Annotated in this window: 50 protein-coding genes and 1 pseudogene (1 of these 51 cut by a window edge); 38 read left to right on the top strand and 13 right to left on the bottom strand. The window is 67.7% G+C overall.

Going from position 1 to position 54,661, the window contains the following annotated elements; all coding sequences use genetic code 11:
• The 7 genes from AC3DEZ_RS20145 to hemC form a co-directional block, all read left to right on the top strand.
• On the top strand, window positions 1-427 hold a 427-nt coding region (locus AC3DEZ_RS20145; RefSeq protein WP_488389794.1), incomplete at its 5' end, for a methyl-accepting chemotaxis protein.
• A gap of 165 nt (window positions 428-592) precedes the next feature.
• A complete protein-coding gene (locus AC3DEZ_RS20140) occupies window positions 593-2,146 on the top strand; it encodes a serine hydrolase (protein ID WP_488389793.1) in 1,554 nt (517 codons plus the stop codon).
• Window positions 2,147-2,210: 64 nt separating this feature from the next.
• On the top strand, window positions 2,211-3,476 hold the full coding sequence (locus AC3DEZ_RS20135; RefSeq protein WP_488389792.1) for a serine hydrolase domain-containing protein: 1,266 nt from the start codon (window positions 2,211-2,213) through the stop codon (window positions 3,474-3,476).
• A 210-nt stretch (window positions 3,477-3,686) separates the two neighbouring features.
• Complete coding sequence (locus tag AC3DEZ_RS20130) at window positions 3,687-4,547, top strand: energy transducer TonB (protein ID WP_488389791.1); 861 nt, start codon at window positions 3,687-3,689, stop codon at window positions 4,545-4,547.
• A 42-nt stretch (window positions 4,548-4,589) separates the two neighbouring features.
• Window positions 4,590-5,273 (top strand): alpha/beta hydrolase, encoded by a 684-nt coding sequence (locus AC3DEZ_RS20125; protein WP_488389790.1) that lies wholly within the window; start codon window positions 4,590-4,592, stop codon window positions 5,271-5,273.
• Window positions 5,274-5,375: 102 nt separating this feature from the next.
• Window positions 5,376-6,113: a LytR/AlgR family response regulator transcription factor gene (locus AC3DEZ_RS20120; protein WP_447103645.1), complete on the top strand. Its 738-nt coding sequence runs from the start codon at window positions 5,376-5,378 to the stop codon at window positions 6,111-6,113.
• Window positions 6,114-6,162: 49 nt separating this feature from the next.
• Window positions 6,163-7,086 carry a hydroxymethylbilane synthase gene (gene hemC, locus AC3DEZ_RS20115; protein ID WP_488389789.1) on the top strand — a complete coding sequence of 308 codons (924 nt, stop codon included), beginning with the start codon at window positions 6,163-6,165 and terminating at the stop codon, window positions 7,084-7,086.
• A 200-nt stretch (window positions 7,087-7,286) separates the two neighbouring features.
• Here hemC and AC3DEZ_RS20110 read toward each other — a convergent pair whose 3' ends face one another.
• Together AC3DEZ_RS20110 and AC3DEZ_RS20105 are read right to left on the bottom strand one after the other, a co-directional pair.
• Window positions 7,287-8,027: a DUF481 domain-containing protein gene (locus AC3DEZ_RS20110; RefSeq protein WP_447105172.1), complete on the bottom strand. Its 741-nt coding sequence runs from the start codon at window positions 8,025-8,027 to the stop codon at window positions 7,287-7,289.
• Window positions 8,028-8,772: 745 nt separating this feature from the next.
• Window positions 8,773-9,438 carry a hypothetical protein gene (locus tag AC3DEZ_RS20105; RefSeq protein ID WP_488389788.1) on the bottom strand — a complete coding sequence of 222 codons (666 nt, stop codon included), beginning with the start codon at window positions 9,436-9,438 and terminating at the stop codon, window positions 8,773-8,775.
• Window positions 9,439-9,614: 176 nt separating this feature from the next.
• Between AC3DEZ_RS20105 and AC3DEZ_RS20100 the strand changes: the two genes are divergently transcribed.
• A complete protein-coding gene (locus AC3DEZ_RS20100; RefSeq protein ID WP_488389787.1) occupies window positions 9,615-10,586 on the top strand; it encodes a helix-turn-helix transcriptional regulator in 972 nt (323 codons plus the stop codon).
• 312 nt (window positions 10,587-10,898) lie between these two features.
• Here AC3DEZ_RS20100 and AC3DEZ_RS20095 read toward each other — a convergent pair whose 3' ends face one another.
• Window positions 10,899-11,498, bottom strand: a complete 600-nt coding sequence (locus AC3DEZ_RS20095; protein ID WP_488389786.1) for a lipocalin family protein — start codon at window positions 11,496-11,498, stop codon at window positions 10,899-10,901.
• Between the two features lie 165 nt (window positions 11,499-11,663).
• On the opposite strand from AC3DEZ_RS20095, the gene AC3DEZ_RS20090 reads away from it, so the two are divergent.
• The 9 genes from AC3DEZ_RS20090 to xerC all read left to right on the top strand — a co-directional run bounded on the left by AC3DEZ_RS20090 (window position 11,664) and on the right by xerC (window position 21,074).
• Window positions 11,664-11,987, top strand: a complete 324-nt coding sequence (locus AC3DEZ_RS20090) for a hypothetical protein (RefSeq protein ID WP_488389785.1) — start codon at window positions 11,664-11,666, stop codon at window positions 11,985-11,987.
• A gap of 103 nt (window positions 11,988-12,090) precedes the next feature.
• Window positions 12,091-14,190, top strand: a complete 2,100-nt coding sequence (locus AC3DEZ_RS20085; RefSeq protein ID WP_488389784.1) for a prolyl oligopeptidase family serine peptidase — start codon at window positions 12,091-12,093, stop codon at window positions 14,188-14,190.
• A gap of 215 nt (window positions 14,191-14,405) precedes the next feature.
• Entirely contained in the window at window positions 14,406-16,526 is a 2,121-nt protein-coding gene (locus AC3DEZ_RS20080) for a S9 family peptidase (RefSeq protein WP_488389783.1), read from the top strand.
• Between the two features lie 338 nt (window positions 16,527-16,864).
• Complete coding sequence (locus AC3DEZ_RS20075; protein WP_488389782.1) at window positions 16,865-17,476, top strand: DUF6630 family protein; 612 nt, start codon at window positions 16,865-16,867, stop codon at window positions 17,474-17,476.
• A gap of 334 nt (window positions 17,477-17,810) precedes the next feature.
• A complete protein-coding gene (locus AC3DEZ_RS20070) occupies window positions 17,811-18,224 on the top strand; it encodes a YbaN family protein (RefSeq protein ID WP_488389781.1) in 414 nt (137 codons plus the stop codon).
• A 40-nt stretch (window positions 18,225-18,264) separates the two neighbouring features.
• A complete protein-coding gene (lptM, locus tag AC3DEZ_RS20065; protein ID WP_488389780.1) occupies window positions 18,265-18,504 on the top strand; it encodes an LPS translocon maturation chaperone LptM in 240 nt (79 codons plus the stop codon).
• Window positions 18,501-19,361: a diaminopimelate epimerase gene (dapF, locus tag AC3DEZ_RS20060; protein WP_488389779.1), complete on the top strand. Its 861-nt coding sequence runs from the start codon at window positions 18,501-18,503 to the stop codon at window positions 19,359-19,361. Before lptM ends, dapF begins: the two co-directional genes overlap by 4 nt.
• Complete coding sequence (locus AC3DEZ_RS20055) at window positions 19,349-20,029, top strand: DUF484 family protein (RefSeq protein ID WP_488389778.1); 681 nt, start codon at window positions 19,349-19,351, stop codon at window positions 20,027-20,029. The genes dapF and AC3DEZ_RS20055 overlap by 13 nt, the downstream gene beginning before the upstream one ends.
• A gap of 91 nt (window positions 20,030-20,120) precedes the next feature.
• Entirely contained in the window at window positions 20,121-21,074 is a 954-nt protein-coding gene (gene xerC / locus AC3DEZ_RS20050; protein ID WP_488389777.1) for a tyrosine recombinase XerC, read from the top strand.
• 181 nt (window positions 21,075-21,255) lie between these two features.
• Here xerC and AC3DEZ_RS20045 read toward each other — a convergent pair whose 3' ends face one another.
• Complete coding sequence (locus tag AC3DEZ_RS20045) at window positions 21,256-21,477, bottom strand: SymE family type I addiction module toxin (RefSeq protein ID WP_488389776.1); 222 nt, start codon at window positions 21,475-21,477, stop codon at window positions 21,256-21,258.
• 415 nt (window positions 21,478-21,892) lie between these two features.
• Between AC3DEZ_RS20045 and hslV the strand changes: the two genes are divergently transcribed.
• From hslV to AC3DEZ_RS20025, 4 genes are all read left to right on the top strand, one after another.
• Window positions 21,893-22,444, top strand: a complete 552-nt coding sequence (gene hslV, locus AC3DEZ_RS20040) for an ATP-dependent protease subunit HslV (protein ID WP_141455391.1) — start codon at window positions 21,893-21,895, stop codon at window positions 22,442-22,444.
• Window positions 22,445-22,549: 105 nt separating this feature from the next.
• Window positions 22,550-23,914, top strand: coding sequence for an ATP-dependent protease ATPase subunit HslU (hslU, locus tag AC3DEZ_RS20035; RefSeq protein WP_488389775.1), 1,365 nt, complete (start codon window positions 22,550-22,552; stop codon window positions 23,912-23,914).
• Window positions 23,915-24,059: 145 nt separating this feature from the next.
• Entirely contained in the window at window positions 24,060-25,388 is a 1,329-nt protein-coding gene (locus AC3DEZ_RS20030; RefSeq protein WP_488389774.1) for an SDR family oxidoreductase, read from the top strand.
• A 4-nt stretch (window positions 25,389-25,392) separates the two neighbouring features.
• A complete protein-coding gene (locus AC3DEZ_RS20025) occupies window positions 25,393-25,857 on the top strand; it encodes a DUF2269 family protein (protein ID WP_447103627.1) in 465 nt (154 codons plus the stop codon).
• Between the two features lie 27 nt (window positions 25,858-25,884).
• Here AC3DEZ_RS20025 and AC3DEZ_RS20020 read toward each other — a convergent pair whose 3' ends face one another.
• The 3 genes from AC3DEZ_RS20020 to AC3DEZ_RS20010 form a co-directional block, all read right to left on the bottom strand.
• Entirely contained in the window at window positions 25,885-26,577 is a 693-nt protein-coding gene (locus AC3DEZ_RS20020) for an alpha/beta hydrolase (protein WP_488389773.1), read from the bottom strand.
• Window positions 26,578-26,726: 149 nt separating this feature from the next.
• Complete coding sequence (locus AC3DEZ_RS20015; protein ID WP_488389772.1) at window positions 26,727-27,371, bottom strand: response regulator; 645 nt, start codon at window positions 27,369-27,371, stop codon at window positions 26,727-26,729.
• Window positions 27,368-28,504, bottom strand: coding sequence for a sensor histidine kinase (locus AC3DEZ_RS20010; RefSeq protein WP_488389771.1), 1,137 nt, complete (start codon window positions 28,502-28,504; stop codon window positions 27,368-27,370). The genes AC3DEZ_RS20015 and AC3DEZ_RS20010 overlap by 4 nt, the downstream gene beginning before the upstream one ends.
• Window positions 28,505-28,651: 147 nt before the next feature.
• Here AC3DEZ_RS20010 and AC3DEZ_RS20005 point away from each other — a divergent pair, with 147 nt between their 5' ends.
• Complete coding sequence (locus AC3DEZ_RS20005) at window positions 28,652-29,842, top strand: serine hydrolase domain-containing protein (RefSeq protein ID WP_488389770.1); 1,191 nt, start codon at window positions 28,652-28,654, stop codon at window positions 29,840-29,842.
• Here the strand turns inward: AC3DEZ_RS20005 and AC3DEZ_RS20000 are convergent.
• Window positions 29,791-30,240 (bottom strand): nucleoside deaminase, encoded by a 450-nt coding sequence (locus AC3DEZ_RS20000; RefSeq protein WP_447103622.1) that lies wholly within the window; start codon window positions 30,238-30,240, stop codon window positions 29,791-29,793. The genes AC3DEZ_RS20005 and AC3DEZ_RS20000 overlap by 52 nt on opposite strands.
• Window positions 30,241-30,358: 118 nt before the next feature.
• Between AC3DEZ_RS20000 and AC3DEZ_RS19995 the strand changes: the two genes are divergently transcribed.
• The gene (locus AC3DEZ_RS19995) at window positions 30,359-31,969 is read left to right on the top strand and encodes a metallopeptidase domain-containing protein (protein ID WP_488389769.1); all 1,611 of its coding nucleotides are present in this window, start codon (window positions 30,359-30,361) and stop codon (window positions 31,967-31,969) included.
• 22 nt (window positions 31,970-31,991) lie between these two features.
• Here the strand turns inward: AC3DEZ_RS19995 and AC3DEZ_RS19990 are convergent, their stop codons facing one another.
• Entirely contained in the window at window positions 31,992-33,092 is a 1,101-nt protein-coding gene (locus AC3DEZ_RS19990; protein ID WP_488389768.1) for an HlyD family secretion protein, read from the bottom strand.
• Window positions 33,089-34,753: an MFS transporter gene (locus AC3DEZ_RS19985; protein WP_488389767.1), complete on the bottom strand. Its 1,665-nt coding sequence runs from the start codon at window positions 34,751-34,753 to the stop codon at window positions 33,089-33,091. Before AC3DEZ_RS19985 ends, AC3DEZ_RS19990 begins: the two co-directional genes overlap by 4 nt.
• Window positions 34,754-34,854: 101 nt before the next feature.
• Here AC3DEZ_RS19985 and ubiE point away from each other — a divergent pair, with 101 nt between their 5' ends.
• The 4 genes from ubiE to AC3DEZ_RS19965 all read left to right on the top strand — a co-directional run bounded on the left by ubiE (window position 34,855) and on the right by AC3DEZ_RS19965 (window position 39,522).
• Window positions 34,855-35,616, top strand: a complete 762-nt coding sequence (gene ubiE / locus AC3DEZ_RS19980) for a bifunctional demethylmenaquinone methyltransferase/2-methoxy-6-polyprenyl-1,4-benzoquinol methylase UbiE (protein ID WP_488389766.1) — start codon at window positions 34,855-34,857, stop codon at window positions 35,614-35,616.
• A gap of 268 nt (window positions 35,617-35,884) precedes the next feature.
• A complete protein-coding gene (locus AC3DEZ_RS19975) occupies window positions 35,885-37,816 on the top strand; it encodes a M1 family metallopeptidase (RefSeq protein ID WP_488389765.1) in 1,932 nt (643 codons plus the stop codon).
• 3 nt (window positions 37,817-37,819) lie between these two features.
• Complete coding sequence (locus AC3DEZ_RS19970) at window positions 37,820-38,800, top strand: alpha/beta fold hydrolase (protein ID WP_488389764.1); 981 nt, start codon at window positions 37,820-37,822, stop codon at window positions 38,798-38,800.
• Window positions 38,797-39,522 (top strand): hypothetical protein, encoded by a 726-nt coding sequence (locus AC3DEZ_RS19965; protein WP_488389763.1) that lies wholly within the window; start codon window positions 38,797-38,799, stop codon window positions 39,520-39,522. The genes AC3DEZ_RS19970 and AC3DEZ_RS19965 overlap by 4 nt, the downstream gene beginning before the upstream one ends.
• Before the next feature lie 39 nt (window positions 39,523-39,561).
• Here AC3DEZ_RS19965 and AC3DEZ_RS19960 read toward each other — a convergent pair whose 3' ends face one another.
• Window positions 39,562-41,046, bottom strand: a complete 1,485-nt coding sequence (locus AC3DEZ_RS19960) for a GGDEF domain-containing protein (protein WP_488389762.1) — start codon at window positions 41,044-41,046, stop codon at window positions 39,562-39,564.
• A 92-nt stretch (window positions 41,047-41,138) separates the two neighbouring features.
• The gene (locus AC3DEZ_RS19955; RefSeq protein WP_488389761.1) at window positions 41,139-42,071 is read right to left on the bottom strand and encodes a carbohydrate kinase family protein; all 933 of its coding nucleotides are present in this window, start codon (window positions 42,069-42,071) and stop codon (window positions 41,139-41,141) included.
• Window positions 42,072-42,403: 332 nt separating this feature from the next.
• On the opposite strand from AC3DEZ_RS19955, the gene AC3DEZ_RS19950 reads away from it, so the two are divergent.
• From AC3DEZ_RS19950 to AC3DEZ_RS19915, 8 genes and pseudogenes are all read left to right on the top strand, one after another.
• Complete coding sequence (locus AC3DEZ_RS19950) at window positions 42,404-43,450, top strand: rod shape-determining protein (RefSeq protein WP_141455404.1); 1,047 nt, start codon at window positions 42,404-42,406, stop codon at window positions 43,448-43,450.
• A 163-nt stretch (window positions 43,451-43,613) separates the two neighbouring features.
• Entirely contained in the window at window positions 43,614-44,753 is a 1,140-nt protein-coding gene (gene mreC / locus AC3DEZ_RS19945; RefSeq protein WP_488389760.1) for a rod shape-determining protein MreC, read from the top strand.
• The gene (gene mreD, locus AC3DEZ_RS19940) at window positions 44,750-45,229 is read left to right on the top strand and encodes a rod shape-determining protein MreD (protein ID WP_488389759.1); all 480 of its coding nucleotides are present in this window, start codon (window positions 44,750-44,752) and stop codon (window positions 45,227-45,229) included. The genes mreC and mreD overlap by 4 nt, the downstream gene beginning before the upstream one ends.
• A 7-nt stretch (window positions 45,230-45,236) precedes the next feature.
• Window positions 45,237-47,079 (top strand): annotated as a pseudogene (mrdA, locus tag AC3DEZ_RS19935) (penicillin-binding protein 2); the annotation flags it as partial.
• Between the two features lie 130 nt (window positions 47,080-47,209).
• Window positions 47,210-48,328, top strand: coding sequence for a rod shape-determining protein RodA (gene rodA, locus AC3DEZ_RS19930; RefSeq protein WP_447103610.1), 1,119 nt, complete (start codon window positions 47,210-47,212; stop codon window positions 48,326-48,328).
• Window positions 48,329-48,464: 136 nt separating this feature from the next.
• The gene (mltB, locus tag AC3DEZ_RS19925; RefSeq protein ID WP_488389798.1) at window positions 48,465-49,613 is read left to right on the top strand and encodes a lytic murein transglycosylase B; all 1,149 of its coding nucleotides are present in this window, start codon (window positions 48,465-48,467) and stop codon (window positions 49,611-49,613) included.
• Window positions 49,610-50,932 (top strand): septal ring lytic transglycosylase RlpA family protein, encoded by a 1,323-nt coding sequence (locus AC3DEZ_RS19920; RefSeq protein WP_488389758.1) that lies wholly within the window; start codon window positions 49,610-49,612, stop codon window positions 50,930-50,932. The genes mltB and AC3DEZ_RS19920 overlap by 4 nt, the downstream gene beginning before the upstream one ends.
• A 118-nt stretch (window positions 50,933-51,050) precedes the next feature.
• A complete protein-coding gene (locus AC3DEZ_RS19915) occupies window positions 51,051-52,259 on the top strand; it encodes a D-alanyl-D-alanine carboxypeptidase family protein (protein ID WP_488389757.1) in 1,209 nt (402 codons plus the stop codon).
• A gap of 82 nt (window positions 52,260-52,341) precedes the next feature.
• Here AC3DEZ_RS19915 and AC3DEZ_RS19910 read toward each other — a convergent pair whose 3' ends face one another.
• Window positions 52,342-52,800, bottom strand: a complete 459-nt coding sequence (locus tag AC3DEZ_RS19910) for a helix-turn-helix domain-containing protein (RefSeq protein ID WP_488389756.1) — start codon at window positions 52,798-52,800, stop codon at window positions 52,342-52,344.
• A 71-nt stretch (window positions 52,801-52,871) separates the two neighbouring features.
• Here AC3DEZ_RS19910 and AC3DEZ_RS19905 point away from each other — a divergent pair, with 71 nt between their 5' ends.
• The 3 genes from AC3DEZ_RS19905 to AC3DEZ_RS19895 all read left to right on the top strand — a co-directional run.
• On the top strand, window positions 52,872-53,723 hold the full coding sequence (locus tag AC3DEZ_RS19905; protein WP_488389755.1) for a class I SAM-dependent methyltransferase: 852 nt from the start codon (window positions 52,872-52,874) through the stop codon (window positions 53,721-53,723).
• Window positions 53,723-54,217 (top strand): DUF2938 domain-containing protein, encoded by a 495-nt coding sequence (locus tag AC3DEZ_RS19900; RefSeq protein WP_488389797.1) that lies wholly within the window; start codon window positions 53,723-53,725, stop codon window positions 54,215-54,217. Before AC3DEZ_RS19905 ends, AC3DEZ_RS19900 begins: the two co-directional genes overlap by 1 nt.
• 151 nt (window positions 54,218-54,368) lie before the next feature.
• Window positions 54,369-54,661, top strand: the beginning of a protein-coding gene (locus tag AC3DEZ_RS19895; protein WP_488389754.1) for a hypothetical protein. 358 nt of this gene lie beyond the right edge of the window; only the first 293 of its 651 coding nucleotides appear in the window; it begins with the start codon at window positions 54,369-54,371; the stop codon falls past the right edge of the window.

Genomic DNA, 54,661 nt, shown 5'->3' with positions numbered 1-54,661 from the left:
GGTGGCCTCCGAGGTGCGCACGCTGGCCCAGCGCAGCGCCAACGCGGCCAAGGAAATCAAGGGCCTGATTGAAGCCTCGGTGGACCAGGTGTCCACCGGCTCGGCGCTGGTCAACCAGGCCGGCGCGACCATGGGCGAGATTGTCGCCTCGGTCCAGCGGGTCACCGACATCATGGCCGAAATCGCCGCCGCCTCGCAGGAGCAGTCCGCCGGCATCGAGCAGGTCAACCAGACCATCACCCAGATGGACGAGACCACCCAGCAGAACGCCGCCGTGGTCGAGGAGGTCGCCGCGACCGCGGGCGACCTGCGTCGGCAGTCGCAGGGCCTGGAGGAAGCGGTGTCGGTGTTCCGGCTCGGCCATTCCTCCACCGATCAGGTGCGGCGCTGGGTGACCGAAGCGGGACGGCGCGTGCTGGCGACCTGATCCGCTGCGACGCTTCCGGCATTTCCCGCATCAAGGAGGGAGGCGGGTCGGCCCGGACAGGCCGGCCTGTTTTCTCTCCGCGCCGTTTCAACCTTTCCGCCACGGCTGGCATCGAAACCGGATGCTGCCCGACGGAAAGGGGGCGCCACCAGGGTCGGGATACGCATGAGAACCTTGCCGTTGCTGTTCGCCGCATGGATGAGCCTGTGGCAGTTGTCGTCCACCGCCCTCGTACCTTCGAGTGGTTCCGGCTCCGCCAGTTCTTCCGTGAAGCCAACGTCCGCAGCGAAGGTGGCGGCGCCCGCCGGGCTGGAAGACTACCTGCGCGACAAGATGGCGCGCAGGCGCATCCCCGGCATGCAGGTCGCGGTTGTCCGCGATGGCCACGTCGTGTTTTCCGCCAGCTACGGCAAGGCCAACCTGCAGGACGACATCGCGGTGACCCCGGACACCGTGTTCTCGATCAACTCGGCGACCAAGACGTTCACCGGCGTGGCGATCCTGCAGCTGGCGCAGGCGGGCAAGTTGTCGCTGGACGCGCCGGTGTCGCGCTACCTGGATGGCCTGCCGCCGGCCTGGCAGGCGATCACCGTCCGCCAACTGCTCAACCACACCTCCGGCCTGCCCGACATCCTGGTGCCGCCACGCGCGCAGGGCACCGGCGCACTGGTCGGCGATGGCGGCGAGGACGCGGCATGGGAAACCGTGAAGACCCTGCCGATGGATTTCCCCACCGGCACGGCGTACCGCTACAACCAGACCAACTACGTGTTGCTGGGACGGATCATCGATTCGCTCGGCGGCATGCCGTTCACCCGCTTCATCGCCGAGCGTCAGTTCGCACCGGCGGGCATGGTCCACGCGGGATTCGGCGATTCACGCGACGTCACCGCGCACCGCGCGCAGCCGTATCGCTATCCGGGCGGCGCCACCGGAATCAGCCCGGGTACGCTCGAACATGCGTTCGACGAGTTCCCGCGCATGCTGCGCACCGGCGCGGGCATCAACACCACCGCCACCGAAGTCGCGAACTGGTTGATCGCCCTGCAGGATGGCCGCCTGCTCGATCGCGACAGTTTGCGCGAGCTGTGGGCGCCAGGCCGGTTCAATGACGGCGGGGCCACACCCTGGGCGGCCGGCTGGCCACGGATCGATCGCGAGGATCATCCGGCCGTGGCGGGGATCGGCGGCCGCCGTTCCGCATTCTTCGTGTATCCGCAGGATCACCTGGCGGTGGTGGTGCTGACCAACCTGGCGGGCGCCAATCCGGAGGAATTCATTGACGAAATCGCCGGCTTCTACGTGCCTGACCTGAGCGCACAGAACGGGGGCGGGCTGCCGCGCCGGATCAAGGCGCTGCGCGGCGGGCTGATCGCGCGTGGCTGGGATCAGGGCGTGGCGGTGGTCGCCGACCTCAAGCGCGAGGATCCGACCTACGAACTGCGCGAGGACGATCTCAATGGCTGGGGCTATCGGCTGGTGCAGGACGGTCAGGTGAAAGAGGGCCTGGCGGTGCTGAAGCTCAATACGGAGCTGTATCCGCGCAGCGGCAACACCTTCGATTCGCTGGCCGAAGCGTATGCGATCAGCGGCGACCGCGAGGCGGCGATCCGCAACTACCGCCTCTCGCTGGATCGCGATCCCGGCAACCGCAATGCGGTCGACCAACTGCGCGCGCTCGGCGCGCCGGTGGCATCCGGCGCGCCACCCCGGCATTGAGCCGGCTTGCCCGGCGGCGCGGACTGATATCCAATCGGTCCGTTGACCACGGGGAGCGGCGCACATGCACGAGGGTCCTGCCGGAATGATCGGCCGGCGTACTTTTCTGGGAGCCGCTTCCGCCGGCATGGCGATCGCGGCGCTGCGTCCCTTGCCGCTGCGCGCGGCCGATCCATCGCGTTACGACCATCCGTGGATTCCCTCCGATGCGTTCCTCGCCGACCTGCCGGAATGGATGCGCGCCTTCGGCGTGCCTGGCCTCGGCATCGCCGTGGTCGAGGACGGCGAAGTGGCGTGGCATCGCGCCTTCGGCATCGCCGACACGGCCAGTGGCGCGGCGGTGGACGCGGACAGCGTGTTCGAATGCGCCTCGCTGAGCAAACCGGTGTTCGCCTACGTGGTCCTGCAATTGATCGATGCGGGCACCTTGCAGCTCGACCAGACCCTGGCGCACTACCATCGTCCGGACTATCTGGCCAAGGACGATCCACGCCTGGACCGGATCACCGTGCGCGATGTCCTGCGCCACAGCAGCGGTCTGCCGAACTGGCGCGAGCATCCGGATCGCGAACCACTGCGCACCCTCGCCGAACCGGGACAGGGCGTGAATTACTCGGGTGAAGCCTTCTTCTGGCTGCAGCGGGTGGCGGAAACCGTCACCGGCGAAAGCCTGGATCAACTGGCCAGGCGGCATCTGTTCGAGCCGGCCGGCATGCGCGCCAGCACCTATGTCTGGAACGCGCATGCGGCGCGGCACTCGGTGATTGGCCAGCCCGCGCCGGACACCACGCCGACCGTGCAGACCTTCCATCGCCAATGGTCGCTGCTGCAGCCCCTCGCCGAAGCGGGGGGCAAGCCGCTGCGCGAATGGACCTGGGACGACGCGGTGCGCGCGCTGCCCAAGGCGCGGGCGTCGGCGCCCGAAGGCATGTTCGTGTGGCCGGGCGATCTGCTGGCCAATTCCGCCGCCAGCCTGCGCGGGCCGGTGCAGGACTACGCGCGCTTCATCGCCCATGTCATGCCGCGTGCGTCGCGCCGCTCCTGGGAGATCACCGAGGCCACCCGCCGGGCGATGCTCACGCCGCAGATGCCGTTGCGCGCGGGCTGGCTCGACAAGGGGCTGGGCTGGAATCTGGAGAGCATCGACGGACAGACGCGCTGGTTCTTCCACGGCGGCGCCAACGCAGGTCGCTACAAGACCTTCACGGTGGGCGATCCGCAGCGTCGTCGCGGACTGGTGGTGATGACCAACGGCGGCGGCGGCACGGGTGTCTACCAGCGCGTTGTCCGCGCCGCCACCGGACGGGATCTGCTCGCCTTCGATCTCTGATTCCCGGTCCGCGTCGGCAAAACGCGCGGGTCACCGCGTTGACGCGGTTCCGTCATCCGCGCCGCGTACTCTGCCGCCCGCTCAGGGGGCAGTCTTACGATGAAATCACGCGGTTACCGGATCCTTGTCCTTCCCGTTCTGCTGGCGCTCGGCGCTTGCCAGCCCGCACCGCCCGCGGCGGAGCGGGCGACGGCTTCCGCCTCCGCTTCCATGTCGCCGGCACCGCCGGTGTCGCCGGACGGCGTCATCGACAACAGCGAACTGATGCGCCTGGCCGCGCAGGCCCTGCAGGCGCATCGGCTGTACGCGCCGGCGGGGGACAACGCGGTGGAGTTCTACCTGGCCGCACGTGCGCGCCGTGCGGATGATGCCGCCATCCGTTCGGCGCTGACCGAGCTCCAGCCCTATCTGCTGATCGCGACCGAGCAGGCACTGGAACGCGGCGATGGCGCGGAGGCCGCGCGGCTGTTCGAACTGCTGCGTCGGCTGGATCCGCAGGCGCCCGCCCTGCCACGCCTGCAGGCCGGCCTGGCCGGACTGCCGCAGGCGCCATCGACGCAGGCGCCGCAGGCAATCGCCGGCGTGTCGGCGCCGGATTCACGCACCCCCCTTCCGGCAACGCAACCGGCGGTGTCCACGATCGCGCCGGTAGCCGCGCCGATGCCCGGCGCGATGCCGCTCGAAACCCCCGCGGCCGCATCGCCGGCATCCGCGCGGGAAACGGCCAGGTCGAACGACGCGGTGGTGGTCCCCGCATCGACGGCGACGGCTTCTCCACCGCCACCCGCACCGGTGCGCGCGGCCGCCACGGTATCCACGCCGCGCCTGCTGCAGGACGCACAACCGCGCTATCCGTTGCCGGCCTTGCGCAACCGGGTGGAGGGCGAGGTGGAACTGGCGTTCGTGATCCGTCCCGACGGCAGTGTCGGCGATGTGCGGCTGACCTCGGCGCAACCGCAGGGCGTGTTCGACGCCGCCGCCATGGCGGTCGCCGCGCGCTGGCGCTTCGAGGCCACCGGCCGCCCGCAGGCGTGGCAACGCACGGTGCGGTTCCGGCTGCCACCGCAATAACGGCCGCTGGCACCGCCCGGTCGCTGCGGCGACAATGGCGGGATGAACGATACCGCCACCGAACTGCTGGAAACCGTGGAACAGGAAACCGGCGCCGCGCCGGCCTGGTCCGTGTTGTGGCTGCATGGCCTGGGTGCCGATGGCCATGATTTCGCGCCGATCGTGCCCGAACTGGTGCGGCCGGACTGGCCCGCGCTGCGCTTCGTGTTTCCGCATGCGCCGGTGCGCGCGGTGACCATCAACAACGGCGTGCGCATGCGCGCCTGGTACGACATCGTCGGCATGGACTTCGCCACCCGTGCCGAGGCCGAGGGCATCGAGGCGTCGTTGATCCAGGTCGAAGCGCTGATCGCGCGCGAACTCGCTCGCGGCATCGCCCCGGAACGCCTGCTGCTGGCCGGATTTTCGCAGGGCGGCGCGATCGCGCTGTCCGCCGCGCTGCGCCGCAGCGTCCCGCTCGCCGGCGTGATCGCCCTTTCGACCTACCTGCCCGGCGCCGAGGGCGCGCAGCGTCATCTCGACGCGGCCGCGACACGCCAACCGGTATTCATGGCGCACGGCATCGGGGACCCGGTCATTCCGCTGGTCCACGCCGAACGCAGCGCGCAGGCCCTGCAGGCCATGGGATTCACGGTGGAATGGCATCGCTATCCGATGGCCCACCAGGTCTGTGCGGAGGAAATCCGCGATCTCGGTGACTGGATGTCGCGGGTTTTTGCGTTGTAGCCGGAAGAAACCACGATTTTCCGCCATGGATGACGTCCGCAACGACGGGGGCTACCATCGGCGGAGACGTCCCTGGCGTTCGAACGAGAGGATCCTCGTGCCGTGAAGGTAGTCATTGCCGACGACGAACCGCTGGCCCGCGAGCGCCTGCGCGCGCTGCTGGCTGAACAACCCGGCGTGGAAGTGGTGGCCGAGGCCGAGAACGGGGTGGGCGCGCTGCAGGCCTGCGCCGAACACAAGCCGGACGTGGTGCTGCTGGACATCGCCATGCCCGGCGTCGATGGCCTTGAAACCGCGCGCCACCTGGCGGCATTCGATCCACGCCCGGCGGTGGTGTTCTGCACCGCCTACGATGCCCATGCATTGTCCGCCTTCGAGGCGGCGGCCATCGATTACCTGATGAAGCCGATCCGCGCCGAGCGACTGGCCGCGGCGCTGGATCGCGCCCGCATGTTCATTGCCGGTCGCGCCAATGGCAACGGCCAGGAACCCGGGCCGTCCGCCCAGGTCCGCACCCACCTGTGCGCGCGCATGCGCGGCAGCCTGCGGCTGATTCCGATCGAGGAAGTCCACTATCTCCAGGCCGAGGAGAAGTACGTGGTGGTCCATCACGCCCGTGGCGAGGACCTGATCGAGGAGTCGTTGAAATCGCTGGAAGAGGAATTCGGCGATCGCTTCGTGCGCATCCACCGCAATTGCCTGGTGGCCCGGCACGAACTGGTGGAGCTCAAGCGCGTCGGCGACGGGCACGTGCAGGCCATCCTGCGCCACGGCAAGGCCCCGCTGGAGGTCAGCCGCCGCTGCGTGGCGGGCCTGCGCGAGACCGTCCGCCACCTCTGACGCCGTCCCGGCCCGTGCCCGCCAGCGCGAGGTGCGGGATAATGCGCGGATGAAACTCCGCATCGCCACCCGCAAGAGCCCGCTCGCCCTCTGGCAGAGCGAACACGTCGCCGAACGCCTGCGTGCCGCCCACCCGGACCTGGAGGTGGAGCTGGTGCCGATGAGCACCCGCGGCGACGAAGTGCTGGATCGCTCGCTGGCCGCCATCGGCGGCAAGGGCCTGTTCCTGAAGGAACTGGAAGTGGCGATGCTGCGTGACGAGGCCGACTGCGCGGTGCACTCGCTGAAGGATGTGCCGATGGATCTGGAGCCACCGTTCGCGCTGGCCGCGATCCTGGCGCGTGCCGATGCCGCCGATGCCTTCGTGTCCAACCGCTACGAGCACCTGGACGCATTGCCGCAGGGCGCGATCGTCGGCACATCGTCGCTGCGCCGGCAGGCGCAGCTGCGCGCACGCCGGCCGGATCTGCAATTGCGCGACCTGCGCGGCAACGTCAACACCCGGCTGGCGAAACTGGATGCCGGTGAATACGACGCCATCGTGCTGGCCTGCGCGGGCCTGCAGCGGTTGGGATTCGACGCGCGCATCCGCGCGCGGCTGCTGCCGCCGGAATGGTTGCCGGCGCCGGCGCAGGGCGCGGTGGCGGTGGAATGCCGCGCCGACGACGCGGCGACGATGGCGTTGTTCGCCGCGCTGGACGACGCCGACACCCGTTGCTGCGTGGAAGCCGAGCGGGCCATGAACCGTGCGCTGCATGGCAGCTGCCATGTGCCGGTGGCGGCGTTTGCGACGCTCTCGGCCGATGGCGCCGAACTGCAACTGCATGGTCTGGTGGGATCGGCGGAAGATGGCCGCGCGGTGCGTGCCGACGGTATCGGCGCGTCGCGGTCTCCGGAAGATCTGGGCAAGGCGGTTGCTGCGCAATTGCTGGCGGGTGGCGCCGGTGATCTGCTGGATGCCGCGCTGGCCTGAAAAGCGAGCCCCCGGTTTCCTTCGAGCCCGCCGTTCGGCTGGTGAGAAGCATTCAGGAGGGGAGGCGGGCCGTTGCGTGTCGTGCCGATCAGAACGGCCGCGGAAAAGAAGAAGAACCCGTTGCCGTCGCGGGCAGCCGTGCGGATTCCGAGCTGATCGATGGAGCAAATTCCAAGCCGATCAGCGGAGCAAGCTCCGCTCTACTTGAACTTGTAGACCACGTTCATGGTGGTCAGGGTGTCGGTGCGCTTGAGGTTCTCGGCGGCGTCGCTGTTGTGGCGGGCCTGCCAGCCGGCCTTCAGCGCCAGGTGCGAATTCATCGTCACCGACAGGCCCAGATCGTTCTGGGCGAACGTGTTGTACTCGCCTGATTCCACCAGCAGCTTGTTGACCAGTTCGGTGTTCTCGCTCAGCGACACCCGCAGATCCACCAGGCCGCGTCCGATCACGCTGGATTCGTTGCGCTCCTCCAGGGTGTCGTAGGCGCGGCGGAAGCCCGGGCCCACCTGCAGATCCAGCTGGGTGCGGTCACCATCGACCACGCGGTTGCCGTAGCTGACGCTGACCGAGGTCTGTCGGCTGAACGTACCGAAGTCGTCTTCCTCGTGGCGCAGCGAAGTGTTGACCGTGCCGCGCGAGTCGGTGCGGTAGGCGCCGTTGCCGGTGAGGGTGTAGCGGTTGGCGGTGGTGCGGCGATCGCGCTTGACCGAACCATCGGGTTGGGTCGACTTGTATTCGGAGCTGGCGCGCAGGCCGGACAGGCTGCCGCTGTATTTCCAGGCGCCGCCATCGGCGTAGTTCAGATCCAGGCGCGCATTGAGGCTTTCGGTGCTGCTGTTGCCATGGGCCGAGGCGAAGCCGAGCTCGCCGCCGCCGCTCCAGGGCGAGCTGGGTTGCAGGGGTTCGGCGGGTGCGCCGGTGTCCGGACGCGGCGGCGGCATCGGCAGCGGCGGTCCCTTGTGGCTGAGCGCGAGGGATTCCTTCTGGGTCATCGCGCCGCCGGCCTTGGCCTTGGCGCTGGGGGCCGTGGCGCCCACCTTCAGATTGTTGTCCTGCGCATGCGCGAGCGGCGCGCCGGCCAGGCACAGCAGGGAAAGGGACAGGGCGAGCAGGTTGGGACGGGGCATGGAGGGCCTCGGCGAGGGCGTGGGACGCGCTTCCGGCGTCATCGCCGTGTGAACGTCGAAAACGGTTACATGGTAACAATCCAGACATCCTGCCTCAAGGCAAGTGATTGTTTGGATTCAGATTCGTGACCGATTCTGCCATGCTTTCATTCACATTTGTGGCGTCATCGCCTTTGCGGATCAGGTGCGTTTCACGTTTCCACGTTCTGGTCCGGCTCCCGGCCCGCCGCCGCCGCCGCGGTGCTTGATGCGTCCGGACAACCGCGTCGTTCCCCGTTCCGGCCCGGACCATGGCCATGCGCGGGTTGAACAGGCGTCGGGTGCGGGCGTGAGCATGCTCCCCGCGTGACTTCCGGCTGTTCCCCGCGCTCGCGCCATCACGACAACATGCGGGCAACACGCTCCTTTTCCCGGGACACGAGGTATCCACCATGCCAAGGAAAATCCTCATGGGTCTGCTGATGGTGGCGCTGGCATGCGCCATCGCCGGTTCCGGCTATGCCTTCGGCAAGTATCTGGCGCAGCGCGACCACGCGGCCGCCGCGCCGGCCGCGACCGGCTAGGGCGTGTCGATGGCGATGGCGGGATCGTCGAAGCGCGAATACGCCAGGGTCATGGTGTAGGGCCCGCTGGCGGTCTCGCCGCTGTGCTGCAACTGCAGCGGCCGGCCTTCGCGATCAATCCAGTACAGGAACTCGCCGGGCTCGGGCTGGGTGTGGCGCACCCGGTAGCGGCGCGCGCGCTGGCCGGCCACGTTTTCCTCGCCCAGGAACTCTGCCGACATGCCGCTGCGGTTTTCGCGGATCTTCATCGGGTCCCGCCATTGGCTGACGGTGCCTTCCGGGATCGGCACTTTCGTCTGCCGCCCGTGCATCTCCATGTACATGGTGTCGCCGATGATCACCTGGGTGCCGACCGGCATGATCATCCGGTAGCGATCCGGCGCGACGAAGTCCATCTCGTTCTGCATCGGTTGGCTGCCTTCCACGGTCATCACCGCATGGAAGCTGCGCGCGGCCAGGAACCGCTCCATCGAGGCGGTGACCTCGGCCAGGGCATCGACCGCCGGAGCCGCGGGTGCGGGCGCGCCACTGGCGGCGGGCGCGGGGGCTCCGGTCGCGGCCGGTTCCGGCGGCCGCGAGCAGGCCATCAGGGTGGTCGTCGCCAGCAGCAGGCAGGGAAGGAATCCGGGCAGGCGGGATGGCGACACGCGGCGGGGGAACATGGCGGGCTCCAGGGTACGGAAACAGTGGCCGCTTGGGTCCGTGCGTTGGGGGAGTCCGGGCGGCGCATCCACGCCCCGGGCCCCTGGCACCGCACGGGCCCAAGCGGCCGGGTCCCGTACTGGTGCCAACGCGAACCGGACGGCGAAAACGGCCACGGCTCGGCCATAATCATGGCATGGACAAGATCGAACGCATCACCGCCCTGCATCGCATCCTGAAGGCATCGCGCTATCCGGTGACGGTCAAGCGCCTGCAGGAGGAACTCGGCTGCTCGCGCGCCACCGTCTATCGGGACCTGGCCTACCTGCGCGATGCACTGATGGCGCCCATCGAAGGCGACGGCGAAGCCGGCTTCCGCTACGAGGCGGCCGAAGGCGAGCGTTTCGAGTTGCCCGGCCTGTGGCTGAGCTCGGAAGAACTCTATGCCCTGCTGGCGGCGCAGCAATTGCTGGTACGCACCGGCGGCGGCGTGCTGTCGGGCGCGTTGGCGCCTCTGCAGAAACGCATCGAGGGTCTGCTGGCCGATCACGCGGGTGTTTCGCAATGGCCCGTGGATCGCGTCCGGGTGATTCCGCACCGCGGGCGCCGGCTGGATGAAGCCAGCTTCCGCACGGTGGCTTCCGCGGTGCTGGAGCGCAAACAGCTGGCGTTCGAGTACCGCGCCCGCTCGACCGACGAGCGCACCCGCCGCGCGGTGTCGCCGCAGCGCATCACCCACTACCGCGACAATTGGTACCTGGATGCCTGGGATCACGAGCGCAAGGCGCTGCGCAGCTTCGCCGTGGATCGCATTGGCGGCGCGCGCCTGCTGGAGGACGCGGCGCGGGACCTGTCCAACGACGATCTCAACCAGCATCTGGCCTCCAGCTACGGCATCTTCTCCGGCGAGCCCAAGGGCTGGGCGACGATCATGTTCAGCCCCAAGGCCGCGCGCTGGGTCGCCGACGAACAGTGGCACTCCAAACAGCAGGGCCGCCTGCTGTCGGATGGCCGCTATGAACTGAAGGTGCCCTACAGCGTTTCGCGCGAACTGCTGATGGACATCCTGCACTACGGCGCCGACGCGGAAATCATCGAGCCGTCGGTGCTGCGCGAGCAGGCCAAGTCGTTGCTGGAACTGGCGCTGTCCAATTACGGGAAGCGCTGAGCGGCGGCCGTTTCGGTTGGCGGAGCAGGCTCCGCGCCATGGATACCCGCCGCGGTATCCCCTTGTCGGAAAGATGTCGAACTCTCGCGGCCCTTGACCAGCCTTCGGCTGTTGAGGAGCGCAAAAAAGGGGGCAGGCGCCGAAGGCGACGGGGGGATTGACCCGCCATCCGGCGGTTGAGAGGCGCCGGCTCTTGGCGCTGAAAGCAAATCCCCCTCAATCCCCCTTTTGCAAAGGGGGGCGAAGCGGAGCTTGATTCCCGAATCCCGGCTTTTTTCAACGGCCGCACGGCCGGTCATCCCGAATCCCGAATCAGGGATTCTTGGGATCCGCGAAACCGGGCTTGCCAACCTGGGCCGGGGCCTGCGGTTCGCGGACCAGTTGGCGCGCGTTGACGCCGTAGTCGCGCATCTTGCGGATGAGCTGCTGGTAGAGCGCATCGTCCATCTCCGGCGAACGCGAGAAGATCCAGCCGAGATCGCGTTCGGGATAGCTGATCAGCGCCCAGGAATAGTCCGGGGCCACTTCCAGGATATGGAATTTGGCCGGCACCACGCCGACGAACCACAGGGTCCAATCGCGGTTGCCGCTGCCGCCCTTCACCGACGCGCGTGCCTCGCGGACCTGTTCAGGTTCACTGAAGCCTTCGCGGTGGAGATAGCGCACCGCGATGCGGTCACCTTCGCGGGCGGTGTACTCGTAGCGGCCGGTCACGTGGCCGCGCTCGGCGAAATAGGGAATGTGCGCGGTCACGTACCAGGTTCCCATGAAGCGCGGCAGATCGATGTCCGCCGCCTGTGCCGTCGTCTCCAGGCCCATCGACCGGGGCTCGCCCTGGCTGGCACACGCGGTCACCGCGGCAATCAGGGCGCACGTCAGGACGGCGCGAAGACGGCACAGCGATGGGGACATGCAGGACTCCTGGGTGGTAATTCGTTGCAACCCGTCGCCGAAGCGGCGGGCGACACGAATATCGCATATCGGCATGAAGGCGAGAATCTCCGGCCGGCGCATGGCGTCGCAATCCGTGAGAAGAGCGCGCGGCAGTCTGGAGTCCTGTCCATCGGAGTTCATGCCATGCGCGACTTTGCCCATTCCGTTTCCCCCGAAGCCACCGCCGCGCGCGGGCCGGATCCGCAACTCGAACGCGTGCTGCGCCGCGTGGTCGCGACGGGACTGGCGCTGGTCCTGCTGTTCCCGCTGGCGCGGGGAGAGATTCCGTGGCTGGGCTGGGCGCCCTTGTGGCTGGTCGGGATGCCGTTGGCCGCCTGGTGGGCGCTGCACCGCTTCCGCCTGCCGCAATGGCCGGATCGCCGCGCCGGCAGCGGGCGCCGCCATCGCCACGCGCAGGCGCGTCGGCGCGCGGGGACGCCGCGCGGCCCCCAGTGGCGGGCGGCCTGAGCCGTCCCCCGCGGGCCCTGCCGCACTGACGTTCGACAGGGGAGGAGGGCCACGGACTTGTGCTAGCGTGAAGGAATTGTCTTCGCAATCCGGAGTTTCCTTCATGTCCAAGCTTGTCCATGCCTGCCTGGCGGCAGGCCTCGCCGCCGCCGCCGTGAGCGGCCACGCCCAGGAACAGAACGCCGTGGCCAACGACCCCTACGCATGGCTGGAAGAGGTGGAAGGCCAGAAACAGCTGGATTGGGTGCGGGCGCAGAACGCCAAGGCGGAGGCTGAAATCGCTTCCACCCCCGCCTTCAAGGAACTGGAGGCCAGCATCCTGGCCATTCTTGACTCGGACGCCAAGATTCCGGGTGTACAGAAAATCGGCGCGTACTACTACAACTTCTGGAAGGACAAGCAGCACGAGCGCGGCCTGTGGCGCCGCACCACGCTGGAGGAGTACCGCAAGCCGCAGCCGCAGTGGGAAACCGTGCTGGATCTGGATGCGCTGAACAAGGTCGAGGGCAAGAACTGGGTCTGGCATGGCGCCGACTGCCGCAAGCCGGACTACACCCGCTGCCTGATCGCGCTCTCGCGCGGCGGCGCCGACGCCGACGAGACCCGCGAATTCGACCTGACCACCAAGACCTTCCTCAAGGACGGCTTCTACCGTCCGGAGGCCAAGGGCGGCCTGGGCTGGAAGGATGCGGACACGGTCTATGTCTTCACCGACTTCGGCGACGGCAGCATGACCACTTCCGGTTACCCGCGCATCGTCAAGGAATGGAAGCGCGGCACGCCACTTTCGGCCGCCACCGTCGTCTACGAAGGCAAGCCGGATGACATGTACATCGCCGCTTTCCATGACGACACCCCGGGCTTCCAGCGCGATTTCGTCAGCCGCACGCTGGCGTTCTACAACGACGAACTGTTCCTGCGCGGCGCCGACGGCAAGCTGGTCAAGATCGACGTGCCCAACTCGGTCAACAAGGGCGCGTTCCGCGAATGGCTGACCCTGGAACTGCGCGAACCGTGGACCGCCGGTGGCAAGACCTACAAGGCCGGTTCGCTGCTGGTCGCCAGACTCGATGATTTCATGGCCGGCAAGCGCGAGTTCGACGTGCTGTTCGAGCCGACCGATCGCACCTCGCTGGCCAGCTTCACCTTCACCCGCCACCACCTGGTGCTCAACGTCCTGGAAGACGTCAAGAACAAGCTCAGCGTGCTGACGCCCGGCGAAGGCGGCTGGAACAAGAGCGAGTTCACCGGCGCCCCGGCGTTCGGCACCCTCGGTGTCAGCGCGGTCGACGCGGACGAAAGCGATGCGGTCTGGCTGACCGCCACCGACTACCTGACCCCGACCACGCTGTCGCTCGCCGACATCGGCAAGCAGCCGGAACAGCTGAAGACGATGCCTGCGTTCTTCGATGGTTCGAAGGATGTCATCGAGCAGCACTTCGCCACCTCCAAGGACGGCACCAAGGTGCCGTACTTCGTGGTGCGCCCGAAGGACCTGAAGCTGGACGGCAGCACGCCGACCCTGCTGTACGGCTATGGCGGCTTCGAGGTTTCGCTGACGCCCGCCTACTCCGGCGGAGTCGGCAAGGGCTGGCTGGAAAAGGGCGGCGTGTACGTGGTCGCCAACATCCGTGGCGGCGGCGAGTATGGCCCGCGCTGGCACCAGGCCGCGCTGAAGGCCAATCGCCACAAGGCCTACGAGGACTTCGCCGCGGTCGCGCAGGATCTGGTCGCGCGCAAGATCACCACCGCCAAGCGCCTGGGCACCCAGGGCGGCAGCAACGGTGGCCTGTTGATGGGCAACATGCTGACCCAGTACCCGGAACTGTTCGGCGCGGTCGTGGTGCAGGTGCCGCTGCTCGACATGAAGCGCTACAGCCACCTGCTGGCCGGCGCGTCGTGGATGGCCGAATACGGCAACCCGGACACGGCCGACTGGGACTACATCAAGACCTTCTCGCCGTACCACCTGTTCGATCCGGCGAAGACCTATCCGGCGACGCTGTTCACCACGTCCACGCGCGACGACCGCGTCCACCCGGGCCACGCGCGCAAGATGATGGCCAAGATGCTGGAAGCCAACAAGGACGTGCGCTACTACGAGAACATCGAAGGCGGCCATGGCGGCGCGGCCAACAACGCCCAGGCCGCGCACATGAGCGCGCTGGCCTACACGTTCCTGTGGCAGCAGCTGACCAAGTAAGCGCAAGTGCGTGAATGCTTTCCCCTTCGCAGGGGAAAGCCGCAGTTTCCTTCCCCGTTGACGGGAAGGCTGGAGAACTCCCTTTCCCGTTCGCGGGGAAGGCTGGACAGCTCCCTTCCCCCGCGTGCGGGGGAAGGGGCCCGAAGGGCGGATGGGGGCAAGCCCGCCAGCCCCGACCTCCCACCCATTGCATCCCGCTGGAACGGACCCCATCCATGAAACCGACTTCCTTCCTGTTCGCGACCGTCCTGATGACCGCCCCCTTTGCTTCCGCCGCCGCCGATCTCACGCCGCCCGATGCCGCCAAGAAGCCGCACGTGGTCAAGGCGCCGTTCGGCGCCGAGCGCAACGACGAGTACTACTGGCTGCGCGACGACGATCGCAAGAACCCCGACATGCTCGCCTACCTCAAGGCCGAGAACGCCTACGCGGACGCACTGATGGCGCCGCTCAAGCCGCTGCAGGACGCGCTCTACAAGGAGATCGTCGGCCGCATCAAGCAGGACGACAGCAGCGTGCCGTACCGTGAGCGCGGCTACTGGTACTACACCCGTTTCGAGACCGGCAAGGACTATCCCGTCCACGCCCGCCGCAAGGGCAGCATGGAAGCGGCCGAAGAAGTGCTGCTGGACATCAACGCGCTGGCCGAAGGCAAGGGCTATTACAGCGTCGGCGACTACGAGGTCACCCAGGACAACGGCATTCTCGCCTACGCCGAGGACGCGGTGGGTCGCCGCCAGTACGTCATCAAGTTCAAGAACCTGACCACCGGCGAGTTGTATCCGGATCAGATCACCGGCGTCTCGCCCAACCTGGTCTGGGCCGACGACAACAAGACCCTGTTCTACATCGAGAACGATCCCGAGACCCTGCTGACGGTGCGGGTGAAGAAGCACGTGCTCGGCACGCCGGCCTCGCAGGACGTGCTGGTCTACGAGGAAAAGGACGACAGCTTCTACATGGGCATCGGCCGCACCCGCGACGACAAGTTCATCTGCATCGGCGTGGAAAGCACGGTGTCCTCCGAATCGCGCTGCGCGCCGGCCGCCAATCCGGCCGAGTTCACCGTGCTGGCTCCGCGCGAGCGCGACGTCGAATACAGCGCCGATCACCTGGACGGCCGCTGGGTCATCCGCACCAACTGGAAGGCGCAGAACTTCAAGATCATGACCGCGCCTGACGGCGCCACCTCCCGCGAGCAGTGGAAGGACTGGGTGCCGCACAGCGACAAGGTCTACATCGAAGGCTTCGAACTGTTCGACGGCTTCACCGCCATCAGCGAGCGCTCCGAGGGCCTGGAGCGGATCCGCCTGCTGCGCGCCGACGGCAAGGAGGAATACGTGAAGGCCGACGAGCCGGCGTATTCCATGGGCCTGGACGTCAATTCCGAGCACGACACCGACTGGCTGCGTTACAGCTACACGTCGATGACCACGCCGGCCACGACCTATGAACTGAACACGAAGACCGGCGAGCGTCGCCAGCTCAAGCAGCAGCCGGTGATCGGCTACGACACATCGAAGTACACCACCGAGCGCGTGTGGGTCGAAGCCCGCGACGGTACCAGGGTGCCGGTGTCGCTGGTCTACAGGAACGGCTTCAAGAAGGACGGCACCGCCGCCCTGCTGCAGTACGGCTACGGCAGCTATGGCGCGTCCATGGATCCGGGTTTCAGCGGTCCGGTGGTCAGCCTGCTGGATCGCGGCATGGTCTACGCCATCGCCCACATCCGCGGCGGCCAGGAAATGGGTCGTGCGTGGTACGACAACGGCAAGCTGCTCCACAAGAAGAACACCTTCACCGACTTCGTCGACGTCACCGACGCGCTGGTCAAGCAGGGCTACGCGGGCAAGGATCGCGTCGCCGCGATGGGCGGCAGCGCCGGCGGCCTGCTGATGGGCGCGATCACCAACCTGGCGCCGGACAAGTACCGCGCGATCGTCTCGCAGGTACCGTTCGTGGACGTGGTGACGACCATGCTGGATCCGACCATCCCGCTCACCACCAACGAGTACGACGAGTGGGGCAATCCGGAGAAGAAGGAGTTCTACGACTACATCGTCACCTACTCGCCGTACGACAACCTCAAGTCGCACGCCTACCCGGCAATCTTCGTCGGCACCGGCCTGTGGGACTCGCAGGTGCAGTACTGGGAACCGGCCAAGTACGTCGCCCGCCTGCGCGACGTCAACACCGGCAAGCTGCCGGTGCTGTTCCGCACCAACATGGAAGCCGGCCACGGCGGCAAGTCCGGCCGCTTCCGCCGCTACCAGGAAATGTCGGAGTACTACGCGTTCGTGCTGGATCAGCTGGGCGCCGATACCACGGTCAAGTAAACCGCTCGCGCTTCCTCGCGATGCTTGCAGAAGAGCCGGGCCATGCCCGGCTCTTTTTTTGTACCTGGCTGATGGAACGATTTTCCTCTTCAAGCGCCTCCATCCCGGCCTTCCCCCGTGAATGGGGGAAGGGGCTTACTCAGCCTGCTCATAAACAGGCGCGCCCCCTCCCCCGCACGCGGGGGAGGGTTGGGGTGGGGCCAGCCGGCGCCATGACGTCGACCGGTCGAGAGACCAAGCATTCAACATGTGATTCACTGAACTTTCCACACGCTTTCGCGGAAATACGGTCGCGGACACCTATCATCCAGCCTCCTTATGTAAACGGAGGCAGTCACGTGCTGAAACTGTTCAAGCGCTTGGTCGCGGCGTGGAATGCGGAGACTCCTGCACCAAGCTACGGCGTTGAGGCCAAGAACGTTTCTGAAGATGAGAACGACGATGAGCTGTTCTTGATGAGTTTCGTCGAGATTGAAGCGCTTGGCGCCCTCATCCAGCTTCTTGCACAGCAACTCGGCGACGCCACGGCATCAGCGCTTGCCAAGCGCGCGATCAGTAACATCACGCCGGATGATGATGCGGCTATGGCCTTCGCTGCTGGGACCAGCAGCGAATCCGATGAGATGTTATCGATTTATGTCGATTGGAATGGCAGCGGTGAGATCGAGTGGTTGGCGAACCGGGTTCTGGAAGCGCTGCGCATTCCCGAGCGGTGGCATTGGAAGCCTGGCGAGGAAGACGTGTCTGTCCCGGCCGGATTCCATGCGTTGGAGGTCTGGCTTGCTCCACGAGGACTTCGGTTGCTCTACGTGAAGACAGACGGAGACGATGCGCTCGCTTTTCCGGTTGACGCAAGCAGGGAAGCCGCAGCACGGGCATTGGCGAAAGAGGCGGGAATGATTGTCTTTGTGTCGAGAAAGGAAGCAGACGCCTACTACGAGGGGAACTGATCAGGAAGACGTTCACGGAACGTGCGTCACCCCGGAGGGGTGGATGAGCGCGATTCCTTTTCGAATTCGTAGTTTCCACGTCGTCTGGCCGACCTGTCGTGTCACCGTCGGAGCCCTCGTTTGAGAAGTGCCGGCGGGCGGGACCGGCATCCACACGGTTGAGCTTGGAGCAGCATCAACCTGATCCATGGGTCCCCCGACGAGACGGAAACGTACGGAATGTGGCGTTGACTGCATGGACCCCGACAGTTCATCGCCAGACTCTGCCTCCCCACTGAGGCGAAACAGATGCCGATGGCTTACGCCCGTGGCCCACATGCGGTAAAAGGTGCCGGTGAACGACGACACGCCACCGCCGGCTTCCTCGCACCGCTTCCGCTGGGCGTGGTGGCTGCTGGCCTATGCCAGCCTGGGCACGGGCATCCTGGGCATCTTCGTGCCGGGCCTGCCGACCACGGTGTTCATCCTGATCGCGGCCTATGCGGCCTCGCGCGGATCGGACCGCCTGCACCACTATCTGCTCTCGCATCCGCGCTTCGGACCGATGATCCGCGACTGGCAGGCCCATGGTGCGGTGTCGCGACGGGCCAAGTGGGCGGCGACCTGGGCGATGCTGGCCTGCGCGCTGATCCTGCTGGCGGTGATGCTGATCGCCGGTTCGCACCGGCTGTGGATGGTGCTGCTGCCGATCGGCTGCATGGCGGCGGTCGCGACCTGGCTGTGGCGGCGCCCGGAACCCCCGCGCTGACGCCATTCCGATTCATCCCCGGCTGGCTATACTGCGCCGCATGAACCGATCGCTCCGTTTGCTGTCCGCCGCCACCCTCATGGCGCTCCTCGCCGCCTGCGGCGCCAAGGGCCCGCTGTTCCTGCCGGAGAAGCCGGCACCGGAGACCGAAGTCCCGGCCGAGGCGCCGGTCGAGCCGGCCGTCGAAGGCACGGAAACCCCGCCGACGGATTCGACCGATACGGCGACGCCGCCCGCCGAACCCACCGCGGAGCCGGCCAACCCGCCCAGCACGCCATGAGCGCACGGCCTCCGGCCTCGGCGATGGTTTCCTTCACCAAGATGCACGGCGCCGGCAACGATTTCGTCGTGCTCGATCTGCGCGGCGACATCCCGCCGCCGGGACCCGAACTCGCCGCGCGCCTGGCCGATCGCCATTTCGGCGTTGGTTGCGACCAGATCCTGACCATCGAGCCGCCGCGCAGCGCCGGCGCGGTGGCGTCCTACCGGATCTGGAATTCGGACGGCTCCACCTCGCAGCAGTGCGGCAACGGCGCGCGCTGCGTGGCGGCCTGGCTGGTGCGCGATGGTATCGCGCGCGGCGAACACTTCCGGGTCGACAGCCCGTTGACCACGCACGACGTCGAACACCTGGGCGGCGATCGCTACGCCATCGCCATGGGGGTGCCGCAGTTCGTACCGGCGCGGATTCCACTGGCGGGCTTTGAACAGGCGCAGGACGAGTACGACGCGCGGGTGGACGAGGATGTGCGGCTGCGTTTCGGCGCGGTGTCGATGGGCAATCCGCACGCGGTCGTCGAGGTGCCCTCGGTGGCGGACGCTCCCGTGCTGAAGATCGGGCCCGCCCTGCAGCAGTCGCGGTGGTTTCCGGAGTCGGTCAACGTCGGCTTCGCCGAAGTGGTCGCACGCGACCGCATCCGCTTGCGCGTCTACGAGCGCGGCGTCGGCGAGACCCTGGCCTGCGGCAGCGGCGCCTGCGCCGCGGCGGTGGTGCTGATGAAGCGTGGCCGCATCGATCGCGCCGCGACCGTGTCGCTGCCGGGCGGCGACCTGCATATCCAATGGCCGGCGGACGACGCCGAAGTGGTGATGTCCGGCCCGACCGCATTCGTATTCGAAGGGGAATGGAACGCATGAACGAGAACGAGAAGCTGGGTGCCCACGAAATCGCCGCCTGGCTGCGCCGCCACCCCACTTTCCTGAAGCAGTTCCCGGATCTGGCGCTGAGCATGGTGGTGCCGCGCGACGATGGCCGCACCGCCTCGCTGGCGAGCTACCAGCTGGAAGTGCTGCGCGACAAGAACCGCGAGTTGTCCAAGCGGCTGAGCGATCTGTTCGCCAACGCGCAGGAGAACGAGCGGCTGGCGGTGCGCACCCATCAGCTGACCCTGTCGCTGCTCAAGCAGAACAGCGCCGCCGACACCCTGCGCGCGATGGCCGCCTCGCTGGCCGAGGATTTCAATGGCGATCGCGTCAGCATCGTGCTGCTCAAGCCGGTCGAGGGCCTGGAGGAAGCCGAATGGCTGCAGGTCATTCCGGAAGGCAATCCACACCTGAACCCGTTCCGCGACTGCCTGAAGGACGGCGATCCGATCTGCGGCCGCCTGCAACCGGAAAAGAACGTGGTGCTGTACGCCGCCCGCGCCGAGGAAGTGCAATCCTCCGCGTTGTTGCCATTGCCCGGCATCGGCCTGGTCGCGGTCGGCAGCCTGGACGGCAACCGCTTCTACCCAGGCATGGGCACGCTGTTCCTGCGCATGATGGGCGAGGCGCTGGTCGCGGCGCTGAAGCGCTTCGAGGCCTGAGGGCCGGGAGCGGGCACACCGTCTCGATCCTCCGATTCGTCATTCCAGCGTATGCTGGAATCCATTGCGCAGGTCGCAAGCGCGGTAAACGATGAGCAGGTCCCGTCAACACAAGTCGGCTATCGAGCCGGCGGTTACTCGCCAGGATGAAGCCCGTCCCGGTGAACCGGCCGGCGCCATCGACGAATTCCTTGCCCATCTGCAGGTCGAACGGCGCATGTCCGCGCATACGCTGGACGCCTATCGGCGTGATCTGACCGCGCTCGCGGCATGGTCCACGGAGCAGGGCGCCGATGTCATCGACCTGCACACCGAGCAGCTGCGCAGCTTCGTTGCCAGCGAGCACCGTCGCGGGCTATCGCCCAAGAGCCTGCAACGCCGCCTGTCGGCCTGCCGCAGTTTCTATCAATGGTTGCTGAAACATGGCCGCATCACCGCCAGCCCCGCGGCCGCGCTGCGCGCGCCCAAGGCGCCCCGCAAACTGCCGCAGGTGCTGGACGCCGACGAAGCGACGCGGCTGGTGGAAGTGCCGACGGACGTACCGCTGGGCCTGCGGGATCGCGCGCTGCTGGAGCTGTTCTATTCCTCCGGCCTGCGTCTGAGCGAACTGTGCGGATTGCGCTGGCGCGATCTGGATCTGGCTTCCGGCTTCGTCACCGTGCTCGGCAAGGGCAGCAAGGAACGCAAAGTGCCGGTCGGCTCGCATGCGCGCAATGCGTTGGAGGCATGGCGCGCGGAGCAGCGCGGCGCCAACGAGGCGCATGTGTTTCCCGGCCGTGGCGGCGGTCCGATTTCCCAGCGCGCCGTGCAGATCCGGCTCAAACAGCTGGCGCAGCGCCAGGGTCTGTTCAAGCATGTGCATCCGCACATGCTGCGGCACAGCTTCGCCAGCCACATCCTGGAATCCTCCGGGGATCTGCGCGGCGTGCAGGAACTGCTCGGCCACGCCGACATCGCCACCACCCAGATCTACACCCACCTGGATTTCCAGCATCTGGCGAAGGTTTACGATGCGGCGCATCCGAGGGCGAAGCGGAAGCGATGAGCTTGGCCTCCCCCTTTTTCAAAGGGGGACTGAGGGGGATTTTGCTCTTGGCGCGAAGAGCAAGCGCTCCTCAACAGCCGAATGGCTGGTCAATCCCCCGTCACCCGCTGCGCGGGTGCCCGCCCCCTTTTTTCAAAGGGGGCTATCGATGGCGGACATCTTCACGTCTGGTAGAGCTGGTTCACTCATCCGCCACGATCAGGATGCCTTGTTTGGTCACCTGTACCCGGGCCTTCTGTCCCACTGCAAACCCGGCGGCATGCAGCCAATCACCGCTCAAACGCAAGCAGGGAATCTGGCGAGGACGGAACTGAAGTTCGGGATTCTTGTGCCGGCTCTCGTAATACTGATAGCCCACGGTCAAATTGCGCGGCTTCGGACATACGGACTGATTCTTTGACATGAAGTCTCCTACGATTCGTTCGATATCGCCCCCTGTTCAGAGGGGCGGCCGGGTGCTTGAACACGGTCGTAGGGCCGCCCGCAGATTTTCCCTTTCGGGTATTGCATAGCTGCGCGCCACCCGGCCATAGAAAACGCGGGACACAAAAAAGCCACTTGGCTAACGGGAGTGGCTTCCGCCTACGAGAAGGTGTGTTCAGCACCTACCGGAAAATCTAGCCGCGCTTGGAAACAGGGTCAAGCAAGTGGATGGACGATTGGTCCTGTCGGTCGAGCCGAGCAATACAAAACATCGGTTAAGCAGCACGGAGTCCGCGCCGCGCAAGGCGCCTTGGTCGGATTGGCCTCTCCCCAGAAGTCACGCTTGATCCGCCCCAGGGCGTCCCCACCTCAGGGAGAACCCCTCGGAGGCCCCCATGGACCCCAGTCAGAATCCCAACGTGTTCCACGCCACCACCATCATCTCGGTCCGCCGCGACGGTCATGTCGCCGTGGCCGGTGACGGGCAGGTGACGCTGGGGCACACCGTCATGAAAGGCAACGCGCGCAAGGTGCGCCGGCTGGGTCGCGATGGCCAGGTGCTGGCCGGCTTCGCGGGCGCGGCCGCCGACGCCTTCACCCTGTTCGAACTGTTCGAGGCCAAGCTGGAGAAGCACGGACAATTGCAGCGCGCCGCCGTCGAACTCGCCAAGGATTGGCGCACCGAGCGTCGCCTGGGCAAGCTGGAAGCTTTGCTCGCCGTGGCCGACAAGGAAACCTCGCTGATCATCAGCGGCACCGGCGACGTCATCGAGCCGGAGGACGGCATCATCGCCATCGGTTCCGGCGGTTCCTACGCATTGTCCGCCGCGCGCGCGCTGCTGGCGCACACCCAACTGGATGCGAAGTCGATCGCGGTCGAAGCGCTGAACATCGCGGGCGATATCTGTATCTATACCAATCGCAACGTGGTGGTTGAAGAGCTCTAGTTCCGGGATTGGGGATTCGGGATTGGGGATTCGCGGAAGCGGATCCGCATCCCGACCCTCCCACCTCTGCTTTCATTCCCTGTTCCCACGAATCAAGAATCCCCCATGGCCAATCTCGAATCTTCCACCATGACCCCGCGCGAAATCGTGCAGGAGCTGGACCGGCACATCGTCGGCCAGCATGCGGCCAAGCGCGCGGTCGCCATCGCGCTGCGCAACCGCTGGCGCCGCATGCAGCTGCCCGAGGCGCTGCGCAATGAAGTGATGCCCAAGAACATCCTGCTGATCGGCCCCACCGGCGTCGGCAAGACCGAGATCGCGCGCCGGCTGGCGACATTGGCGAATGCACCGTTCGTCAAGGTCGAGGCGACCCGCTTCACCGAGGTCGGCTACGTCGGCAAGGATGTCGAGCAGATCGTGCGCGACCTGGCCGACACCGCGGTCAAGATGTATCGCGAGCAGGCCAAGGTGCGCGTGCGCACCCAGGCCGAGGAACGCGCCGAGGATCGCATCCTGGACGCGCTGCTGCCGCGCCGCAGCGTCGGCGTCGGCTTTGATCCGGAAGCCGCGCGTCACGAGCCGTCGGCGCAGGACAACGAGACCCGGATCAAGTTCCGCAAGATGCTGCGCAACGGCGAACTGGACGATCGCGAGATCGAACTGGAACTGGCTGCCAATGTCGGCGTGGACATCATGACCCCGCCGGGCATGGAGGAAATGGGCCAGCAGCTGCGCCAGATGTTCTCCAACCTGGGCGGCGCCAAGACCCACAAGCGCACCGTGACCATCAAGGCCGCGCGTCCGCAGCTGATCGAGGACGAGGCCGCCAAGCTGGTCAACGAGGACGACATCCGCACCGCGGCGATCGAGGCCTGCGAGCAGAACGGCATCGTCTTCATCGACGAAATCGACAAGGTCGCCAAGCGCGGCGACAACATCGGCGGAGGCGACGTCAGCCGCGAGGGCGTGCAGCGCGACCTGCTGCCGCTGGTGGAAGGGTCCAACGTCAGCACCAAGTACGGCACGGTCAAGACCGACCACATCCTGTTCATCGCCTCCGGCGCGTTCCACCTGGCCAAGCCCAGCGATCTGATCCCGGAACTGCAGGGCCGCTTCCCGATCCGGGTGGAGCTGTCGGCGCTGTCCAAGCAGGATTTCATCCGCATCCTGACCGAGCCCAAGGCGGCGCTGACCAGGCAGTACGTCGAACTGATGCGGACCGAGGGCGTGGCGCTTGACTTCAGCGACGACGCCGTCGATCGCCTTGCCGAGATCGCCGCGCAGGTCAACGAACGCCAGGAGAACATCGGCGCGCGCCGCCTGCACACGGTGCTGGAACGCCTGCTCGACACGCTGAGTTACGAAGCTCCCGATCGCGACGGCCAGGCCGTGTCCATCGATCGCGCCTACGTCGACTCGCATCTGGGCGAACTGGTGCAGGATCCGGATCTGAGCCGGTACATCCTGTAGGCCTTCGCAGGATGGCTCGCGTGAGCCGCGATGGAAGAAAAAGGGCAGCGCCGGGCGTTGCCCTTTTTTTGTTGCAATGCATACGGGCGAGCCACCGCACCGACCATCTGCTAGCCTGCAACGCTGGTGGTGCGAGGGGCGTGGAGTGAAGAAGGACGACGGACTTGCGACCCAGGTCCAGGGGACGCGCGCGGCGGGAACCGTGCTGGTGGTGGGCGCGAATGGCTTCCTCGCCGGCCATGTGATCGCGGCGTTGCGACGCCGGGGCTGGCAGGTGATCCGCGCCGCCCGCCAAGGCGGCCGGCCGCTTGCGACGGACGAACGCGAGTGCGATCTGAGCCGGATGACCTCCCCCGATGCCTGGACGCCACTGCTCAATGGCGTCGATGCGGTCATCAATCTCGCCGGAATCCTGCGCGAGACGCGCACCCGGCGATTCGATGTCATTCACCACGACGCCCCGCTCGCGTTGGCCAAGGCATGTGTCGCGGCGAACGTGCCTGTCTTTGTCCAGGTCTCCGCGCTGGGCGATCCCGCGGACGGTGGATTCATCGCCTCGAAGCACCGCTTCGATGAAGCCCTGCTGGCCCTGCCGCTGCGAGCGGTGGTGTTGCGCCCCTCGGTGGTCTACGCCACCTCTGGTTCCTACGGCGGCACTTCTTTGTTGCGCGCGCTGGCGGCAATGCCGGGGGGGCCATGGTTGCCGGGACACGGTCGGTGGCGGATCCAGCCGGTCGCGGTCGAGGATCTGGGTGAACTGATCGCGCGCACGCTGGGGTCCGACGCCTCGGGCCTGTTCGAGGTCGGGGGACCGACGCCGATCACGCTGGAAACCTATCAGCGGCAATGGCGGCGCTGGCTGCGGCTGCCTGCGGGCAAGACCCGGCACGTACCGAAGTGGCTGGCTTCCCTGACGGTCGCCATCAGTGAATGGACGGGACGCGGACCGCTGGGCGCGACGATGTGGCGCATGCTCCGGCGCGGCAACGTGACCGCGATCGATGCGGGTGCCCGCCTGCAGGCCGCCTTTGGCGTCCGTCCGCAAGCCCTGGACGCAGTGCTGGCAAGGCAATCGAGCCAGGTGCAGGATCGCTGGCAGGCTCGGTTGTACTTCCTGGTGCCCGCCTTGAAGTGGATGGTGGTCGCGCTGTGGTTGATCTCCGCCTGGGCGGGATGGACGACGCCGGCTTCCACCATCGAGGCGATGACGGCAGGGACATTCGTGGCTTCGTGGCAGCCCGTGCTGCTGGCGCGCGTCGGCGGTGCGTTCGATGCGGCGCTCGGCCTCTGGCTGCTCAGCGGCTGGCGCCCACGGGCGGCCGTGATGGCGATGATTCTGCTGGTCTGCGCCTACACGGCCAGCCTCGGGATCGGACTGCCGCGCGCATGGTTGGATCCATTCGGCGGACTCGCCAAGAATCTCGTGCTGCTGCCCGCACTGGGCATGCTCTGGGTACTGACCGACAGGCGCTGAAACGATGCTTTATCTCTGGGTGAAATGGATCCACATCCTGGCCTCGACCCTGTTGTTCGGGACCGGTCTGGGCATCGCCTTCTTCATGTGGATGGCGCACCTGCGCGGGGATCCCCGGACCATCGCGGCGACGGCGCGCACCGTGGTCATCGCCGACAGTCTGTTCACCGCGCCGGCGGTGGTGGTGCAGTTCGGCACCGGCCTGTGGCTGGTGCATCTGCTGGGTCTGCCGCTGACGGTGTTCTGGGTGAAGACCGCGCTGGTGCTGTTCTTTGTGGTGGGTGCGTGCTGGTTGCCGGTGCTGTGGTTGCAGATACGTGCGCGCAATCTCGCGCGGCAGGCGGCCGAGGCCGGCCTGCCCCTGCCGACGGACTACCATCGGGCAATGAGGTGGTGGTTCTGGCTGGGCTGGCCGGCGTTCATCAGCGTGCTCGCCATCTTCTGGCTGATGGTGATGAAGCCGGCCTGACGCCCGTGCCGCGCTGTCGCGCGGTTATCAACCGAGGGAACGCGCCGCCTCGTCGATCAATCCCGCGACCGCCGCCGCCTGCGAGGCCAGCGAGGCGTGGCTGGCGTCGAGCGCCAGCAGCGCGCGCGGGTTCATCCGCTCGGCCATGTGCTTCTGGTTGTCCGGATGAATCATGCGGTCCTGGGTCGAGAGCTGGTACCAGCTGGGTTTCTTCTTCCAGGCCGGTGCGGTGATGGCATCACCGAAGGTGCTCGCCAGCGGCGCTTTCTGCGTGACCGCCATGACCCGTGCGTCGTCGGCATCCAGATCCTGGCAGAAGCTCTCGTGGAACTTGTCGTACTGGATCCACAGGTAGCCATCGCTGTCGGGCGCGAGGTTGGCGATCGCGGCGGGCGGGTGCGCCTGGCTGATGCCACCCGGGCTTTCGCCGGCATCCGGCGCGAACGCGGCGATATAGACCAGGCCGACGACGTTCGGTTGATCGCCGGCCTCGGTGATCACCGCGCCGCCGTAGGAATGTCCGACCAGCAATACGGGACCGGGCTGCCGGGCGATCATCTTGCGGGTGCGTTCGGCGTCGTCGGCCAGCGAGGTGAGCGGAAGTTCGACCGCGCGGATGCGATCGTGGCCCTTGCGCGAGAGTTCCAGGATGACGTTCCGCCAGTGCGCCGCGCCGCCCCAGAAGCCATGGACCAGGACGAGGGTGGGTGTGTTGCTCATGAGCCGACTCCCTTGATTGGGTGGTGTTGCGAATGACGCGATTGCCCCGGCCGCACGGGCCGAAGGGAGCTGGACTATGGCAGGCGGGTTGTTCAGTCCGGGTCTGCGTCCGGTGTCGCCCCGATGACGCCGGGGAATACGGAGCCCGGTCAGATGATTCGCAGCGTGATCGCCTTGAGCACCGCGCGGGTGCGGTCGCGGGCGCCGAGTTTGTCGAAGATTTCGGTCAGATAGTTCTTCACCGTGCCCTCGGTGACGTGGATGACCTGGCCGATTTCGCGATTGGTGTAGCCTCCGGCGAGCAGCCGGAGAATGTCGATTTCGCGCTGGCTGAACTGTCCGGAGGGCGGCGCGCGGTCGCGGTAGGTATAGCGCTCGCGGATGGCGTCGGTGGCGACCGGTGCGATGGCGTGGCGGCCGGTGGCGACGTCCTCGATCGCCTCGACCAGTTCCAGCGGCGAGGCGTCCTTGAGCAGATAGCCGCGCGCGCCGGCGCGCGCGGCCGCGAGCGCCTGGCCGGGATCGTCGAAGGTGGTCAGCAGGATGACGGGCGGCGCATCCGGCAGACGGCGCAGGCGTGCACAGACTTCCAGGCCGCCCAGGCCCGGCATGCGCACGTCGCACAGCACCACATCCACCGGCTTGCCATCCAGGGCCGCCAGCAGGCCCTCGCCGTCGGTGGCCTCGGCCACGACCGCGAACTGTTCGAAACCGCCGAGCAGTGCCTTGAGGCCACTCAGTACCAGCGCCTGATCGTCGGCCAGCGCGATGCGGATGGGAGACGGCGCGTTCACACCGGCACGCTCGCGCGCAGCAGGAAGCCGCCGCCTTCGGCGGGACCGAAGGCCAGGAGGCCGCCCACCGCATGCAGGCGTTCGCGCATGCCGCCCAGGCCATGCCCGGGCAGCGTATCGACATCGATGCCGTGGCCGTCGTCGCGCAGCTCCAGCACCAGATGGCCATCGGCGCGGTACAGCCGCACCCAGAGGTGGTTGGCCTCGCCGTGGCGGGCGGCGTTGGTCAGTCCCTCCTGGAACGCGCGCAGAATCGCGTCGGCCTGTTCGAGCGTGCGCACGCGCGCGTCGGCTTCCACGTCCAGATGCACTTCGGGGCGCGGAAACGGCGCGGCCATCCGCATCAGGGTGGGACCGAGTTCCAGACCGTCGTGCAGGCGCAGTTGATGCACCACGCCGCGCAGATCGTCCAGCAGTTCTTCGGTCAGGCGGCTGCACAGACCCACGGTTTCGGTCACGTCCAGGCGGCGATTGTGGCCGAGCGCGGCGAGATTCAGGCGCAGGGCGGTGAGTTTGTGGCCGGCCACGTCGTGCAGCTCGCGCGACAGGCGCAGGCGTTCCTGCCCGCGCGCGGCTTCCGACAACAGCCCGCGGGTGGCCAGCAGTTCGGCGTGGGTCTGGGCGAGGGCAGCGCGCGCCCGCTCGGCGCCCTGCATCGAACGCACCAGCAGGATCGCGAACAGTTGCAGGCTGGCGTGCAGGCCGACATGGGTATATGGCGCATCCATGCCGCGGAAAGCCAGCACCACGCCCAGCAAGGCGAGGTTCGCCGCCACGTAGACCGCGCTCAGCGCGGGCACGCCGAGCAGGTAGGCGAACTCCACCATTGGCACCAGCAACAGCGCGGCGGCGGAGTTGTAGCGATACGACGCGACCAGCAGCAATGCGTCCAGCACCAGCAGCGACGCCACCGCCAGGCGCGCCTGCGGCGACAGGCGCAGGCACAGGAACACCAGTTGCAGCGCGCCGAACAGCAGGTGCAGGGTCCGCACCAGCGCGGTGGCGGTGGAAGGATCGGCCAGGAAGGTGCTGGCCGCCACCGGCCGCATCCACAGTTCCAGGCCCACCGCCGCCCAGGCCAGCAGGCCAGCCACCGCCAGCGCGGGATTGCGGAGGGTGGAGGAGGGGACCATGCGCGCCAGCTTGGCGTCCGGCCGGCGCCGATACAAGGCACGGGGCGCAACGAATGACTTTCGTCACCGCCTCGGGTGGCTTTCTTCATCTATCCGGGATGGCGCGGCGGCCGGAAGACTGCATGCGTCCACTCGGGAGCCCCGTCGATGAAGATCCGCCCCTGGAAAGCCGTGGCCGCCGGCCTGTCGGTTTGCCTGCTGCTCGCTGTCGCCATCACCGCCATCCCCCCGTTTCGCACCGGTGACCGCAATGCCTTCGCCACGTCCCTCGCGCCGGCCCGGGTCACCGATCCGGAGGCTTTGGCATACGCGCATGCATTTCTCATCGAGAACACCCGCTTCGATGCCTTCGTCGCCCTGCACGAAGGCCGGCAGCTGATGGCGTGGGGAGAGGCCGACCTGCCCATCAACACGCATTCGGTCCGCAAGAGTCTGCTGAGCGCGCTCTATGGCATCGCCATCGAAAAGGGCTACCTGCGACCGGAACAGACTCTCGCCGAACTGGGCATCGACGACGCGGTGGCGCCACTCACCCCGGCCGAGAAGCAGGCGACCGTGCGCGACCTGCTGATGTCGCGATCCGGGATCTACCTGGAAGCGGCGGGGGAAGTGCAGGCGATGAAGGACGGCCGGCCGCGCCGTGGCTCCCACGGGCCCGGCGAGCACTTCTACTACAACAACTGGGACTTCAACGTGCTGGGAGTGATCTTCGAGCGGCGGACGGGGCTGGCTATCGGCCAGGCGCTGTACGAATGGATCGCCCGGCCGACCGGCATGGCCACGTTCAAGCCGGAACACGTGATCTACGGGAACGCGCGCCACTCTCAGCACCGCCAGTTCGTGATCTTCATGTCGGCGGCGGATCTGGCGCGCTTCGGCATGCTGTATGCCGATGGAGGCCGCTGGCGGGGCCGGCAGATCATTCCGGCGGCCTGGGTGGAGGAAAGCACGCGGCCGTGGTCGGAAGCGACGGATCAGCCTCCGTTCGACGCCTATGGCTATCTGTGGTGGATCGATCGCGATGCCGGCACGATCTGGGCGGATGGCTGGGGCGGCCAGTTCCTGCTGGTCGATCCGCGCCGCCGGCTGGCGCTGGTGTCGCGCAACGACACCGGCCGCAGTCGCCTGCAGCTGGGCTGGTTCGTGCTGTTCGATGACGACGGTTGGCGCAGCCACCACGAACAGCTGCATCGCTGGATGATCCAGGCGGTCAGGCCGGACGAATCCGCCACACGCCACACGGTGGAATCACCAGACGGGAGGCGCGAGCACGTGATGGATGGATCTCAGTCCTCGCCGATGTCCTCGTTCCAGACCTCGGGATTGGCGCGGATGTAGTCACCGAGCAGGGTGATGCAGGCTTCACTCTGGAGATCGATGACGTTGACGCCGCTCTCGCGCAGCCAGTCGATGCCGCCGCGGAAGTTCACCGACTCGCCCACGACTACCGTGCCGATGTTGAACTGGCGCACCAACCCGCTGCAGTACCAGCACGGCGCCAGGGTGGTGACCATGATCGTGTCCCGGTAGCGGCGCTGGCGGCCGGCCTTGCGGAAGGCGTCGGTCTCGCCATGCACGGAGGGATCGTTTTCCTGGATGCGGCGATTGTGGCCGCAGCCGAGCAGGCGGCCGTCGTCGTGGTACAGCGCCGCGCCGATCGGGATGCCGCCTTCAGCCAGGCCCTGGCGGGCTTCGGTGATGGCGGTCTCAAGCAATGCGCGATAGTCGATGGACATGGACGATTCCGGGTAGCGGGCAGGGCGTGATACTGCCATGCTCCGGGACCGGAACGGGCGTGGGGGCCTGTTCCGTCGGATCGCAGCCGGGTGCGCCCGGCAAGTATGGGGAGAGGCCATGGAGTATCGGAATCGATTGCCGCACCGGCGAACCGCGTGGTTGGCCTGCATCGCCCTGGCATGGGGAATCATCGGCGCGCAAGGCGCGCATGCGCAGGCCGCGGGGACCACCATCGTCCAGGGCCGCCTCGCGCTGCACTGGGGCGATCCCGCGCCCGTGGCGCGGCAGCAGAAGGCGCGCCCGGCGCAGCTGCGCGCGGTGCTGCTGGCCGATGACGGCCGCCGCATTCCTCTGGACCCCGATCAGGCGAAACGCGCCGCGGTGGACCTGTACGCGCTGGCCAACCGCCGGGTGGCGGTGTCGCTGCCCGCACTCGCGCAAGGTGTTTCCGCCAGGGAACGCTTCGCGGACGCGATCGTGCCCGCGGATCGGCTGGCCCAGGCGGCGCCGGCGCTCGGCGGCAAGCAGGTCGCCGCCGCGGCCGCGGTGATGGGCAACACCCGCTGGGTGACCCTGATGTGCAAATTCTCCGACATCGCCACCGAGCAGAAGAACCAGGCGTTCTTCACCAGCCAGTACGGCAACGCGGTCGGGCAGCTCGGCCACTACTGGAGCGAAGTCTCCTATGGCCAGATCAACCTGGCGGGCAGTTCGGCCTATGGCTGGTTCGTGCTGCCCAAGCCACGGTCCGGCTACGTGACCACGGTCGACGGCAAGGAGAACGCGAATCTGGACAACCTGTTTCAGGATTGTGTCGCCGCCGCGGACGCGCAGGTCGATTTCAACGGCGTGCAGGGCATCAACATGATGTTCAACGGCGACCTGGACGGCTATGCCTGGGGTGGCGGCGCCTGCGCGGTGATGGATGGCGCGCGGCGTTGCCCGCGCGCCACCTGGAATCCGCCATGGTCGTTCGCCAACCTGGCGCCGCTGGCGCACGAGATGGGGCATGGGTACGGCCTGCCGCATTCGGACAACTCCGACGGCGACGACGACACCTACGACAATCCGTGGGACGTGATGAGCGATGGCTGGCGCAACGCGGTCTCGGATCCGGTCTACGGCACGCGGCCCAAGCACATCAACATGATCCAGCGCGATCGACTGGGCTGGGTCGCCGGCGCGCGCAAGTGGGTGGTGCCCGCCGGCCTCATCGGCAGCTGGCAATTCGAACTGGAGTACGCGTCCCTGGCCGACGGTACCGGCCGCCAGCTGGTGGTGGTGAACACGCCGGAGCAGGCCGATCCCGCGCTGACGGTGTCGTACACGCTGGAGGCGCGCAACCGGACCGGCAACTATGAAGGGGCGCTCGCGGGCACCGCGGTGATCGTGCATCGCGTGCGTGGCGGAACCGCCTACAGCGAGGACACCGATTTCCCGCCGGCGAACGTGGCCAACAACGAAGGCTCGATGTTCAAGGTCGGCGAGACCTGGTCGGCGCCGAATGGCGGCTACCGGTTGCGTGTGGACGGTACCACCGCGCGCGGGTTCCTGGTCACGCTCACCACGGGAGGACAGGTCACGGGCGGGTCCTTGCTGCCACGCACGGGCGCGCCGCCCGTCAGTTCGGTGAAACCCGCGACCCCCGCGGCCGGGAACAACCGGATCAGCGCGCGTCCGGCGCTGCAACGCCGCGCGCCTTTCCGGGATCCTCGCCGGATCCGTTGACGCCCGTTGACGCCCGCGCGGCTCAGCGGGGCGCGGCGTCGGTGTCCACGCTCACGACCACCGACATGCCCGGCCGCAGCCGGGCCGCGGCGGCCTGTCCGGAATCGATGGCGATTTTCACCGGAATGCGCTGGGCTATCTTCACGTAGTTGCCGGTGGCGTTGTCCGGGGGCAGCACGCTGAATTCCGAGCCGGTGGCCGGCGAGATTTCCAGCACCCGCCCGCGCAGGCGCTCGCCGCCCAGCGCATCCACGGTGAAGCTGGCCGGCTGGCCCAGCCGCACGCCCGCCATCTGGGTTTCCTTGAAGTTGGCGATCACCCACATCGTGTCCGGCACCAGCGCCATCAACTGGGTGCCGTTGGTGACGTAGGCGCCCTGGCGCACCGTGACCTGGCCGAGCTGGCCGTCGCGTGGCGCGTGGATGCGGGTGTTGTCGAAATTGATCTGCGCCAGTTGCACGGCCGCGCGCGCGCTGGCCACCGCCGCTTCCAGCACGGCGTGGTTGACGTCGACGCTGCGCACGCCCTGGCGCGCGACCTCCAGCCCGGCGCGGGACTGGTTGAGGTTGGCTTCGGCCTGGGCGTTGGCGGCAAAGGCGGTGTCGCGATCCTGTTCGGAGATCAGGCGGTCATGCGCGAGTTGGTCGGCACGCCGCAGCGCCGAACGGGTGCGCTGTTCCTGCGCCGCGTTGCTGGCGATCACCGCGCGGCTCTGGGCGACGTTGGCCTCGGCGCTGCTGTGCTGCTGGGTCCAGTTGGCGAGATTGGCCTCCGCGGATTGCAGCTGCGCGCGCGCCTGATCCAGCTGCTGCCGGTAGATGCGATCGTCGATCGCCACCAGCAACGCGCCCTTGCGAACATGCTGGAAATCCTGCACCGGCACGTCGGTGACATAGCCGCTGACCTGCGGACTGATCAGGGTGGTCTGTCCGCGCACCATCGCGTTCTCGGTGGTCTGCAGCGCGCTGGTGAACGGCGGCAACTGCCAGGCGTAGAGCACGATGCCCACGCCGAGCAGGGCGAGCAGCGCGAATCCGGCGAGGCCCAGCAGGCGGCGTCGACGGCGCGCGGCGCGGCGGGCAGCGGGTTCGGCATCGGGGGGAAGGGGGGCGGCTGTGTTCATGCTGGGGTCGGCCGTGGAGAAGGGGGAGACGAAGGCGGAGGCGCGGCGGGCGCCGGCGGATTCAGCCGCCGCCACCACAGATCCGCGTAGATCCAGAGCAGGGTGAAGATCGCCAGCCAGGCGACCGCCAGGAAGACATCGTTGTACGCCAGCACGTTGGCCTCGCGGGTGACCGTCGCGCCCAGCGCGCGCATGCCCTGCGCGTTGCGCAGGGCCGGATCGCCGAGGGCATGCGCATAGCCGGCGACCGTGCCCTGCACGCGCGCGGCGACCTGTGGATCCAGCAGGGTGACGTGTTCGGCCAGTTGGCTGGCGTGGAATTTCTCGCGCACCACCTGGAAGGTGCCCAGCAGCGCCGAACCGAGCAGCCCGCCCATGTTCTGGGTCATGCCGAACAGCACCACGAAGCTGATCAGGTTGCCCGGCTGGGCGAGGATGGCGCCGATGCCGCTGATCATCGCCGGGCCGATGAAAAACGTGCTGCCGAAGGCCAGCAGGAACTGGCTGAGGTACATCTGCTCGGGGCGGGTGAGGTTGCTGGAATGCGCGTCCATGAACGCGCCGGTGGCGATCAGCAGCACCGCGAACATCAGGTGCTGGGCGGTGTGCTGCGGCCGGATCGTCAGCGCGCTGACCGCGATGCCGGCCACGCAGCCGACCAGCACCCATGCATACAGCGCGTGCAGCTCGTCGTTGTTGAGCCCCAGGTTCTGCATGAAGCCCACCGCGCCGATGCTCTGTTCGGACAGCACGATGCGGATCAGCAGGATCGACAGCGCCAGCCGCATCATCGTGCCGCTGGCCAGCCAGCGGGTGTTGATGAGCGGGTTCTTCCGGTAATGCTCGATCGCCACCGAACTCACCAGCAGCACGATCGCCATCGCCAGGGTCACCCCCAGCCACGGGTTCTCGGTCCACCACAGGTAGCGGCCCAGCGACAGCACCGCGGCCAGGCAGGCCGCGCCACTGGCGAACAGGGAGAAGGTCAGGAAGTCGAGTTTCTCGAACACGCGGGTGCGATCGCTGGGCGGCAGCTTGAGCACCAGCACGCACGCCAGCGCCACGATCGCCAGGCCCAGCTCGAACAGGTACAGGCCGCGCCACTCGCCGTACTGCAGCAGTTCGGTGGAGAACAGGCGCGCCAGCGGCAGCGCCAGTTGGCTCAGCCCCAGCCCGATCACCACCGCCCTGAGCCGCAGCCGCGCCGGGAACGCCTGGATCATGTAGTACAGCCCCAGGGTGCTCAGCGCCGCGCCGACCAGGCCATGCGCCGCGCGCACCGCGATGGCCGAACCCAGGTCGTTCACGAACAGGTGGGCGAACGCGATCAGCGCGTACAGGACCAGGAAGATTTCGGTGAACAGCCGCAGGCCGTATTGCTGGCGGAACTTGACCAGCAGCAGGTTGGCCGAGACGTTGGTCATCACGTAGGCCGCCGGCAGCCAGGCCATTTCCCAGGCATAGGCGCCCAGGGTGCCCTGCAGGTTCAGCAGGTTGGCGGTGACCAGGGCGTTGCTCAGGCCACCGGTGAGCGCGACCACCACGCCGACGAGGGCGAACTGGATGCGCCGGCGGACCGGATGCAGCGGGGTGGAGGGCGACCCGGGGAAGGTGGGGCGCTCGTGCGGCAGCCATTCGCGGGGGGTATAGCGGCTGCTCACGGGCGGGTCGGCATCCTCTGGAAGACGAATGGCGTTGTCACCACGGTATTGTCCCACGGCCGCGCCGGCAAGATCCCCCCGACGATGCGATAATCCGTCCCATGAGCGAATCCCCTTACCAATCCGGCACCACCCACTTCGGTTTCCGCGACGTCGACGCCCGCGACAAGCAGAAACTGGTCGGCGAGGTGTTCACCTCGGTGGCCGGCAAGTATGACCTGATGAATGACCTGATGAGCCTGGGCATCCATCGGGTATGGAAGCGCTATTTCGTCGGCACCTGCCAGGTCAGGCGCGGCGACCGCGTGCTGGATCTGGCGGGCGGCACCGGCGACATCGCCGCGCTGCTGAAGGATCGGGTCGGCGAGACCGGCGAGATCGTGCTCGGCGACATCAACGCCGGCATGCTGTCGGTGGGCCGTGACCGCATGACCGATCGCGGGCTGGTGTCGGGACTGGATTACGTGCAGTGCAACGCCGAGGCGCTGCCCTTCCCCGATCAGAGTTTCGATCTGGTCACGATCGCTTTCGGCCTGCGCAATGTCACCGACAAGGACGCGGCCCTGCGCGAGATGTACCGGGTGCTGAAGGTCGGCGGCCAGGCGCGCGTGCTGGAATTCTCGGAAGTGACCATGGAGTGGTTCAAGCCGGTGTACGACTTCCATTCGTTCAAGGTGCTGCCGAAGCTGGGACAGTTGTTCGCCCGCGATGCCGGCAGCTATCAGTACCTGGCCGAGAGCATCCGCAAGCATCCGCCGCAGGAACAGTTGAAGGCGATGATGGATGAAGCCGGCTTCGCCCGCGCCAGCTACAGGAACCTGAGCGCGGGCATCGTCGCGGTGCATACGGGCTACAAGGTTTAACAGCGGTCGCTCCTTTTCCGCAAAGAGCAAATCCCCCGTCACCCGCCGGCGCGGGTGCCCGCCCTCTTTTTCAAGCGCTTCTCAACAGCCGAATGGCGGGTCCAGGGCCATGACGTTGTCACTTGCCCGCAGGGCCGGCTTTTCCTCCCCCTTTGAAAAAGGGGGGCCGAGGGGGATTGGCTTCTGGAGCCACCCCAAGCTGCGCCGCATCAAGGCATCCGCCGCGTGGGCGGGTAAACTGCGCGCTTCCCTGACGCAGGAAACCCTGATGCGCGCCGTAATGTTGTCCCTGTCCTGCGCCGCCGTGCTGGCGGCCGGCTGCTCCCAAGAATCCGCCCCCGCTCCAGAGGCCCCCGCCGCCAAGCCCGCGCCCGCCGCCGTGAAGACCGAACGCAGCCACGACGAGAGTTCCTACGCCGAGCCGACCAAGGTCGTCATCAAGGATCTCGCGCTGGATCTGGCGGTCGATTTCGATCACAGGCAACTGGCCGGCACCGCCAGCTACACACTGGAGTGGAAGGACAAGGCCGCCAGGCAACTGGTGCTGGATACCCGCGATCTGGGCATCGAGAAGGTCGAGGGGCAGGATGCGGCCGGCGCCTGGGCGCCGCTGCAGTTCAACCTGGCCCAGGCCGACAAGATCTTCGGCAGCAAGCTGACCATCGAGACGCCGGCGCAGAACGCGCACGTGCGCATCACCTACAAGACCTCGCCGCAGGCGTCGGGCCTGCAGTGGCTCGAACCGTCGATGACCGAAGGCAAGCAGCTGCCCTTCATGTTCAGCCAGTCGCAGGCCATCCACGCACGCAGCTGGGTGCCGCTGCAGGACACGCCGAGCGTGCGCTTCACCTACAGCGCGCACGTGACCTCGCGTCCGGACGTGATGGTGTTGATGAGCGCCGACAACGATCCGGCCGCGCCGCGCGACGGCGATTACAGCTTCAAGATGCCGCAGCCGATTCCGTCCTATCTGCTGGCGATCGCCGCCGGTGATCTGGCGTTCAAGCCGATCTCCAACCGCAGCGGCGTGTGGGCCGAACCGTCGATGGTCGAGAAGGCCACCAAGGAGTTCGAGGACACCGAGAAGATGATCGGCGTGGCCGAATCGCTGTACGGCCCGTACCGCTGGGAACGCTACGACATGCTGGTGCTGCCGCCGTCGTTCCCGTTCGGCGGCATGGAGAATCCGCGCCTGACCTTCGCCACTCCGACCGTGATCGTCGGCGACAAGTCGCTGGTCTCGCTGATCGCGCACGAGCTGGCGCACAGCTGGTCGGGCAACCTGGTGACCAACGCCAGCTGGAAGGACATCTGGCTCAACGAGGGCTTCACCACCTACGTGCAGGACCGCATCACCGAGGCGCTGTACGGCAAGGAGCTGGCCGAGATGGAGCGCCAGATCGACCAGACCGAACTGCTGGGCGAGGTGAAGAACATGTCGCCGGCGGATCAGGCGCTGGCGTTGCCGCCGCTGACCGATCGCGATCCGGATGACTCGCTGAGCCAGGTCGCCTACGTCAAGGGCGCGTGGTTCCTGAAGTTCCTGGAAGAGCGCTTCGGCCGCGCCACCTTCGATCCGTTCCTGCGCAGCTGGTTCGACGATCACGCCTTCCAGAGCGCGACCACCGACCAGTTCGTCGACTACCTGAAGAAGAACCTGCTGCCGAAGAACCCGAACGCGGTGACCGAGGCCGAACTCAACGCCTGGCTCAACGAACCGGGCATTCCCAAGTTCGCCGCCAAGGCGCAGTCGCGCGGCTTCTCCAGCACCGACACCGCGCGCATCGCCTGGCTGGGCAGTGGCCAGCTGCCGAGCCCGCAGGTGACCTCGGGCTGGGTGACCCAGCAATGGGTGAACTTCATCAACGGCATGGGCGAGAAACTGACCCTCGAGCAACTGGCGCAGCTGGATCAGGCGTATCACTTCACCGGCACCCAGAACGGCGAGATCGCGATGCGCTGGTATCCGCTGACCGTGCGCAGCGGCTATCTGGACGCGCGTCCGGAGCTGGGCAAGTTCATCGAGCGGGTCGGCCGCCGCAAGTTGATCATGCCGATCTACGAGGAACTGGTGAAAACCCCGGATGGCCTGGCTTTCGCGGAAGAGAGCTTCGCCCGCGCCAAGCCGGGTTACCACCCGATCACCACCGCGTCGGTCGAGGCCCTGCTGGCCAAGGCCAAGGCGGGCGAAAGCAAGTAAGCGATGCGTCGCTGGCGCATCTCCTGGAAAACGGTCGCCGTCACGGCGGCCGTTTTCGTTTGCGCGCTGCTCCTGTGGATCCGGCGCGACCCGATGATCCTGGTGCGCGCGGAGTTCACGCGCGAGCGTTGGGCCGCCGGACTGTCCCTGCGTCATGTCGAAGCGGCCGGGCATCGCTGGGCCTACGTCGAACGCGAGGCGGAGGATCCGGACGCACCGACGATCGTGATGATCCACGGCTTCACCGGCAGCAAGGAGAACTGGTATCCGCTCGCGGCAAGGCTGGCCGGCCGTTACAAGGTGGTGATTCCGGATCTGCCGGGCTGGGGCGCGAGCGAACGGAAACCCGGCGAGGACTATGGTTTCGATGCGCAGAACCGTCGGGTGGCGGAGTTCATCGCCCGGGTCGCGCGCCGGCCCGGCAGCCCGCTGGTGCTGCTGGGGCATTCGATGGGCGGCGGCATCGTCGCCCTGACCGCCGCCAGCCGCCCGGATCTGGTGGATCGCGTGGGGCTGTTCGATGCCGCCGGCGTGCGCTTCCGCGACAACGTGTTCGGCGAGCAGGTGCTGGCCGGACACAACCCCTTCGCGGTACGCGACGAAGCGTCGCTCCGGCGCTACCTCGACACGGTGTTCCATCGCGAGGAAGCCAAACCGCCGATTCCCTGGCCGGCGTCGCGCGCGATCATCGACTGGCGCCGCGCGCAGGCGCCCTTTGAACAGGCGGTGCTGGATCGCATCGGCCGCGGGCCGGAGGCGTTCCTGCCCGGGCGGGCCGCCGAGCGTATCCGCCAGCCCGCGCTGCTGCTGTGGTGCGCCGAGGATCGCGTGATCGATCCCAGCGCGCTGGACCTTTACGGCGAACGCATCCCGCAGGCGGTTAAAGTGCGGCTGTCCGATTGCGGCCACATGTCCATCATGGAGCGTCCCGACGAGGTCGCCGCCGCCGTCGATTACCTGATACGCAATGGAGTTCCCCGATGAAACGCATCCTGATCGTTCCCCTCCTGGCTGGCGCCCTGGCCCTGTCCGCCTGCGGTGACCGCGAGGCCGAGCGGCGTGCCGCCGCGCAGGCGCAGGCCGCCGCCAATGAGGAATCCGCCAACCAGCTGGCCGGCAAGTTCGACACCGCCCAGGCCTCGCGCGACTGGGAAATGGCGCGCATCCATGGCGTCGCCCTGCTGGATCAGTACCCGGACACCCAGGCGGCCGCGCGCATCAAGCCGTTGCTGGAGGAGGTGAAGGCCAAGGCCGAGGGCGCGCGCGAGGAACGCCGCCTGCAGACGCTGTGGGACTACGCCCAGATCGCCACCGACGGCGGCACCCAGCGCACCGCCGCCATTTACGGCAAGGACCCGGTGGACGTGGACGGCAGCGGCGCCAAGCCGGTGCAGCTGATCTTCCGTGACCATCCCAAGTGGAAGCGCAGCAGCTACCTGGTCCTGCAGGCCAGCGATTTCCGCTGCCCGGGCGGTTGCAAGGTCAAGGTGACCGCCGATGGCGCGCCCGCGCGCACGATGGATTCGTGGCGCCCGGATACCGACGAGGCCATCGCGATGTTCATCACAGACCAGAAGGCGCTGTGGAAACTCGCGCGCAAGACCAAGGTGATGGAAATCGAGTTCCCGGTGAAGGCCGGTGGCACCCGCAAGGCGGTGTTCGAGACCGGCGGCCTGGATGGCAGCCAGATGCCGGGCTGGGATTGAGGCGTCGGGAAGCCGCGCGACGGCACCGCCGAATGGTGCCTATCGCGCGGGCGGCACGGCCCTTTCCACCCGGTTGCGGCCGTTGAATTTGGCCTGGTACAGCGCGTCGTCGGCGTACTTGAGCAACTGTTCCAGCGGTTCGTCGCCGGCCGGCGGCGGCAGCATCGCCAGGCCGATGCTGATGGTGATGTCGAGGCGGAGGCCGTCCTCGAGTTCGAATGGCTGGGCGGAGATCCGCAACAGCTGATCGGCCAGCCGCGCCGCGTCACGCTCGTCCACACCGGTCATCAGGACGGCGAATTCCTCGCCGCCGAAACGCCCCAGCAGATCGCCGTCGCGCAGCAGCCGGCGCGCGCGTTCGGCGAAAGCCACCAGCACCGCGTCACCGGCGGCGTGGCCGTGGCGATCGTTGATCGCCTTGAAGTGATCAAGATCGACCATCAGCACGGCGACCGCACCGCCCTGCGCTCGGGCGCGCTCGACCGCGGCCTGGCCCCGGCGCTCGAAGGCGCTGCGGCTCAGCGCCTGGGTCAGCGCGTCATGGTTGGCGGCGTGGTTGAGCGCGCTCAACAGGCGGTTGCGGGCCGCGTTGGCGCCGGCCACGGTCAGCGGCGCCACCGCGACCAGCGCCATGCCGATGCGCATCGACACGATCGCCGCCATGTCGTCCTGCACGTGCAGGTCGATCCAGCCATTGGCGATCCCCACCAGGGTCCACACGCACAGCAGGGCGGTCGCGCAGGCGGTGGTGAACAGGCGGTAGCTCAGCGCGCACCACAGCAACGCCGGCACCGGGAAGGCGATGGCGCCGGGCCCGCCGACCGCCACGCCCAGCAGCACCGTCAACAGCAGCGACAGGGCCGGCAGCCGGTGTCCCGGTTCGTGCAGGAAGCGGCCCAGCGGTCCGCGCCAGGCCCGGCGGAGGTCGCGCGGGGAGGGCAGCAGCAGGACCACCGGCACCAGCGCCACGTAACTGACCAGCTCGGCCGAGAACCAGATGCCGATGGCCTGGAACAGGTCCGCGCCGATCACCGAACGCGCGATCAGGCAGCCGGAGAGCGCCGCCGCCAGGGCCGCGCCGGCGCACACCATCAGCACCCGCAGCATCGATTGCGCGCGCTGCAGCCCCAGATCCTCGCGGCGGAAGCGGTGGAACAGCAGGCAACCCATCGCCACACCCGCCAGGTTGGCGCCGGTCAGGCGCAGGGTCGCCGACAGGCTGCCGCCGGTGAGCAGGTCGGCGCCCAGGTAGCCGGCGGCCGCGGCCAGCCAGCCCAGCGGGGTGGCCGCCGAAGGCCGGCGCGCGAACACGCCGAGCAGCAGGGCGTTGGTGGGCCAGAACGAGGCCAACTGGTGCTCGGGACGGCTCAGGATGCCGAGCCAGGAGGCGGCCAGGACCAGCAGGCCGATACCCGCTGCCGTGGCGAGCGAGGGTAAAACGCGGGAAAAACGGGCCGGCGGGACTGCGGTGATGCTGTCCTGGGGTTCCCCCTCGCGGGGCTGTCCGTCTTGCGTTCCTGCCATTGCCGCCTTGCATGGGCGGTGGTCGTACCCGCCTCTGCCGCCACCTTACGCCGGATGGGTGACGGTTTTCATCCCGTCACCGGACCTGCCGGTCAGAGGGAGTAGCCGAACTGCTGCTTGAACTGTTCGTTGAATTCTTCGAAGTCGAAGCGCTGGTTCTGGGTGCCGGGATGCTCGACCTTGAGCGCGCCCATCAGATTGCCCATCCGGCCGATGGTCAGCCAGTCGCAGCCCTTCTCGATGCCGTAGATCAGGCCGGCGCGGAAGGCATCGCCGCAACCGGTGGGATCGGTGACCCGGCGCTCGTGGGCCGGCGGGATGTCGTAGGTCTTGTCCGGAGTGTGGATCTGCGAGCCGTGCGGGCCGCGGGTGGTGATGTAGGCCTTGACCCGCTTGACGATGTCGGTCTCGCTCCAGCCGGTGCGTTCCTGCAGCAGGTTGGACTCGTAGTCGTTGACGGTCACGTAGTCCGCCAGCTCGATGAACTGGCGCAGCTCCTCGCCGTTGAACAGCGGCATGGCCTGGCCGGGATCGAAAATGAAGGGGATGCCCGCCTCGGCGAACTCGGCGGCGTTCTGCAGCATGCCCTCGCGACCGTCCGGGCTGACGATGCCGAAGGTCACTCCGGGCACGTCCTTCACGTGATTCTCGTAGCTGCGCATCATCGCGCCCGGGTGGAACGCGGTGATCTGGTTGTTGTCGTGGTCCGTGGTGATGAAGGCCTGCGGGGTGAACAGCTCCTCGATCACCTTGACCTGGCTCAGGTTGATGGCCTGCTCCTGGAACCATTCCCGGTACGGGCCGAAGTCCTGGCCCACGGTGGCCATCGGGATCGGATCGCCACCCAGGAGCTTCAGGTTGTAGGCGATGTTGCCGGCGCAGCCGCCGAACTCGCGGCGCATGCGCGGAACCAGGAACGACACGTTCAGGATATGCACCTTGTCCGGCAGGATGTGGTTCTTGAACTGGTCCGGGAACACCATGATGGTGTCGTAGGCGAGGGAACCACAAATCAGTGCGGACATCGGCAAGGCTCGGCGGGTGGGCGGTGGCCGGCCGTGCCTGGCCGGTCAAAAAAACGGGACGGCCACCCCGGTTCGGGCGGGCCGGTGCGAAGGTTACCGGCTGAGGCGGCGCGGGGCCAGTCTTGATCCGTCCCCGACGGACCGTACGCGCCGGCATCCGGCGGTATCCATCCGTGTCGACCGAGTCGTCGCCATACGTGTTTTTCCCGCATTTTCACGAGATTTTTCCTTGCCCGCGCACAAGCGGGTTGCTAGGCTAGCCGACTTCGTTTCGTGCCCAAAAAATCGCCAGCCCCGCTGCGCGATCCGCCACCAGCAGGACCCACTCCCCGATGTTCAAGAAGCTCCGCGGCATGTTCTCCAACGACCTGTCCATCGACCTGGGCACGGCCAATACCCTCATCTACGTACGCGGACAGGGCATCGTGCTGAACGAACCGTCGGTGGTGGCGGTGCGCCAGGATCGGGCGATCGGCGGCTCCCGCTCGGTCGCCGCGGTGGGCGCGGAGGCCAAGCAGATGCTCGGCCGCACCCCCGGCCACATCACCACCATCCGGCCGATGAAGGACGGCGTGATCGCCGACTTCACCTACACCGAGGCGATGCTCAAGTACTTCATCAAGAAGGTGCACAAGTCGCGCGTCCTGCGTCCCAGCCCGCGGGTGCTGGTGTGCGTGCCGGCCGGTTCCACCCAGGTGGAGCGCCGCGCCATCAAGGAATCGGCCGAGGAGGCCGGCGCCCGCGACGTGTACCTGATCGAAGAACCCATGGCGGCCGCCATCGGCGCCGGCATGCCGGTCACCGAGGCCCGCGGCTCGATGGTCATCGACATCGGCGGCGGCACCACCGAGGTGGCGGTGATTTCGCTGAACGGCATCGTCTACTCGCAGTCGGTCCGCATCGGTGGCGATCGCTTCGACGAGTTCATCACCAACTACGTCCGCCGCAACCACGGCATGCTGATCGGTGAAGCCACCGCCGAGCGCATCAAACTGGAAATCGGCTGCGCCTACCCGCAGCCGGAGCTGCAGGAAATGGAAATCTCCGGCCGCAACCTCGCCGAGGGCGTGCCGAAGATGATCAAGATCAACTCCAACGAAGTGCTGGAAGCCCTGCACGAGCCGCTGTCGGGCATCGTCAGCGCGGTCAAGCTGGCGCTGGAACAGACCCCGCCGGAGTTGTGCGCCGATGTGGCCGAGCGCGGCATCGTGCTGACCGGCGGCGGCGCCCTGCTGCGCGATCTGGATCGCCTGATTTCCGAGGAAACCGGCCTGCACGTGCAGGTGGCCGACGATCCGCTGACCTGCGTGGCGCGCGGCGGTGGCCGGGCCCTGGAGCTGGTCGACATGCACGGCAACGAGTTCTTCGCGCCGGAATGAGGCGCGAAATGGGGAACCGGGGACGGAGCATGGAGGTCTTTTCCTGCCGCATTCCCGGTTTCCGCGCATACCCGACGCAGGCAAACGCTGAAACCGCCGATCCGGAACGACGCTCCCGCGCGTTCCGGCATTTCCAGTTCCCGACCCCCGATTCCCGGCCCTGATGCCTCCCTACGCCGGTCCCCCCATCGCCTCGCGCCCTGGAGAAGTCGCCAGCACCCTGCGCCTGCTGGGCTATCTGGCGCTGGCGATCGCCTTGATCGTGCTGGATCACCGCGGTGGCTGGCTGTCGCAGGCGCGCGCCCAGGTCGGCGTGGTCACCCAGCCGCTGTGGTGGCTGGCCGGACTGCCCGGGCGCGTCGGCACGCGGGTGAAGGATGACGCGGTCACCCGCACCCGGTTGATGGAAGAGAACCGCGAGCTGCGCAACGAGCTCCTGGTGGCCAACGCCCGCCTGACCCGGCTCAGCACCGCGGCCGCCGACAACATGCAACTGCGCGCGCTGCTCGGCGTCGCCGAAAGCCGCGGCCTGGACGTGCAGCTGGCGCCGATCCTGGACATCGATCTGGATCCCACCCGCCAGCGCCTGGTGCTCGATGCCGGCAGCGGCGACGGCGTGCGGGTCGGCCAGCCGGTCATCGATGCCGGCGGCCTGATGGGGCAGATCATCCAGGTGACGCCGGCGCACGCCATCGTCCTGCTGCTCACCGATCCCGATCACGCGGTGCCGGTGGTGGTCGCCAGCAGCGGGGTCCGCCTGATCGCCTATGGACGCGGCCGCAGCGACCTGCTGGAACTGGCCGACATCCCGCTCAACAGCGGGGTGAAGGTCGGCGATGTGGTGGTCACCTCCGGTCTGGGCGGGCGTTTCCCCGCCGGTTTCCCGGTCGGCACGATCACCGCGCTGCGGCCGGACGACAGTCACGCCTTCCTGGTCGGCAACCTGCGTCCCGCCGCGCAACTGGATCGCGGCCGCGATGTGCTGCTGCTGCGCTCGGCGCCGCCGCTGCGCCTGCCGCTGCCGGGCACGCGGCCCGCCACGCAACCAGGCGCCGCGCCTGTCGATCCGGCCACCGTGCCGGCGGGTCCGGCCGGCGCGGCCCCGACGCGAACCGGCGTCACCCCGGGGGCGCAGCCCGCGGCCGCCGGCCTGCCCGCGGGCAATCGTCCCTCCGGAACCTCGCAGGGCACTCCATCGTCCACCACACCCGCGGTGCCCACGCACGCGCCGGCCAATCCGCCCGCCACGAACGCGCCCGCGAATTCGCCGTCCACGGTCCCGGCCACGGAGCCCACCCGATGAGCCGCATCCGCAGCGGCTGGATCCTGCCGCTCAGTTTCGTCGCCGCCCTGTTGCTGGGCCTGCTGCCCCTGCCGGAAATGCTGCAGCCCCTGCGCCCCTACTGGCTGGCGCTGGTGCTGGCCTACTGGGTGATCGAGACGCCCGAGCGCGCGGGCCTGGGCGTGGCCATGGGGATCGGCGTGATCGCCGACGTGATGTTCGGCAGCCTGCTCGGCGAACAGGCGCTGCGGCTGGTGATCATGGCCTTCATCCTGCAGCGTTTCCGCCTGCAGCTGCGGTTCTTCCCGGTGTCGCAGCAGGCGCTGGCGATTGGCGGGCTGCTGCTCAACGATCGCATCGTCGACGCCGCGATCCACTGGCTGCTGGGCGAACCCCGACTGCCCTGGAACTACTGGTGGGCGCCGCTGCTGGGCATGCTGCTGTGGCCCTTGATCTACGTGTTGCTGGACATGCTGCGCCAGGGCCGGCGCAGCTGAGCCGGCGATGATCAGCCGCCGCGCCGCCAAGAATCCGCACGCCGAAGCCGAGCAGTTCCGGCGTCGCGCGGTGCTGGGTTTCACGGCGGTGGCGCTGGCGCTGATCGGCCTGGCGGGCTGGTACTTCAAGCTGCAGGTGCTGGATCACGACGAATACGCCACGCGCTCGGAGGCCAATCGGATCAAGCCGCGGCCGGTGGTGCCGGGGCGCGGCGCCATCTACGACCGCAACGGCGTGCTGCTGGCCGAGAACGTGCCCGCGTTCCGCCTGGACGTCACCCCGGACAAGGCCGGCGATCCCCAGCGCCTGATCACCGAGCTGGGCGAAATCATCGCGCTGGCGCCGGAGGACATCGAACGCTTCGAGGCCAGCCGCAAGGGCGCGCGCGGATTCCGCCCGATCACCCTCAAGCTGCGGGTCAGCGAGGAGGAGATGGCGCGCTTCGCGGTGGATCGTTGGCGCTTCCCCGGCGTGGAACTGGTGCCCTACCTGACCCGCCGCTATCCCTACGGCGATCTGTTCGCGCACATCATCGGCTACGTCGGCCGCATCGACGAGAAGGATCTGGAAGTGCTGGGCGAGGGCAACGCCGCGCTCACCCACATCGGCAAGACCGGCCTGGAGCGTTATTACGACGAGGCGCTGCGCGGCAAGGTCGGCTACGAGAAGGTCGAGACCAACGTCGAGGGTCGCGCGCTGCGCGTGGTCGGCCGCGTGCCGGCGGTGGCGGGCACGGATCTGCGCCTGAGCGTGGACCTGAAACTGCAGCAGGCGCTGGTCGCCGCGTTCGGCGAACACGAAGGCTCGGCGATCGCGATGGATCCGCGCACCGGCGAGATCCTGGCGATGGTCAGCCTGCCCAGCTACGACCCGAATCTGTTCGTCAACGGCATTTCCAGCAAGGACTTCAAGGCGCTCAACGAGAATCCCTCGCGCCCGCAGTTCAACCGCCTGGTGCTGGGCGGCGTCGCGCCCGGTTCCACCCTCAAGCCGCTGATCGCGCTGGCCGGCCTGGACAGCGGCATGCGCCGGCCCGAGGACAAAGTGCTCTCCACCGGCATGTTCTACCTGCCGGGGACCAGCCGCGGCTGGGGCGATGCGCATCGCGGCGGCCACGGCTGGACCGATCTGCGCAAGTCGATCGCCCAGTCGGTGAACACCTACTACTACCGCCTCGCGCTGGATCTCGGCATCGAGCGCTTCGACGACTACATGAACCGCTACGGCTTCGGCCAGCCGACCGGCATCGACCTGACCGGCGAAATCAGCGGCATCCTGCCGTCGCCTGCCTTCAAGGCGAAGAGCCGCAAGGAACGCTGGTATCCCGGCGACACCGTCAACATCGCCATCGGCCAGGGCGACTGGAAGGTCACGCCGCTGCAACTGGTGCGGGCGATCTCCGCGATCGCCGACGGCAATCTGCGCCAGCCGCACCTGGTGCGCGATCAGCGCACCGGTTTCGACGCCGCCTGGACACCGTTGCCGGTGACCACGCCGATGCCGATCAGCCCGACTCCGGGCAACGTGCAGGTTGTCCGCGAGGGCATGATGGCGACCATGCAGCCAGGCGGCACCGGCGCCTCGATGGCGCGCGGCGCGCCTTACCTGATGGCGGGCAAGACCGGCACCGCGCAGGTGATCAGCCGGCGCGGCACCGCCGCGGTCAACCCCAAGAGCCTGCCCATGCACCTGCGCCATCGTTCGCTGTTCGTGGGCTTCGCCCCGGCCGACGCGCCGGCGATCGCGATCGCGGTGGCGGTCGAGGGAGGCGGCTACGGCGGCACCACCGCCGCGCCGATCGCGCGCAAGATCCTGGACGCCTTCATGCTCGGCAAGATGCCGGACGGCGTGGACGACCCCGAAGCCGCCAGCAGCGATCCCGAACAAATGCCGATGACCGCGCCTCCCGCCAACCCGGCGCCGACGGGCGCGTCCGCCGCGCCATCGTCGGTTCCTCCCGCGCCGTCCGGACGCACGCCATGATCGAACTGCTGCGCTGGGCCATCGATCTGCTGCGTTACCTGCTGCGCACCCTGGACTGGCCGCTGCTGGGCGCGCTCGGCGCGCTGATGGCGATCGGGCTGGCGGTGCTGTACAGCGCGGGCGGCGAGGACCTGGGGTCGCGCCTGCTGCTGGCGCAGGGCGCGCGCTTCGCGGTCGGGCTGGTCGCGATGTGGGCGCTGTCGCGGGTATCGCCGGTGCGCCTGCGCGGCTGGACACCGGGCGTGTTTGCCGCCTCGCTGCTGCCGTTGCTGCTGGTGCTGTTCATCGGCACCGGCAAGCATGGCCGCCACTGGATCGACCTGAAGGTGTTCTACCTGCAGCCGTCCGAACTGCTCAAGATCACGCTGCCGATGATGTTGGCCTGGTACCTGCATCGCGAGCCGTTGCCGCCGCGCATCCGGACGGTGATCGTCGCCGGCGTGCTGATCGCTCTTCCCACCGGGCTGATCCTGCTGCAGCCGGACTTCGGCACCGGCATGCTGGTCGCCGCCAGCGGCGTGTTCGCGCTGCTGCTGGCCGGTCTGCCGTGGTGGTGGGTGGGCGTGGGCGTCGGCAGCGTGGCGGCGGCCGCGCCGGTGGCGTGGTTCTGGTTCCTGCGTCCTTATCAGAAGGATCGCATCCTGACCTTCCTGAATCCGGAGAACGATCCGCTCGGCACCGGCTGGAACATCATCCAGTCCAAGATCGCGATCGGTGGCGGCGGGCTGTCGGGCAAGGGCTGGGGGCAGGGTTCGCAGTCGCATCTGAACTACCTGCCCGAGCACACCACCGACTTCATCTTCGCGGTGCTGTCCGAGGAATTCGGCTGGATCGGCGTGGCGGTGGTGCTGGCGCTGTATCTGTTCGTGGTGGGGCGCTGCCTGTGGATCGCCATCGAGGCGCGCGACACCTATTCGCGACTGCTGGCCGGCTCGCTGGGCCTGGCGTTCTTCGTCTACGTGATCGTCAACGGCGGCATGATCTCCGGCCTGCTGCCGGTGGTCGGCGTGCCGATGCCGCTGCTGAGCTATGGCGGCACCTCGGCGGTGTCGTTGCTGGCCGGCCTTGGCCTGGTGATGGCGGTGCGCGCGCACCGGCCGGTGCATGGGTATTGATTGAGCCGGGAATCGGGAATCGGGAATGGCCAAGGCAGAAGCGCTTGCTCCTGGCGATTCCCCATTCTCCATTCCCGATTCCCGGCCTCACAAACATTCACGATTCACGACGTTCAGCGTGCTAACCTCGCGCCCGATGATTCGACGCGCCCTTGTCTGCCTGATCACCTTCGGCCTGGTTGCCTGCGCGACTCCGCCGAAGACCCCGCCGACCGCCGCGCCCGCGGCGAGCGGAGCCCAGTCGCCCTCTCCGAAAACGCCGGCCAATCCGGCGGAAACGTCGGTGGAACGCGTGGCCGACGTGCCCCTGGTCACGGAGGATTTCGCCACCGCGCGCGCCAACTTCGTACGCGACACCGCGGCACGCTACGGCGTCGATCCGCGGTACATCGACTCGGTGCTGTCGCAGGCGGTGTTCCGCGACGATGTCATCGCACTGATGTCGCGGCCGGCCGAGCGGGTCAAGCCGTGGAGCGAGTACCGACCCAATTTCATCACCGCCTCGCGCATCAGCGGCGGGCAGGCCTTCCTCGCGAAGCATCGTGACGCGCTGTCGCGCGAGGAAAAGGCCTATGGCGTGCCGGCGGAGATCATCGTCGCCATCATCGGCGTCGAGACCAGCTATGGCGGCTACACCGGCAAACACCGGGTGCTGGACGCGCTGTACACGCTGGCGTTCCGCTATCCGCGCAGCGGCAATCCCCAGCGCGCCGCCTACGAGCAGCGCCGCGAACTGTTCTTCCGCGACGAACTGGCGCAGCTGTTCGCGCTGGGCCGCGAGGAAAAGCTGGACATCACCACCCTGATCGGCAGCTATGCCGGCGCGATGGGGATGGGCCAGTTCATGCCCTCCAGCTACCGAGAATTCGCGGTGGACGGTGATGGCGACGGTCGCCGCGATCTGTTCAACAGCGTCGACGACGTGTTCGCTTCGGTCGCCAACTATTTCCGCAAGAAGGGCGGCGAGCGCGGCGGCTGGGTGCCCGGTGGCCCGGTGGTGGCGCGCGCCGAACTGCAGACCGGCTATCCGGAGTTCAATCCGGATACCTGGACCCCCGACTACACGCTGGCCGATCTGGCCCAGCGCGGCTATCGTCCGACCGAACCCGTCGCTCCCGACGCCACCGCGACCCTCGTTTCGCTGGAAGGCAGCGCCGGCAGGCAGTACTGGCTCGGCTTCCAGAACTACTACGCGATCACTCGTTACAACAACTCCAAGATGTACGCGATGGCCGTGTACCAGTTGTCCCAGGCCATCGCCGGCCGGGAGATTCCGCCCGCATGAAATGGCTGCTGCCCGCGCTGCTCACCCTCAGCCTGGCGGCCTGCAGCACGGCGCCGAAGAAGCCGGTCCCCCCGCCGCTCTCGGGCAAGGGCAAGCCGGGCTCCTCGACCGCGCACCATGGCCGCGGTCCCGCTGGCGGCAGGGACTGCTCGTTCTACGCGCCGGCGCAGGAAGATATGTCCACGCGCGGCGACTACACCGCCGGCGGCCTGTACAAGCCCGGTGTCTCCGACACCACTCCCGATCATCTGCCGGACCTGGATTGCATCGCCGAACCGGCGGTGACCGCCGAACCGCGTTCGCCGATCGGCAACCGGTCGCCGTACACCGTGCTGGGCAAGAAGTACCAGGTGCTCGACAAGGTCGATGGCTACGTGGAGCAGGGCACGGCCTCGTACTACGGCAACAAGTTCCATGGCCGCCGCACCTCCAACCAGGAGGTGTACGACATGTACGCCTTCACCGCCGCCCACAAGACCCTGCCGCTGCCGAGCTTCGCCCGGGTGACCAACCTGGACAACGGCCAGTCGGTGATCGTGCGGGTGAACGATCGCGGGCCGTTCCATGACGGACGCGTGATCGATCTGAGCTACGCCGCCGCCTACAAGCTGGGCATCACCCAGCGCGGCACCGGCCGGGTGGAAGTGCGCGCGCTGACCCCGGGCGAGGGCGATCGCGGCTATGCGGCCGCGCCCTCCGCGCCAAGGCCCGCCGCCCCGGCCAGCAGCGGCATGGACGCGCTGGTGGAGAAACTGCCGGCGTCGACCCCGTCGACGCAGGTTGCCGCCGCCACGACCGCCGCCAACGCGGCGATCGTCGCCACGGTGGATCGACGGGGCAGCCGGCGTTATCAGGTGATTCCGGATACGAAGAACCCCGCCAGCGCGGATCGCTTCGATGCCTGGATGCAGGCCAACGGCGTGCGCGTGGCGACCGGCAAGCCGGCTTCGGCGACGACCGCTGGCACGCAGGCTGCGCCCACGGCGGCGGCGGCGGCGGCGTCCACGCCCGTCTACGCCGTCGCGCCGGCATCGATTCCGCCGGCCACCTCCTCGATCGCGCCCGGCGTGCCTCCGCGCGCGCTGGCCGCTCCGCTGCAATTGCAGGTGGGCAGCTTCGCCAGCCGCGAGAATGCCGACCGGGCCCTGGCCCGACTGGTCGCGGCGGGCATCGCCGGCGCCAGCCTGAGCGATGTGCAGAACAATGGACGGGTGCTGTGGCGGTTGCGGGTCGGCGCGTCCGACCCGGCCGGCGCCGATGAACTGGCCGGCCGCATCGCCAAACTGGGCTTCGGACGCCCGCAACTGGTCCGCGACTGAGCCACGCCACGGTTTTTTCGCCTGTTTTTCGGCCTTGACGGATTCCCAGCCGCCGATGCCCGCCTAAAATGTCGTTTTCGTCGAACGGGCCCCGCGCCCAGTCAGGAGTTCGCAGCAGATGAAGTTCCGTTTCGCCCTGGCCGCCCTGGCCGCCCTGGCCACCGCCGCCTTCGGCGCGGCGATCGCGCAGACCCCGGCGCCGCAGCCGGCGCCCGCCGCCCCGCCGGCCGAATCCGTCGCCATCCCGCCGCCGCCCAAGCCGGCGGGCACCGCATGGGTGCTGCTGGACTACATCACCGGACAGGTGCTGGCGGGCGAGAACTACAACCAGCGGGTCGAACCGGCCAGCATCACCAAGGTGATGACGTCCTACGTGCTCGCCGCCGAGCAGAAGAACGGCAAGATCCGTCCCGAAGACCAGGTGATGATGAGCGAGCGCGCCTGGCGCGAGGGCGGCGCCGGCACCGACGGCAGCTACAGCGGCTTCGCGGTCAACAAGACCGCGCCGCTGCTGGACATGGAAAAGGGCATGGCCGTGCAGTCGGGCAACGACGCCGCGATCGCCCTGGCCGAACACGCCGCCGGCAGCCAGGAAGCCTTCGCTTCGCTGATGAACAACTACGCGGCCAAGATCGGCATGAAGGGCTCGCACTTCGTCAACGCCCACGGCCTGTCCGCGCCGGAACACTATTCCACCGCCTACGATCTGGCCCTGCTGGGCCGCGCGTTGATCCGCGACTATCCGGAAACCTACGCGTTCAACAAGATCAAGGAATTCACCGTCGGCACCATCACCCAGCCCAACCGCAACCTGCTGTTGTGGCGCGACGGCAGCGTGGACGGCATCAAGACCGGCCACCACTCCGGCGCCGGCTACTGCCTGATGAGCTCGGCCAAGCGCGGTGATCAGCGCCTGATCGCGGTGGTGATGGGTTCGACCTCCGAGAAGCAACGCGCCGACGACAGCCTGGCGCTGCTGAACTGGGGCTTCCGTTTCTATGAAACCCATCGCCTGTACGAGCCGGGCAAGGTCATCGCCAGCCAGCGCGTGTGGAAAGGCCAGGCCAAGGAAGTGCAGTTGGGTGTCGCCCAGCCGATGCTGGTCAGCGTGCCGCGTGGCCGCTACGGCGACCTGAAGCCGAGCATGAACGTGCCCAAGACCCTGGTCGCGCCGATCGCGAAGGGCCAGGCCATCGGTGACGTCAAGGTCACCCTGGACGGCAAGGTCGTCGCCCAGGCCCCGCTGGTGGCGGTCAACGCCGTCGAGGAAGCCGGCTTCTTCAAGCGCCTGTGGGACGCTTTCTGGATGTGGTGGGAATCGGACTGAGTTCCGCGCTCCGCACGCAATGAGAAAAAAGCCGGCGCAAGCCGGCTTTTTTTGTTCCCGCGCTTTCGACGTCGGTGGAAAGTCATCGAGGATTCGGAACGCGCGCGCGTGATGAGCGCTTTTTCACTTGCCGGCCGGGCGCGGCAAACACACCCGCCGATGCCGCCTTCAGAATCCTTCGGAACGTCGGGCATTCCATGTGGCTGGGCGCGCGGCAGGCGGCGGCGTGGCGCAGGCCGTCGCGCATGGCGCCGAGCTGGCGGATGGTGTGATCCAGTTCGGCGCTCTTGTCCAGCAGCATCTGCCGGTCGATGCGCGGCTGCCCGTCCGGGGCGAACATCCGCGCGATTTCGTCCAGCGAGAAACCCGCGGCGCGACCCAGCGCGATCAGCGCGAGCCGATCCAGCACCCGGGCGTCGAACACGCGCCGCAGGCCGTGCCGACCGATGGCGCGGATCAGGCCTTTTTCCTCGTAGTACCGTAGGGTCGAAGCGGGCACGCCGGCGCGTTCCGCGACCTGGCCGATATCCAGTTCCTGCATGGGCTTGACTTCAAGTCGACTTGAAGTCGCAGAGTGCCCTTCCCCTTTCCCCGGCGCAAGCGGTGCGGACCATGGATACGAAGACGATCGCGGACGAGCAGGCCAGGCTCTGGAATGGTGTCGGCGGCCAGGCCTGGGTCGATCAGCAGGCGCTGCTGGACGCGATGCTTGAACCGTTCACCGCCGTCCTGCGGGAGGCGCTGGACGAACTGCCCGCCGCGCGGGTGCTGGATGTCGGTTGCGGCACCGGCGCCACCATCCTGGCGATGGCGCGCGTGCTGGCGGGGCGGGGCGAGTGCGTGGGCGTCGATATCTCCGCGCCGATGCTGGCGCTGGCCCGCGAGCGGGCGCGGCGGGAAGACCTGGACGTGGTGTTCGTCCAGGCCGATGCGCAGGCGCATGCGTTCCCGCCGGAACACTTCGATCGGATCATCTCGCGCTTCGGCGTGATGTTCTTCGCCGATCCGTCGGCGGCGTTCGCCAACCTGCGTCGATCGGCGAAACCGGATGCCCGATTGCGTTTCGTGGCCTGGCGAAGCGCCGCGGACAACCCGTTCATGACGACCGCCGAGCGCGCGGCCGCGCCGTGGATCGCGTTGCCCGAGCGGCGCGCGGATGGCCCCGGGCAGTTCGCATTCGCCGACCCGCAGCGCATCCATGATGTGCTGGAGGGATCCGGCTGGCACGACATCGACATTCGTCCGCTCGATCTGGTCTGCTCGCTGCCCGAATCCAGGCTCGTTGCCTACATCACCCGCCTGGGACAGGTGGGACTGGTGCTGAAGGACGCGGATGCCGGCACCCGCGAACGGGTCCTCGGTACCATGCGCGATGCATTCGAGCCGTACGTGGATGGCACGGAAGTACGCTTCGCAACCGCCTGCTGGCAGGTCGATGCGCGCGCCGGAAGCGTGTCGCCGTGATGCCGTTTTCCGGACTGGCCGCGCATGCGATCGCGATCGGACTCGGCGCAACCGCCGTGATGGACGCGTGGGTCTGGCTACGTCGACGCTGGCTGGGTGTGCCGGCGTTGAACTACGCGTGGGTGGGACGCTGGGTGGCGCACCTGCCGCGCGGTCGATTCCGCCACGCGCCGATCGCCGCCACCCCGCCCGTGGCGGGCGAGCGCGCGATCGGGATCGTCGTGCACCTGCTCACCGGAATTGTCTTCGCGGGCATCCTGCTTGCCCTGTGGGGAATGGCGTGGGTCCGCCAACCTACGCTCGCACCCGCCCTGATCGTCGGCATCGGCAGCGTGGCCGCGCCTTTTCTGTTGATGCAGCCGGGGATGGGAGCGGGTGTCGCCGCGCGTTGCACACCCCACCCCGCCAAGGCCCGCCTGCACAGTCTGCTGACGCATGCGGTATTCGGCGTCGGCCTTTACCTGACCGCGCGGATCCTCGCCATGATCCCGTGAAGGAAACACGGGCACCCTCCATCGCGCCATCCGGCTGGCGAGCCCGGCCATCATCGGCGGGAAGACCCGGCGACTTCCGGCACATGCAGGCACTTCCCGTCATCGCGAGGATGCGGACCTGCTCCTTCTTCCCTCCCGTGGAGGTGTGCACATGAGTCGCCATCTTTCGATTGCCCGGCGATACGCCAGATACCTCCTGCCGGCCATGTCCGGGGTGATGCTGATCGTGGCGCTGGCCGCGGGCGCCGGCGCGGTCGAGCCGCGCCTTCATGCGGGTGGCGCCACCGTGCAATCGTTCGAACCGCCTGCGCGGGTCAAGGTGCCGGCCTCCGCCGAATATCTGGGCAATCGGCGCTGGGTGCTCTACGGCTACGCCGACTGCGATCTGCATGCGTATGTGCAGAAGGATGCGCAGGGCGTGGTGGAGCGCTTGTACTGGATCCA

The sequence above is a fragment of the Pseudoxanthomonas sp. 134C1 genome (assembly GCF_057773065.1).
This window is presented reverse-complemented; position numbering and strand designations above follow the sequence as displayed.

Bases quoted from the DNA above. Each gene is read 5' to 3' on its own strand.
- AC3DEZ_RS20130 (WP_488389791.1), top strand. From the start codon at position 3,687: ATGTCGCCGGCACCGCCGGTGTCGCCGGACGGCGTCATCGACAACAGC.
- AC3DEZ_RS19995 (WP_488389769.1), top strand. From the start codon at position 30,359: ATGGAGTATCGGAATCGATTGCCGCACCGGCGAACCGCGTGGTTGGCC.
- AC3DEZ_RS19915 (WP_488389757.1), top strand. From the start codon at position 51,051: ATGAAGTTCCGTTTCGCCCTGGCCGCCCTGGCCGCCCTGGCCACCGCC.
- AC3DEZ_RS20020 (WP_488389773.1), bottom strand. From the start codon at position 26,577: ATGAGCAACACACCCACCCTCGTCCTGGTCCATGGCTTCTGGGGCGGC.
- mreD (WP_488389759.1), top strand. From the start codon at position 44,750: ATGAGCCGCATCCGCAGCGGCTGGATCCTGCCGCTCAGTTTCGTCGCC.
- AC3DEZ_RS20095 (WP_488389786.1), bottom strand. From the start codon at position 11,498: ATGTCCCCATCGCTGTGCCGTCTTCGCGCCGTCCTGACGTGCGCCCTG.
- AC3DEZ_RS20085 (WP_488389784.1), top strand. From the start codon at position 12,091: ATGTCCAAGCTTGTCCATGCCTGCCTGGCGGCAGGCCTCGCCGCCGCC.
- AC3DEZ_RS20045 (WP_488389776.1), bottom strand. From the start codon at position 21,477: ATGTCAAAGAATCAGTCCGTATGTCCGAAGCCGCGCAATTTGACCGTG.
- AC3DEZ_RS20135 (WP_488389792.1), top strand. From the start codon at position 2,211: ATGCACGAGGGTCCTGCCGGAATGATCGGCCGGCGTACTTTTCTGGGA.
- AC3DEZ_RS19990 (WP_488389768.1), bottom strand. From the start codon at position 33,092: ATGAACACAGCCGCCCCCCTTCCCCCCGATGCCGAACCCGCTGCCCGC.
- AC3DEZ_RS20010 (WP_488389771.1), bottom strand. From the start codon at position 28,504: ATGGTCCCCTCCTCCACCCTCCGCAATCCCGCGCTGGCGGTGGCTGGC.
- AC3DEZ_RS20080 (WP_488389783.1), top strand. From the start codon at position 14,406: ATGAAACCGACTTCCTTCCTGTTCGCGACCGTCCTGATGACCGCCCCC.
- mltB (WP_488389798.1), top strand. From the start codon at position 48,465: ATGATTCGACGCGCCCTTGTCTGCCTGATCACCTTCGGCCTGGTTGCC.
- AC3DEZ_RS20090 (WP_488389785.1), top strand. From the start codon at position 11,664: ATGCGCGACTTTGCCCATTCCGTTTCCCCCGAAGCCACCGCCGCGCGC.
- hslU (WP_488389775.1), top strand. From the start codon at position 22,550: ATGGCCAATCTCGAATCTTCCACCATGACCCCGCGCGAAATCGTGCAG.
- xerC (WP_488389777.1), top strand. From the start codon at position 20,121: ATGAGCAGGTCCCGTCAACACAAGTCGGCTATCGAGCCGGCGGTTACT.
- AC3DEZ_RS19900 (WP_488389797.1), top strand. From the start codon at position 53,723: ATGCCGTTTTCCGGACTGGCCGCGCATGCGATCGCGATCGGACTCGGC.
- lptM (WP_488389780.1), top strand. From the start codon at position 18,265: ATGAACCGATCGCTCCGTTTGCTGTCCGCCGCCACCCTCATGGCGCTC.
- AC3DEZ_RS19975 (WP_488389765.1), top strand. From the start codon at position 35,885: ATGCGCGCCGTAATGTTGTCCCTGTCCTGCGCCGCCGTGCTGGCGGCC.
- hemC (WP_488389789.1), top strand. From the start codon at position 6,163: ATGAAACTCCGCATCGCCACCCGCAAGAGCCCGCTCGCCCTCTGGCAG.
- AC3DEZ_RS20100 (WP_488389787.1), top strand. From the start codon at position 9,615: ATGGACAAGATCGAACGCATCACCGCCCTGCATCGCATCCTGAAGGCA.
- AC3DEZ_RS19910 (WP_488389756.1), bottom strand. From the start codon at position 52,800: ATGCAGGAACTGGATATCGGCCAGGTCGCGGAACGCGCCGGCGTGCCC.
- AC3DEZ_RS20125 (WP_488389790.1), top strand. From the start codon at position 4,590: ATGAACGATACCGCCACCGAACTGCTGGAAACCGTGGAACAGGAAACC.
- AC3DEZ_RS19950 (WP_141455404.1), top strand. From the start codon at position 42,404: ATGTTCAAGAAGCTCCGCGGCATGTTCTCCAACGACCTGTCCATCGAC.
- AC3DEZ_RS20000 (WP_447103622.1), bottom strand. From the start codon at position 30,240: ATGTCCATCGACTATCGCGCATTGCTTGAGACCGCCATCACCGAAGCC.
- rodA (WP_447103610.1), top strand. From the start codon at position 47,210: ATGATCGAACTGCTGCGCTGGGCCATCGATCTGCTGCGTTACCTGCTG.
- AC3DEZ_RS20105 (WP_488389788.1), bottom strand. From the start codon at position 9,438: ATGTTCCCCCGCCGCGTGTCGCCATCCCGCCTGCCCGGATTCCTTCCC.
- AC3DEZ_RS20110 (WP_447105172.1), bottom strand. From the start codon at position 8,027: ATGCCGCCGCCGCGTCCGGACACCGGCGCACCCGCCGAACCCCTGCAA.
- mreC (WP_488389760.1), top strand. From the start codon at position 43,614: ATGCCTCCCTACGCCGGTCCCCCCATCGCCTCGCGCCCTGGAGAAGTC.
- AC3DEZ_RS20025 (WP_447103627.1), top strand. From the start codon at position 25,393: ATGCTTTATCTCTGGGTGAAATGGATCCACATCCTGGCCTCGACCCTG.
- ubiE (WP_488389766.1), top strand. From the start codon at position 34,855: ATGAGCGAATCCCCTTACCAATCCGGCACCACCCACTTCGGTTTCCGC.
- hslV (WP_141455391.1), top strand. From the start codon at position 21,893: ATGGACCCCAGTCAGAATCCCAACGTGTTCCACGCCACCACCATCATC.
- AC3DEZ_RS19965 (WP_488389763.1), top strand. From the start codon at position 38,797: ATGAAACGCATCCTGATCGTTCCCCTCCTGGCTGGCGCCCTGGCCCTG.
- AC3DEZ_RS19960 (WP_488389762.1), bottom strand. From the start codon at position 41,046: ATGGCAGGAACGCAAGACGGACAGCCCCGCGAGGGGGAACCCCAGGAC.
- AC3DEZ_RS20140 (WP_488389793.1), top strand. From the start codon at position 593: ATGAGAACCTTGCCGTTGCTGTTCGCCGCATGGATGAGCCTGTGGCAG.
- AC3DEZ_RS19920 (WP_488389758.1), top strand. From the start codon at position 49,610: ATGAAATGGCTGCTGCCCGCGCTGCTCACCCTCAGCCTGGCGGCCTGC.
- AC3DEZ_RS19970 (WP_488389764.1), top strand. From the start codon at position 37,820: ATGCGTCGCTGGCGCATCTCCTGGAAAACGGTCGCCGTCACGGCGGCC.
- dapF (WP_488389779.1), top strand. From the start codon at position 18,501: ATGAGCGCACGGCCTCCGGCCTCGGCGATGGTTTCCTTCACCAAGATG.
- AC3DEZ_RS19955 (WP_488389761.1), bottom strand. From the start codon at position 42,071: ATGTCCGCACTGATTTGTGGTTCCCTCGCCTACGACACCATCATGGTG.
- AC3DEZ_RS19905 (WP_488389755.1), top strand. From the start codon at position 52,872: ATGGATACGAAGACGATCGCGGACGAGCAGGCCAGGCTCTGGAATGGT.
- AC3DEZ_RS20055 (WP_488389778.1), top strand. From the start codon at position 19,349: ATGGAACGCATGAACGAGAACGAGAAGCTGGGTGCCCACGAAATCGCC.
- AC3DEZ_RS20005 (WP_488389770.1), top strand. From the start codon at position 28,652: ATGAAGATCCGCCCCTGGAAAGCCGTGGCCGCCGGCCTGTCGGTTTGC.